This window comes from Flavobacterium muglaense (genome assembly GCF_014305155.1).
Lineage (GTDB): Bacteria > Bacteroidota > Bacteroidia > Flavobacteriales > Flavobacteriaceae > Flavobacterium > Flavobacterium muglaense.
Map to the genome: position 1 here is coordinate 1 of NZ_JACRUK010000010.1, position 57,671 is coordinate 57,671.

The 57,671-nt window shown below is 36.8% G+C and carries 40 protein-coding genes (1 of these 40 running past the window's edge); 7 read left to right on the forward strand and 33 right to left on the reverse strand.

All coding sequences use genetic code 11. The annotated features are described in order from the left end of the window. Positions 1-162: 162 nt before the first annotated feature. The 8 genes from H8R24_RS06210 to H8R24_RS06245 all read right to left on the reverse strand — a co-directional run bounded on the left by H8R24_RS06210 (position 163) and on the right by H8R24_RS06245 (position 24,328). Complete coding sequence (locus H8R24_RS06210; protein ID WP_187017752.1) at positions 163-753, reverse strand: hypothetical protein; 591 nt, start codon at positions 751-753, stop codon at positions 163-165. A 4-nt stretch (positions 754-757) separates the two neighbouring features. Continuing rightward, entirely contained in the window at positions 758-6,340 is a 5,583-nt protein-coding gene (locus tag H8R24_RS06215; RefSeq protein ID WP_187017751.1) for an HNH endonuclease, read from the reverse strand. After that, entirely contained in the window at positions 6,337-6,699 is a 363-nt protein-coding gene (locus H8R24_RS06220; RefSeq protein ID WP_187017750.1) for a four helix bundle protein, read from the reverse strand. The genes H8R24_RS06215 and H8R24_RS06220 overlap by 4 nt, the downstream gene beginning before the upstream one ends. Positions 6,700-6,771: 72 nt before the next feature. Beyond that, positions 6,772-8,079, reverse strand: a complete 1,308-nt coding sequence (locus tag H8R24_RS06225) for a PKD domain-containing protein (protein ID WP_225876779.1) — start codon at positions 8,077-8,079, stop codon at positions 6,772-6,774. Positions 8,080-8,261: 182 nt separating this feature from the next. Then, entirely contained in the window at positions 8,262-15,779 is a 7,518-nt protein-coding gene (locus H8R24_RS06230) for a T9SS type A sorting domain-containing protein (RefSeq protein ID WP_187017749.1), read from the reverse strand. Positions 15,780-15,782: 3 nt separating this feature from the next. After that, a complete protein-coding gene (locus tag H8R24_RS06235; protein ID WP_187017748.1) occupies positions 15,783-17,990 on the reverse strand; it encodes a fibronectin type III domain-containing protein in 2,208 nt (735 codons plus the stop codon). A 66-nt stretch (positions 17,991-18,056) separates the two neighbouring features. Then, the gene (locus tag H8R24_RS06240; protein ID WP_187017747.1) at positions 18,057-22,886 is read right to left on the reverse strand and encodes a hypothetical protein; all 4,830 of its coding nucleotides are present in this window, start codon (positions 22,884-22,886) and stop codon (positions 18,057-18,059) included. 569 nt (positions 22,887-23,455) lie between these two features. Continuing rightward, the gene (locus tag H8R24_RS06245) at positions 23,456-24,328 is read right to left on the reverse strand and encodes an AraC family transcriptional regulator (protein ID WP_187017746.1); all 873 of its coding nucleotides are present in this window, start codon (positions 24,326-24,328) and stop codon (positions 23,456-23,458) included. 184 nt (positions 24,329-24,512) lie between these two features. Here H8R24_RS06245 and H8R24_RS06250 point away from each other — a divergent pair, with 184 nt between their 5' ends. Next, positions 24,513-25,109, forward strand: a complete 597-nt coding sequence (locus tag H8R24_RS06250; protein WP_187017745.1) for a FimB/Mfa2 family fimbrial subunit — start codon at positions 24,513-24,515, stop codon at positions 25,107-25,109. Between the two features lie 82 nt (positions 25,110-25,191). On the opposite strand, the gene H8R24_RS06255 is transcribed toward H8R24_RS06250, so the two are convergent. The 19 genes from H8R24_RS06255 to H8R24_RS06345 form a co-directional block, all read right to left on the reverse strand. Next, complete coding sequence (locus H8R24_RS06255; RefSeq protein WP_187017744.1) at positions 25,192-25,908, reverse strand: DsbA family oxidoreductase; 717 nt, start codon at positions 25,906-25,908, stop codon at positions 25,192-25,194. A 171-nt stretch (positions 25,909-26,079) separates the two neighbouring features. Further along, the gene (locus tag H8R24_RS06260) at positions 26,080-27,453 is read right to left on the reverse strand and encodes an NADH-quinone oxidoreductase subunit N (protein ID WP_187017743.1); all 1,374 of its coding nucleotides are present in this window, start codon (positions 27,451-27,453) and stop codon (positions 26,080-26,082) included. A 179-nt stretch (positions 27,454-27,632) separates the two neighbouring features. Continuing rightward, positions 27,633-29,072 (reverse strand): complex I subunit 4 family protein, encoded by a 1,440-nt coding sequence (locus tag H8R24_RS06265; RefSeq protein WP_187017742.1) that lies wholly within the window; start codon positions 29,070-29,072, stop codon positions 27,633-27,635. Positions 29,073-29,081: 9 nt separating this feature from the next. Next, entirely contained in the window at positions 29,082-30,965 is a 1,884-nt protein-coding gene (nuoL, locus tag H8R24_RS06270) for an NADH-quinone oxidoreductase subunit L (RefSeq protein WP_187017741.1), read from the reverse strand. A gap of 6 nt (positions 30,966-30,971) precedes the next feature. Beyond that, entirely contained in the window at positions 30,972-31,292 is a 321-nt protein-coding gene (gene nuoK / locus H8R24_RS06275) for an NADH-quinone oxidoreductase subunit NuoK (RefSeq protein WP_187017740.1), read from the reverse strand. 1 nt (position 31,293) lies between these two features. Further along, positions 31,294-31,806, reverse strand: coding sequence for an NADH-quinone oxidoreductase subunit J family protein (locus H8R24_RS06280; RefSeq protein ID WP_187017739.1), 513 nt, complete (start codon positions 31,804-31,806; stop codon positions 31,294-31,296). Then, positions 31,806-32,351, reverse strand: coding sequence for a NuoI/complex I 23 kDa subunit family protein (locus tag H8R24_RS06285; protein ID WP_187017738.1), 546 nt, complete (start codon positions 32,349-32,351; stop codon positions 31,806-31,808). The genes H8R24_RS06280 and H8R24_RS06285 overlap by 1 nt, the downstream gene beginning before the upstream one ends. A gap of 115 nt (positions 32,352-32,466) precedes the next feature. Continuing rightward, complete coding sequence (gene nuoH / locus H8R24_RS06290) at positions 32,467-33,519, reverse strand: NADH-quinone oxidoreductase subunit NuoH (RefSeq protein WP_187017755.1); 1,053 nt, start codon at positions 33,517-33,519, stop codon at positions 32,467-32,469. 6 nt (positions 33,520-33,525) lie between these two features. Then, positions 33,526-34,575 carry a 2Fe-2S iron-sulfur cluster-binding protein gene (locus H8R24_RS06295; protein ID WP_187017737.1) on the reverse strand — a complete coding sequence of 350 codons (1,050 nt, stop codon included), beginning with the start codon at positions 34,573-34,575 and terminating at the stop codon, positions 33,526-33,528. Between the two features lie 82 nt (positions 34,576-34,657). Beyond that, a complete protein-coding gene (gene nuoF, locus H8R24_RS06300) occupies positions 34,658-36,025 on the reverse strand; it encodes an NADH-quinone oxidoreductase subunit NuoF (RefSeq protein WP_187017736.1) in 1,368 nt (455 codons plus the stop codon). Position 36,026: 1 nt separating this feature from the next. Further along, entirely contained in the window at positions 36,027-36,557 is a 531-nt protein-coding gene (locus H8R24_RS06305; protein WP_187017735.1) for an NADH-quinone oxidoreductase subunit NuoE family protein, read from the reverse strand. Positions 36,558-36,577: 20 nt separating this feature from the next. Then, on the reverse strand, positions 36,578-37,816 hold the full coding sequence (locus H8R24_RS06310; protein WP_187017734.1) for an NADH-quinone oxidoreductase subunit D: 1,239 nt from the start codon (positions 37,814-37,816) through the stop codon (positions 36,578-36,580). A 32-nt stretch (positions 37,817-37,848) separates the two neighbouring features. After that, positions 37,849-38,370 (reverse strand): NADH-quinone oxidoreductase subunit C, encoded by a 522-nt coding sequence (locus H8R24_RS06315; RefSeq protein ID WP_187017733.1) that lies wholly within the window; start codon positions 38,368-38,370, stop codon positions 37,849-37,851. 4 nt (positions 38,371-38,374) lie between these two features. Further along, positions 38,375-38,923, reverse strand: a complete 549-nt coding sequence (locus H8R24_RS06320) for an NADH-quinone oxidoreductase subunit B (RefSeq protein WP_187017732.1) — start codon at positions 38,921-38,923, stop codon at positions 38,375-38,377. 65 nt (positions 38,924-38,988) lie between these two features. After that, positions 38,989-39,354, reverse strand: coding sequence for an NADH-quinone oxidoreductase subunit A (locus H8R24_RS06325; RefSeq protein WP_187017731.1), 366 nt, complete (start codon positions 39,352-39,354; stop codon positions 38,989-38,991). 235 nt (positions 39,355-39,589) lie between these two features. Continuing rightward, positions 39,590-39,784, reverse strand: coding sequence for a cold-shock protein (locus tag H8R24_RS06330; protein ID WP_007137066.1), 195 nt, complete (start codon positions 39,782-39,784; stop codon positions 39,590-39,592). 126 nt (positions 39,785-39,910) lie between these two features. Further along, positions 39,911-41,662: an aspartate--tRNA ligase gene (aspS, locus tag H8R24_RS06335; protein ID WP_187017730.1), complete on the reverse strand. Its 1,752-nt coding sequence runs from the start codon at positions 41,660-41,662 to the stop codon at positions 39,911-39,913. A gap of 222 nt (positions 41,663-41,884) precedes the next feature. Beyond that, a complete protein-coding gene (gene speB, locus H8R24_RS06340; RefSeq protein WP_187017754.1) occupies positions 41,885-42,688 on the reverse strand; it encodes an agmatinase in 804 nt (267 codons plus the stop codon). A gap of 10 nt (positions 42,689-42,698) precedes the next feature. Next, positions 42,699-43,193 (reverse strand): MarR family winged helix-turn-helix transcriptional regulator, encoded by a 495-nt coding sequence (locus H8R24_RS06345; protein ID WP_187017729.1) that lies wholly within the window; start codon positions 43,191-43,193, stop codon positions 42,699-42,701. 168 nt (positions 43,194-43,361) lie between these two features. On the opposite strand from H8R24_RS06345, the gene H8R24_RS06350 reads away from it, so the two are divergent. Continuing rightward, positions 43,362-43,709 (forward strand): toxin-antitoxin system YwqK family antitoxin, encoded by a 348-nt coding sequence (locus H8R24_RS06350; protein ID WP_187017728.1) that lies wholly within the window; start codon positions 43,362-43,364, stop codon positions 43,707-43,709. A 141-nt stretch (positions 43,710-43,850) separates the two neighbouring features. Here H8R24_RS06350 and H8R24_RS06355 read toward each other — a convergent pair whose 3' ends face one another. From H8R24_RS06355 to H8R24_RS06375, 5 genes are read right to left on the reverse strand one after another with little or no spacing between them, the layout of a single operon-like run. Further along, on the reverse strand, positions 43,851-47,003 hold the full coding sequence (locus H8R24_RS06355; protein ID WP_187017727.1) for an efflux RND transporter permease subunit: 3,153 nt from the start codon (positions 47,001-47,003) through the stop codon (positions 43,851-43,853). 31 nt (positions 47,004-47,034) lie between these two features. Then, positions 47,035-48,102, reverse strand: coding sequence for an efflux RND transporter periplasmic adaptor subunit (locus tag H8R24_RS06360; RefSeq protein WP_187017726.1), 1,068 nt, complete (start codon positions 48,100-48,102; stop codon positions 47,035-47,037). Position 48,103: 1 nt separating this feature from the next. Continuing rightward, entirely contained in the window at positions 48,104-49,444 is a 1,341-nt protein-coding gene (locus H8R24_RS06365) for a TolC family protein (protein ID WP_187017725.1), read from the reverse strand. Continuing rightward, on the reverse strand, positions 49,441-50,043 hold the full coding sequence (locus H8R24_RS06370; protein WP_187017724.1) for a TetR/AcrR family transcriptional regulator: 603 nt from the start codon (positions 50,041-50,043) through the stop codon (positions 49,441-49,443). Before H8R24_RS06370 ends, H8R24_RS06365 begins: the two co-directional genes overlap by 4 nt. 48 nt (positions 50,044-50,091) lie before the next feature. Continuing rightward, on the reverse strand, positions 50,092-50,634 hold the full coding sequence (locus H8R24_RS06375; RefSeq protein WP_187017723.1) for a YceI family protein: 543 nt from the start codon (positions 50,632-50,634) through the stop codon (positions 50,092-50,094). 159 nt (positions 50,635-50,793) lie between these two features. On the opposite strand from H8R24_RS06375, the gene H8R24_RS06380 reads away from it, so the two are divergent. Both H8R24_RS06380 and H8R24_RS06385 read left to right on the forward strand, forming a co-directional pair. Next, the gene (locus H8R24_RS06380; RefSeq protein WP_187017722.1) at positions 50,794-51,768 is read left to right on the forward strand and encodes a polyprenyl synthetase family protein; all 975 of its coding nucleotides are present in this window, start codon (positions 50,794-50,796) and stop codon (positions 51,766-51,768) included. Between the two features lie 58 nt (positions 51,769-51,826). Continuing rightward, entirely contained in the window at positions 51,827-52,180 is a 354-nt protein-coding gene (locus H8R24_RS06385; RefSeq protein ID WP_187017721.1) for a hypothetical protein, read from the forward strand. 30 nt (positions 52,181-52,210) lie between these two features. Here the strand turns inward: H8R24_RS06385 and H8R24_RS06390 are convergent, their stop codons facing one another. Then, on the reverse strand, positions 52,211-52,753 hold the full coding sequence (locus H8R24_RS06390; protein ID WP_187017720.1) for a hypothetical protein: 543 nt from the start codon (positions 52,751-52,753) through the stop codon (positions 52,211-52,213). A gap of 119 nt (positions 52,754-52,872) precedes the next feature. Here H8R24_RS06390 and H8R24_RS06395 point away from each other — a divergent pair, with 119 nt between their 5' ends. The 3 genes from H8R24_RS06395 to H8R24_RS06405 all read left to right on the forward strand — a co-directional run. After that, positions 52,873-55,647 carry a 2-oxoglutarate dehydrogenase E1 component gene (locus H8R24_RS06395; protein WP_187017719.1) on the forward strand — a complete coding sequence of 925 codons (2,775 nt, stop codon included), beginning with the start codon at positions 52,873-52,875 and terminating at the stop codon, positions 55,645-55,647. An 82-nt stretch (positions 55,648-55,729) separates the two neighbouring features. Next, complete coding sequence (gene odhB, locus H8R24_RS06400; protein ID WP_187017718.1) at positions 55,730-56,938, forward strand: 2-oxoglutarate dehydrogenase complex dihydrolipoyllysine-residue succinyltransferase; 1,209 nt, start codon at positions 55,730-55,732, stop codon at positions 56,936-56,938. Positions 56,939-57,076: 138 nt separating this feature from the next. Further along, positions 57,077-57,671 carry the beginning of a sensor histidine kinase gene (locus H8R24_RS06405; protein ID WP_187017717.1) on the forward strand. It continues 2,498 nt past the right edge of the window, so only the first 595 of its 3,093 coding nucleotides appear in the window; it begins with the start codon at positions 57,077-57,079; the stop codon falls past the right edge of the window.

The following is a 57,671-nucleotide window of genomic DNA, read 5'->3' on the forward strand; positions in this document are numbered from 1 at the left end:
ATTAACTGTGTGGATTATAGGAACGGGTACGAAGTCGGGAGACTTCGCACAGCACGCCCCTAGTTTTAATAACGTTTTCATTTTTAATGAAGACTTCGCACAGCTGGGTAAATTTATTTTTAGCCAATTTGGAAACTTATTTTTGATTCAAAAGTTTCCGTTTTAGACATTTTCTTTTCTAACTCGCCAAAAATCCTCAGTAAGTAATTTGTAAATTTGATAGGGTTTAATCCCCCAGTCTTCCAAATCCTCTTGTAATAGTACTTCCTTTGACCTCATAAATAAATCAAAAATATTGTCTTCTAATTTGGTATGAACATTACTTAAAAGCCCTTGTCCATATCTCCAAATTTCATCTCTATTTTTATTTTCAACGCCTAGCAATAAAACATCTCCTTGGTAAATTAAACCAATCTGGATAAAACCAAATTTATTCCAATTCTCTTCTTTGTTTTTATACTTTTCAATTTCATCTAATACCTTCTTATAGGGGAAAATATGGTCAATTGTTCCAAAATATTCTTCTCCATCAACTTGTACACCATCATAGGTAACAATTGATGTTAATGGGTAAAAATCCATTTCGTCATCATTCAAAACTATCTTTTCTAACTTGAATGACTTATATCCAATTTTAAATAATGTTATAAAATCCAAAAACTTAGGAGGTAGTTGATGATTACTCAATAATTCAGCAAATCCATCAGCGTTTTTGTCTACTTGTTGTAATAATTCTAAACCGATTCGATTCATGATTTTATGGTTGATTAAAAAAGCCTTTTAATTCAGGGTACTTTGTTACAATCTCTCTCCCTCCAGTATGCTTTCCTATAATTGCATCGTGAACAGATTTCTTTACTGGATACATACTACTGCCGTCCTGATGATGATGCCATGTATATGGTTCACTCCAAGAACCATCCGCTTGTTTTATTTGAAAAGGAGACCATCCTGAAGATTGATTGCCTGTATTTGGGTCAATTGACTTTCTAACTTTACTTGCATCACCATCAAAAGCTTGTTGTACCAACTTATTTTTTGCGTCAGTCATATCAGATGTGTAATTTCCTTTCATTTCAATTTTCACAATATGATCGGGGCTTGATACATGAGGAGTTAATTCGGGATGCCCATATTTATTAAATTTAACACCACTATAAACACCTTCTCCATTGAATCCTGACGGTGTATTAGAAGGTATGGCATTCTTATAATAATCGTCAACTTTCTTTATAAAATCATCTGACTCGTTTGCTAAACGTCTAAGTAAATCATCATTTGTTTTAAGCCAACTTGGTGCATTAGACAATAATGATTTAACTTGTTCAAGTGTCTTCCCCACCCCACTAACACCATCTCCAAGTCTTAAATATTCGACTCCTTCAGTTGCATTACCTTTGGTATAATTACTGCCTTTTGTTCCTCTAGTACCTCTGTTGTAAAGATAAAAATCTTTTTCAGAAAAAACATCACCGTTTTTATTTATTTCTACCCAACCATCACTGGCATAAAATGGTTTTTTAGTTTCAATTGAGAGGGCTATTGCTGCTGCTTCATCGTTACAGGATAATAATCTGGCAGTCTTGCCTGTAGGTGTGTTGTCTATGATACTAATTATTTCTTTACTGCTTTTTTCTTGTACTACACCTTCAACAACTACATAAAATTTATTGTCTTTTGCATGAATAATAATGTCTATAAAATTATCGGTACTTTTAAAAGCAAATTTTGTGTAGTTTATGGTGTTTTTTATTCCAAGCTTGATGACTGCAATATTTTTATATTTACCAATATCTTGTAGCGCTAATTTTAAAGCAGTAACAAATTCAGGCTTCAAAGATTTGCCTGCAATTTTAAGGTACGATATGCTTCGCATTCGCTGCACGAGTCCGCCTAGTGTTTTTGCAAGCTCTGGAGCGTTTACTAGTCCATCTACCATCATTATGCTGTTATAGACTAGATCCCATTTCTCATATAATTCTATATTACTTTGATATTGTTCAAACGTAACATCATCTTTTGACATCATCATCAATTCATCAAGAACTGCTGCTTCGCCGCCTATTATAGCTATTGCACCTACTATACTTGTGCCTCCTGATGGTGCAGCAGCGACTATTGCACCTATTACCGCAGCACCATTACCAACATGGCGCCAAATACGGGCTTTTTTATGTTCTGCTATTGCTTTTTCTATACATAAACCCCATATTGCAGGCATTACAATAACCTTATCTTTTTGTAAGCCTAATTCGTTATTATCAATACCTATCAAGAAAACAGTAGCTTCAAATGGGTCTGCTGTGGGATTGTCATAAAGTGACGGAAAGGTCATATCATCAATCCCTTTGCCTTTAAAATATTCAGAGTATGACTCTTTAAGATTAATTGTTCCGTTTGAATTAAATGTTATTGGCAATTTGCTGAGTACTGTATATTGCGCATTCAACTGGTCTTTATCACTTGAGATAGACATATTTGGTTTTAGCCCAATGATATAAGGCATGAGAGAAGAAGGGTAACGGAGCGTTTCGCCTAAAACTTCTATTGTTTTTGTGGTTTTAGCTACATTAGGATTTGCCATAAAGGCAATACTTACTTCGTCTATAAATGGATGTGTAACTTCGTCAAAGTCACATTCACCAAGCATTTTTACCAATAACGCGTAATTATTTTTTTTGACAATATTTATAATCTCTCTTTGAAAGTCATTATTTTCTAAACCGGTACTTGTTAGTTGAGCAATGGCTCTTCCTACATCATATTGATCTCCTGCATTAAAAACATTTGAAACGTAAGTTTTAGTATCGCCTATTTCCCTGTTCATTGCCTCCAAAGCAATTTTACTTTTTGCGTCTTCTATATTTCCAAGATAGGGAAGCAAAGCATTAATCATAGACACTCTTTCGGATGTTTTTATCGCTTGTAAACATTCTTTTACGGCTCTGTTTACTCGAAAAGCAATAGAACCTGGATTATCTATTTTTATTTCTGCAATTAGACTACAATCTATAGTTCCCGCATTTACCGATGCTTCATTTAGTAATACTTTACTGCAATTAATGGCTGGTATTTGCACTTCATCAGGAAGGATTGTTAAAACAGGATTTAATAAATTAGGTTTTTTTCTTACTGCAAGATAATAATTACAAGAGTTCGCGGCTTGTTGAATTAACAATCTGTAATTTTGCTCCTCAAAAGTTGTATTGTAGGCATTATTATAAGGAATATCAGAACCTTTTTCATAAAATGCTTCGGTAGTTTTTTTAGAATCAAATCCAAATTCATATTCTTTTCCATTTATGTTAAATGCGTACAGTGTGCCGTTTGGATGACCTCCGTTATTGATATGATCAACATTTATTATATCTGAATCTTTTTTTCCATCATTTGTTTGAAATCTAAATGATTTATGGTTTGGCATTATGTAGTTAAATCCTTCAGCAATCTGCGCCCCATCACTACTCCCTTGCGTAAACTGGTACAATTGCAAGCCTGGCGCATATATCATCTCCCAATCGTTATGGCTCAAGAGTTCACCTCCACCATAATCCATTAACAAGTTGGTTTTGCGTTGGTCAGCATCTTTAGAAAACGGGTGCTTCAAGCCAAATACACCATGACCTAATTCATGAGCTAGGGTGCGGTTTTCGCCATCAAATACAAAACCAAACTGCCTCAACAACGGCATGAATCCTGCGTTGCCATTGTTGGCTTTTTCGTTAGTGTAAAGCATGTAATAGGTATCGGTTTTATACTCGCTACCCAATGCATTTATTACCGCTTGGGTCACAAGTTGCTGCCCATTGGTGTACGTATTTAACGCGTCACTAGCTCCTGTTACTATAGTAGTACCCCAAGTGTTGGTAATCTTTTTCTTAATGGTACTTACATTAAAACTGACTCCTGCTTTGTTGTATATTTCATTGAGTTTTGTTGCTGCATCGCTAGGAATTGGCGCATCATTGATACTCACAAGCACTACATTGACTTTTTTACCGCTAAGATGCCATAGGTCTATTTTACCAGCCACTTCGTACTTGGCTGTAGAGTCGGCTGGTTTTACGGTTGCTATAATAGCATCCTTAGCGTAGTCAAATTGTTTGGTTAGCTCAAATGTCGCTACATTACCGGACCATGAAGGTTCTACTGCATTTCCGTTTTGTGTTTTAAAGACAAGGTTCTCTTTTGTTTTTCCATTCGAGAAAATTGCTGTAGCATTTATTTGATCTGTACTAAACGGCGTGTTAGACAGTGCTTTGTAGTGTACGTAATAGTTACCACCATCAGCCTTGTTAATAGTTTCGTAGGTACTATTAAGTGTTGTGTTTGTAGATAGGCCTGTGTCTTGATTGGGGTTGGTGTCAAAGGTGTATTTGCCGTTGCCTGGTTCAAATAGTACTTCTACATCCTTAGATGATATCAAGTTCACATTGCCCGCGTTGTCCACACCTGTGGTGTTGCTTTTATTAGGTGCGCCACCATCTGCGGCTTGTCCTTCGGTAACTTCTCCTTGCTCGTTTACGGTAAAGGTTTTACCGTTTTTATCGGTAATCACTACTGGTGGTTTAGTATCAATTGTGGTTTCGGTACCGTTTTTAAGAACCAGAACTACTTGACCATCAACAACCTTTACGCCTTGTAATTCTACTTTGGTAGCGTCAAAAGTGGCAACCTCTCCTTTAAGTCCTGTTAAGTCCTGAATGATAGCATCAGCATCAAGGATACTTTTCCATTTAGGATCATAACTTGTCTCTACTACACCTCTGGTGAGTTGGTAATCCGTATTGATTTGAATGCTTTTAAAGTCTACTTTTATTCTAGTGTACTTACCAATGTTAACTGCTCCATCACTTAATTTGTTAGCAATATTAATTACCTTATTCAACTGCGCTAAAAAAGGAAGGGTTATATACCCCCAGCCTGAATAGTTGCCCTCACTACCATTTACTTCTACAGTTACAACAGGAAAGTCACCTGCAGTGAAAATTTCGCCCCTTTTTAAACTAGGAAGAGGAGTGTTGTTTGTAATTTTTATCTGTGGCATTATACCACAGTTGTAATAAGCAGTTTCGCTTTCCGTAGGTGTTGTAAACTCTTGTATGCCAGAGAAAGCAAAGCCTCCCTCGGGTGTACACTCGCCACCTACTCTAAATTCATAGGTAGTTCCTGCTTCAAGATTGTGAATAGTGCCTTGCTGGTTGTAGGCATATAGATCGAACCAGTCGTCATCGCCATAGCCTTTTTTACGGTATTGGATTTGGTACCGAATATGATCTGAATACAGCCATGTAATTTGTACCGTTTGGGTGTTTTGGGCTTCGGACAGGACAAATTTTGGTACTTCGCAATTGCCTTGATAGGTAAAATTAAAGATTTCGCTATACCCATTATTTTTAAAGACTGAGGTTTCACTGATCCCGTCACTTACGATGGCTCGTACTTGCCAAGCGTATTTTTTACCTTCTAAAAGCGGAATGTCTGCCGGCCCATAAAGTAGGGTGCTGGTGTAGGTTGTGGTTTGATAAAGTGGTGGGCTGCTTAAAAACGCTGCTTGCGGATCTATTGTAGTATCCCACAATTCTTTAAGGGTAAACTCGTATTGAACTCCTGTGGCGTTGAGGTGGCGTGGTGTCCAACTAAAAAGAAGATTTTGTGGATTTTTGGCTGTTACTAAGTCGCCCCGAAAAGGCAGGTTAAGAATAGGGGGGTCGTTAAGTATTAAATAAACTGAGAAGCAACTCTTGCGCGACAATAATTGCCCAGAGAAGAAGTCATATACTTCAAAACAGAAATCATACCTACCACTAGGTAAGGGTTGTGTATATTGTTGGGGTGCTATTCCCAAAAGGTTATTGAGTTCAAAATAAGGACGTAAATCCAAGTTTGATAGCCGTTGATTAATTCCTCCATCCAAATAGATTGGTGTTGCTCCTGCAACAACATCTGTATTTTGAATGTTATAACCATTGCCTTCGATGCGCATTTTAAGTCGCACGCGTCGGCCTATTTCTTGTGTGTCTGTCAATAGGATATTGACAAATAGTTTTTCGGAATTGGTGGTTTGATAATCAGATAGTTTTAAGCTATATGGCGGTATTAACTGCGGATTTACTTGAATAGGGTAAATTTGGGCAGATGCCTGCTGGAAGGTTAGTAATGATAAGAATACTGTGAGTAGTAGGCAGTAGGCAGTATGCAGTATAAAATTTTCAGTTTTCAGTGTTCGGTTTGGGGTGTTCAGTATGCGGTATGCGGTATGCAATATGCGGTATGCAGTATGTAGTATGCAGTTTACGAGTTGCAATGTGTTGATTATAGTTTGGAGTATTTTTTTCATTTTTTACTAAATTTTTCAGGATTTTGAATCCTATATCCTAATAGCTTGCCTGTTTCTACGGTGAAGGCAAGTAGTTCTTGATGTGTGTTTTCTGTTAGGTTGTTGCAAGCAACTGCAAAATCGAGCCAAACGGTGGTTTCGCTATTTTCCATATCTGCATCCGATATTTTGGCAATAAAATGTTTTTCATACAATCGTTTTCTGTATCCATTCGCAATATTAGCACAAACAGATCGGGAACTTCTCCTTATTTGATCGGTTAGTGCATAACGTTCTTCTTTAGGAAATGCTTTGGACACTTCAAATACTTGCATGGCTAACTTGAACGCCTTTTGATATGCCATTAATTCTTTATACATAAATTAGAATTTTTGTCTAATATTCATTCCAAACTGCCCACTGCAAACTGAAGCCTGCCTACTGCAATCTACTTACTCTTTCATCACTTTTATATCAACAACAATATAAGAATTTGCGCCATTGGCAATAAAGCTTTTAATTTTTATGGCTCCTTTTCGCCCATCTTGAGTTTTAAATAGCACGATGCGTGGCACTATGCTATTGTCAAAATCTTGTAACCCTCCAGCTGTTTCGGTAATCGTTAAATTGGATAATGTGGCATCAGTAGTCATTGCATCAAATTGTGCCACAGATAAAGAGCTTGAACAATTACAGGATTCTTGACTATTGATAAACTGAGTATGTGTGGCGTTGGGGATTGCGTTAAAGCTTAAAGTCTGTACTTGATCGGGCGCAATAAATTTGTTGAAAGAAAAAGTTGCACTAAGTCCGTAAAAAGCGATATCAATCAAAGACCCGTTAGAATTATTTACTTCTTGACTGTTGTACAGCTCACGTGTTGTTGTAGAGAAAAAAGCAGCTGTAGCATTCGAGCTATGTGCGGTGTTGATTCCTAGCTTCACATTACTAAAAGTTCTTAAATTTGTGTTCGATAGTACTGTTATGATTTTGGTTGCAGTTTTAGTTTCTTTACCATTAGTAGCCTCAAGTTTTAGTGTATAGGTTCCTGCTGTTGCAAAGGTAATTTTAGGGTTTGTTGCTGTACTCACTGATGGATTTCCTCCTATGCAAGTCCAAGTATAACTAGTGGCACTCACGCTATTATTAGTCATAGTTAAGCTTAGTGGCGCTTGTAAATCATCATCTTCGAATGCCAATTGGTACTCAAATGCGGCTGCTAAATAAGGTGCTACAGTAACTGTTTTTTGCAGTTGGTAGGTTTCCTTGCCGTTACTTACTTCTAATGTTATGGTGTGATCTCCAGGTTCAGTGAAGATAACGTTTGTTGGGTTTTGACTATTGGATGTTGCAGGAGTACCATTTTGAAAAGTCCATTTGTATGAACTTGCTCCTGTTGTGGTATTCGTAAATGCGACTTCCATAGGAGAAAAAGTATCTTTGACAATAGCGGTAGTGAAACCGGTTACTATCTTATCGTTGATAACAATGGCTACTTCTTTTGTTTCAACTATCCCATCACGGTTCATCGCTGTTAATTTGATACTATAGTTGCCTTCTTTCGTGTAGACAGCGGTTCCTGGATTTTGTTTGGTAGAACTGGTTGTTTCAGCACCTTCAAATGACCAATCATAGGTGTCCGCACCAACTGTTTTATTGGTAATTTTCACTAGGACGGGTACCGAGTAATCATTATTTACTACCTCAATACTAAAATCAATAGTAATAGGTACTGCCTGTTCTTTTGTACAGCTAGACATAAAGAGTGTTATGCCAAGTAAACACGTCAAGGCAGTACCCATCATTTTAAAAGAATCCAGCACAGATCGACTATTTTTTCTTTTGCCATAATTCATAGCTGGTTGTTTTAAATAGTGATTCGCAATATTCTGTATACTAATAAAGCCCTGCCGACTACTACATGTGTTTTTAACTGCTCTCATTATTTAATTATAATTTTTCGAATTTCATTTCCTTTTGGAGTTTCTAGCAATAAAAAGTAGATTCCAGCGGGTAAATTCACATTGTAATCTACGCTATACACATTTGCATTATTAACTTGTTTGTCATTTATTGGTTGTCCAGAGTTCAAGCTGTAAAGACGTAACGAAATGGCGGCTGGTTCTTGTAATTTTATATCTACAGTAAACGCTCCAGTTGTAGGATTAGGATGCGGTACAAAATCAATGATAAAAGGAGTCGTTGCATCACCAATATCAGGCAGTAACCTTGCTTCTTCAACAATAATAGGTTTAGTGTAATCTTGCTGACATTCTCCTAGAAACGAGCGCAATGTTACCTGATACGCACCTGCTTGAACAAACTTAATTGTAATGGTTTCGTTCGTTTTTTTAACTATTTCAGCACCTCTAGGTAAAATCCATTCTACTGTCGCGCTTATGGGGTTGCTGGTGTTTACCAAAATTATTTCTTCATTGGCAAACGCTTGCGACGTAAGTAAGAATTGAGAATTAATACCAGCATTGGTTTTAAAGATCTCGATACTGCCCGTGCCCGTACATCCTTGACTATTGGTTACTTTGGCCGTATAAACACCAGCATCAGTCAAGGTTACTTTTGGGGTGCTACTTATAAAACCATTTGTTGAAGTCCACTGGTATGTTGCTGCAGCATCTGGAATTGTAATGTCTAAATTTTGAAATTGATTGTTGCACAGTGTTTTATTACTACCCAAGTTCACAACAATCGGACTTGGATTTGTAATTTCATAACGTACTTGAACTTCGCATCCTTTTTGATCTTTTACAGTTGCCGTGTAAATACCTGGGCATAGATTGTCTATTGAGGCTGTGTTTTTACCTGTATTCCAATTGATACTGTAGGGAGCTACGCCTCCTGTAAGCGCTAAATCAATTTTTGCATTGCAGGCATCGGTACAGTTTAACTGTGTTATTGTTGCTGTTACATCAAGTACTTTTGGCAAAACAACGTTGTAGGTTTGCATAATTTTACAACCATTGATATCGGTAATAAATACGAGATAGTTTCCTGGTTTTACGTTGGTAAGATTTGGTGTGGTATCACCTGTGTTCCAACTGTATTTGTAAGGTGAAGTTCCGCCCTGTGCGTTAGTTGTTATAGTCCAATCGTTTGCCGTTCCGCAGTAAGTGTAGCTACCGTTTAAAGTTGCTGTTAATTGCTGTGGTTGTAGTAATTGGTAAGTCACACTTTGAGTTGTGTTTCCGTTTTTGTCTGTTACAATTACGAAGTAAGAACCGGCGCTTACTAGGTCTAAATTGATTTGATTGCCTATCGAATTAGCTTCTCCTTCTTTATACCAAGCATACGTATAGGGAGCCGTACTTGTAAAAGGAACTCCTCCAGTAGCTGTAGCTCTTAAACTTCCGTTCTTGTCATTGTAGCAAAGAATATTGTTTTGAGTGGTAACGGTCACTGCAAGTACTGGTGGTTGATTTACGGTGTAGGTGCTAGTTACAGTACAGTTTTGTACATCAGTTATAACAACAGTATACACTCCAGCAGGAACATTGGTTAAACTACTCGTTGTTGCATTTTGTTTGACTCCATTGGCGTCAAGCCATAGGTAGCTGTAGGGAACTGTTCCGCCATTTATAGCTAGGATAACCGAGCCATTAGAAAGACCAAAACCTGTAGTCTGAGTTGTAGTGTTGGAAACTATGGTTAATACACTAGGCTGAGTAATGTCAATTACAATGGTTTTCAAAGAATTATTTTCGTTGTAAGAACATTGATTTCCATCACGTACTTGAATTTGGTACCTGCCTTTCGGTAGGTTGGTAAAGGTTGTTGTATTTGTTGTTAAAAATGATGTCCAAGCTCCATAAGGATTGTTGTCTATTTTCATTCGATACTCATAAGTTGAGGTTCCGCCTGTAGCTGTTAATGTAATTGCTCCGTCATTTTTTTCGAAACAACTTACATTATTCATTATGTAAGTAACTGCTACTGCCTGTGGTTGGGTAACGATTAATGTTTCGCTTTTTTCAGAAATACCATCTGCATTATTAACGATGAGGTAATAAGATCCTGGTGCTACATTAGTAAGTAAAACATTATTTGTACCTATTTTTGTGTTCGTGATTGCATTGTACCAGGTATAAACATTTCCGCCTACACCGCCTACGGTTATTGCCTCAATTTGGGCGTTGCTATTTCCGTAACAGCTTACTGGGTTTTTTAATACAATGTTTGCAATCAGTTCTCCAGGATTTGCGAGGTTATAAGTGTTTTTCAAGATACAGCCCAAAGCATCAGTTACCGCAATGGTGTAAATACCAGCAGGTAAATTGTTAGCAATATTAGTTGTGCTTGATGTTGCCGTTTCTTGAGCAACAATTAGTCCATTGTCATTTGTCCATTTATAACTGTATGGCGCTACTCCTCCTTTTATCTTGATGGTAATTGTTCCGTCAGATTGTGTTCCTGAAGGACGTACCAAGCTGATAGCTGTAAAATCATATATTGGCGGTTCAGTGATAGTGTAGCTTTGCTTTATTGTACAACTGTTTTCATCAGTGATAGTAACAGTATATATACCTGCGGATAAAGCGGTAATGTTTGGAGTGTTTATGCTATTTGACCAAGAGTACGTATAATTACCAGTTCCACCAGATACTGTAAGTTCAATACCTCCTGTGCGTTCTCCATAACATAAAACATTTGTTAAGGTTGCATTTGTAATCTGTAATAAAGGAGGCTCGCTTAAGGTAAAATCTTTTCGTTTACTGATGCCATTGCTATCCGTTACAATTAGATAGTAGCTGCCTGCTTGCCTAGTAAAACTAGCGATGGATTCCATTTTTACACCGGCGCTGTTGTACCATTTATAATCATATTGAGCTGCTGGTGCTAGGTAACCTCCAGTTGCGTTTGCAGTCAAAGTGCCATTTCCACCGTTACAGGCAATAGGTGTTTCGGTAATTGTTAGTTGTATTTCAGGTATTTCATCTACTATAAAAAGTTGCTCAACTGTACAATTATTTGTATCTGTTAAGATTAATTTATAAGTGCCTGCAGGGATACCAACAACCGTAGCCGTTGTTTGCGTCAAAGCGGAGTTTGAGCTATCATACCAGGCATAGTTATATTGATTTGATCCACCAATGGGAGTTACTGTAATTGAGCCGTTAGACAGTCCATAACCTAATGGTTTTGTTAGGGTGTAATTACTTATTTGTAGTGGTTGTGCAGGTTCATCAATGACGTAACTGTTAGTTGAACTACAATTGTTTTTGTCTGTAACGGTAACGGTATAAGTGCCTTTGTATAAGTTGTTTAAAAATGATGTTGTTTTTTGAGGGCCCCAAGAATAGGTGTAATCTCCGCTACCACCCGATACGGCTAATGTAATACTTCCGGTTTGCGCGCCATAACACAATACATTTGTAATGGTTGGTACAACCTTTAGTGGGGTGGGTTGTATAATGGTGAGCTGTGAAGTCCCTTTAATGTTGTTAGCATCCGTAATCGTGAGGCCATAGGTTCCTGCTTCTCTATCTTTTAAGTCGAGTTCGCTGCCTAAATTAAGAGTAGGGTTGGCAATTGCGTACCAGTTGTATTGATATGGTTTTACCCCACCTGTAACATTCGCGTGTAGTATTCCATTAGTATCGTTATAGCATAAATTAAATGCCGTTTGTTCAATTGTAAGTTGAAGCTTTTCTGGTTGTTCAACAAGGAAGTTTTGTACAAATGAACAGCTGTTTTTGTCTAAAATGGTTAGTTGATAAGAACCTGCATCTAATCCCTGAGCACGGTTGCTTGTAGCAATTACTACATCAGAGCCGGTTTTTGTCCATTGGTAAGTATAAGGACTAGTTCCTCCAGTTGCGATCACACTTACTGAGCCATCTGCTGTTTCAAATCCAGAAAGCATTTTGTTGTCAACAGTTGCTATGCTTAATGGTGCCAAGGGTTGTTTGACTTCTATATTGTTTAATACTACTTGGCACAGGTGCGCATCGGTAACGGTTATGTTGTAAAACCCAGCCGAAATATCGGTATTGTTTGCTGTTAATTTATTATTGCTCCATGCGTAAGTATATGGAAGAGTTCCGCCTGTAACATTTATGCTTATGCCTCCGGTCGCGGTGTTGTAACAAAGGGCATCGGTAGTATTTACAGTTTCAATTTGTAGTTTGGTTGGAGCTGCCAACAGTAGCTCTTCAGAGCTTCGTGTTATGCTGTTGGCATCGGTAATTTGTACTATATACGTTCCAGCAGCTACATTTGTAATCCTAGGTTGTGTAAAAGTCATTGGCGTATAGCTGTTTGAACCATCTTTTATAAACCAGGAATAGGTGTAGGGCGGGATACCACCGTTTCCAGTTGCCTTTAAAATACCATCGTTATTATTAAAACAGGAAATAGTATTTTCGATACCAATAGCCACAGTCAATAAAGGTGGGGCAATTAGTTTAATTGTCGTACTGGCTGTACAACTTGTATTTATTGTAGTTAAATTATAATTAGCGTCGGTTACTGTTAGGGTGTATTGACCGTCGCCAATTCCTGTCACAGTAGCGGTAGAGCCAACGATCTTGCCCAAAGTGTCTTTCCATTGGTAATTGTAAGGGGCTGTGCCTCCTTGCGCAATTGCGGTGGCTTGACCATCTGTAGCCAAATATGCGCTAGGATTTGTTTGACCATTAATAGTGATCGTAAGGGCATTAGCAGGCTCAGTAATCACTATAGTTTTTACATTTTCACAGTTATTATGGTCCGTTACTTGTAATGTATAGCTGCCGCCTGCTAATCCGTTTACCGTACTAGTATTACCTTTAGTCAGTCCGTTGCTATCAGTTAGTGCATAAGTATATGGCGGTGTACCTCCTGAGGCAACAATTTTGAGTTCTCCATTTGCCGCTGCTTTGCATAGTACATTTGCTTGGGTATAGATGACAACTAATGGAGCAGGTTCGCTGATTGTGAGTATAGACTGGGCTGTAATGTCATAAAAATCTTTAATGATTACTTTATACGTTCCAGCAGAAAGTCCTGTGGCGGTACGATTTTTTTGTCCTATTGTTGCATATACGCCGCCGGTTTCTTTAAACCATTCATAGGTGTAGGGTTCAGATGCAAATGGAGTTCCACCTGCACCGGTAGCTGTCAAGGCACCGTTTGACGCATTATAACAAGTTATAGCTTGTTCCTGTATAGTTACTTCGAGCAGTTGTGGGTCAATTAGGTCAAAGGTTGAGGTAACAGTACAACCGTTTTTATCTTTAGCTGTTAGCGCATATCGGCCCTTTGTAAGATTTGTGATGTCTTTATCTGTACTATAGACGGTAACATCCGTATCTTTTATCCAGCTGTAAGTATAAGGTGCTGTTCCTCCTTGTGCTGTGGTTGCTATTGCTCCAGTGCTATCGCCAGGAACGGTAAGCGGTTGAATATTGTTTGTAGTTATTGACAGCGGATCTATTGGTGGATTTTTAAAAATTATTTCGGCAGTAGTAGTACAACCATGATCATCAGTTACTATTAGGTTATATGTTCCTGCTTGGAGCATAGCTCTATCTTTTGTCCCTGTTGTCGTAAGATCGTTCCATTTGTATGTATAAGGTGCTGTTCCGCCAGTAACGGTGGTCACTATAGCGCCATTATTACCACCGTAACAAGATATGTCTGTAGTTGTGGTGCTAATAGTTAATGGTGCTAAGGGTTGAGATAAAGGAAAGCTGGCAGACAACTGAGTGATTTTATTATCATCTGTTACTGCTACTTTGTAGATACCTGCCGGAATGTTTTCTAAAATTTTTGACGTTTTTGAGGCCAATTCGGTATCCACTCCTCCAATTACTGCATACCATTGATACGTATAGTCAGTTCCGGAAGGACCTCCATTTGGATTGGCTTCTAGTGCGCCTTTTTCTCCATAGCAGGCTATGGCTTGTTTTTGGTTTATACTTACTTCTAATAGAGCGGGGTTGTTTAAAGATATAGATTGCGGAATGATAACACAACCATTAGCATCAGTTGCTTCAAGGGTATAGAATCCTGCTCCAATGCCAGATAATACAAAATGATGAACAGTATTCGTTACCGTTTTTGTAACTGTAGTTGGTACAACAGTGGTCCCATTTTTCAAAACTGGGGTGTAGTCTATTGTACCGCCGGTGAGGTCAAATTGTATAGAGCCGTCTTTGCTATTGTGCTTTAAAGGGTCCAAAGGGATGACTTGACTTATTGTTAACGCTGTTGAAGGTTGACCAATAGTAACATCAACGGATTCATTGTTAGCTGCTGTATGGCCGATACAGTTATTTCCATCACGTACTTTGATATTGTGTTTCCCCGCCGAAAGCCCACTAATAGTTGGAATTGTTTCATTTGTAAATGATGTCAAAGTACCGCCGTCTAATTGGTACTGATAAGTGCCCGTACCACCACTAGCAGTTATATTAATCTGGCCGTCGCTACCGCCATAACAGGAAACATTTTTACTATTTGTTGCTGAAAAAATAACAGGTTTAGGGCTTTCTATGGTAAAGCCATCTTCAGTTCCCTCTAAGCTATCCCAAGTTGGATTTGGTGCGGTAGTATCAATAGTTTGGTACCGTACTTTGTATGTGCCGGAGGGTATGGCTTTGCTTAGTGGCCAATTATAAGTATAGGTATCGTTCCCATTATCAACTAAGACATTGGTACTGTCTTGGGCATAAAGCGAATATTTATTTGGTATAGTGGTAGAATCTGATAGAAAAAACAAACTTGCAACTAATTTTTTACCAGTAGGTAAATTTGGTTTTAATAGCATTTGAAACCCTCCATCTGACGAAGTAGAACATTTAGGTTGGGTTGTTATAAAGTCTGTGATTTTTGGTGAGCAAGAGATAATATGATATGTTACGACATTTGTATAATTACTATTATAACCTGTTCTAAATTTAACTTGATTTTCTGTAGTTTGACCTAACAAATCAGAAAGGACAAAGGTTGTTACAGGTGTGTTTAAGTTTGAAGGGAAGTCAACCCATGCAGATCCATCATAACTATATTGCCATTCGTAGCCGAGTTCTAAAGTTATTTCATCAGTTAGACATAATTTGTCATTGGAAAGGGTTGGTTCTGTAATGTGCAGTGGGTAAAGTGTTTGCCTAAAGCTACAGCCGCTAAAAGTAAAAGGAAAATTAAAGTTTGCTTTAGTCCTAGTAAATCCTTCGGTATATGTACATGGATATGATGTGTTAAAATCTTCTGCATAATTATGTACAGCAGTAGTCACGGTTTCAAAACCATTTGGTATTGAAAAGAAGTCATAATACTCCTTTGAGATAGTGCTTGCAGTGGCTTGGTAAGAAATATCTCCTACATATCCGGCTGTACTGCCAATGTTTAAATCTCCGAAATTGGCGTGGCGTATTCCGATTATTTTTGTTTTTACAAGATATCCATAATCTTGTCCAAATCCTAAAAGCGGTAACAATAATAATATGTAAACTAATTTTTTCATAACTTAATATTTTACATTCAGTTTAGTGATTTCACTCATGCGTCCATCTTTAAACACCGCTCTAAATAAGTAAGTGTATTCATTATTGGGTTTAACCTGCTCATCAACTATGCGGTTTACGGTGGGCAATACATTGCGAAACAAGGTGATGGGTTTGTCTTTCTCTCCCTTATAAATAGCTATTTCGGCAACATTTACCTCTTTGTATAGCGACCAGTATAGTTCAATGTAATGGTTGGTTTTGTCAACAAAACTATTCAAGCCTCTTATGGCAGGCGGCAAGCTTGTTTTAGGAATAATTACGGTTAAGGCTGGCGCTTGATCTGATTGTAAGCCACTATCGTCTACTGCCACAATTGTGTAGCTGTATTGATTGCCCTCGACAACTTGATCATCAGTCCAGGTTTCAGTAGGCAGTTTTTCAGTTTGAGCTGTCTCCGTATTGTTCACCGCTGACTGCTTACTACTTTCCTCCCCCTGCTTACTGCCCCCTGCCGACTGTCCTCTGCTTACTGTCGACTGCCGACTGCTGACTGTATGCAATAAAACCCAATCGGGACTATTTTCTTCTTTTCTATAGATTTCATGTTTAACTACATCTTCACTAGAGCTGCTTGTCCAGTCCATAATCACTTTACTATCCTTTATTTGATAGGCTTTAAAAATGGGTTGGGTGGGTTTTATAAAATCGGGCTTTTTTAATTCTAAAATATCTGAGGGCTCAGACATATTAAAACGTTGGTCAACAGCAACTAGGGTGTAGTACACCTTTGTGTTTAAGTTTTTTACTCCTACACTGTCCAAGTACACCGTTGTTAAATGTGGAGAAATTGTTATTTGAGAGTATTCTTCGTTTCTATTGTTTCCTCTAAATATGCGGTATCCTAAAATGTCTTTGTCTTTGTTAGCCTCCCATTGCAAGCGTACTACACCCAAGCTATCAATAGTCCCTTTAAAACCCATTGGTTTTACTGGCGGAATCGAATCTACGGGTTGTACCAAAGCAGGAAACGAGGTGCGATTACTGCCGTTTAGGCCTATGGCTGTTATTGTTAAATAGTTAGTAGGTTGTAGATTGTCATACAATATTTTACGGGCGTTGGGTGGTATGTTTTTAACAATTACTTTATAGTCGCCGTTTACTTTGTCAGAACGGTTTAGTTCAAAGCCCTTGATTTCTTTATTGCCTTCTTCTAGGAAATCCCATTCTAATATAATACGCTTGTCGTCCAAGTAATTCTTGGTAGTAATGTGCGGTACAAAAGCAAGTAATTTTTCGCCTTTACCAAATACTATAGCAGAGGCTGGGCTTGTTTCTCCAAAAATGGTTTTACCTAGGATGCGATAGTGATAGGTTTGACCGTTACTAATAGAGTCAATATAAAACATACGTTTGGCATCTGATTTGTCACTATTGTTTAAAGTGGTTATAGGTAAATCATTGAGTCTTTTAAATGTAATACCATCATCAGATCGTTCTATAAAATAGCTGTTGTACAATTGTTTGTGGATGGCGTAGTTCCAGCTTAACATTGTTTTTCCTTCCAGGAAAGTCCCAGATAAATCAAGTGGTTTAGGCAGTGCTTCATAATCTTGCATTCCAATAAAAACTCCACCGTCCTTAATAAGCAGTTCAGTCTGGGGTACTAATGAGGTTAGTTTATAAACATATTTCTCATTAGCATTTACCTCTGTGTCTATATAGCCTAATCCTGCCATTTGTGCCGTTTCAAAGTCTTGATCTGTGGCATATAATCCCCAAGTAAAACGTTGTTCTTGCTCTTCGGATAGATTAATGATGGATTGAAGATCTTTAATACCACCCAATTCAAACTTTTCACCATATAAGGACTGTCCCATTACAGCAGCATTGTCATTGGTCTCGATTATTTTTGCCCATTGGTCTAAAGGTTTCGGTTTAAAGATTCCAAGTTTTTTTTCAATAGGCTGCGCCAAAGTTATTTTATTCCGTATGATGGTGTAACGCTTTAGTTCATAACCGTAACTATTTAATTTTCGCCAAGCTTTGGCCGTAGTAACAGCCCAACGCAACATGATTTTCCCGTCTTGTTTAGGTCTTGCTGTTACCATAATTTGAGGTTCTGGAGCGCTAAGAGAATCTTTTTGCTGCGCATCAACTCCTGTTGCAATAAAACAAAATGCAAGGATTAGTAGAACTAATAGGCTTCTGTTTCTTTTATTTAAATTCATATTATAATGAGTTTGCTTCTTTGTTTTAACTTTTTTTGTGATCCACTTTGTCTCTTATACACATCCTTAAAATGGATTCGTATATGTGAATATTGCCGAACTTCCTTTTATGTTTCCAGGCAAGGTGTATTGCATTTTGATCTTGTAATCGCCTCTTTTTATTGACGGGAATACACCGTTGATGATGTAATTATATTTTTGTATCTCAGTTTGATATTGCGAACTTTTGTTTAAATAAGTATTGACTATTTTATACTGAATATCCATAAAATCTTGTTTGTAGTACAATGGTAAGTTATATCGATACGGCATCCTTACATCCAGTAAAGGGAAAGTAGGATTGTTGTCTAAGTAACTCGAGTACCACGTTAAGACGTCAATTCCTTTTTTAGGAACAATTCCCAATAGATCCGTGTTTCTATTTACTGTAAACTGTGGTTGCAATGGATACCCTTGATATATTAAAGGGTAAATGCTATTGGTAAAATAGTTGTCATCTAACACGGCTTCTACGTTGATCATAGGTGCGTAATTAGTTGTTGGTCCTCCTATAAGTTCTGTCAAGCCAAATCTTTCAGTGACTTTTACATCCGTTTGAATAGCATGAACATCAGAGTAGATAGGTTCTAAATAATTGTTAGTTACTTTTTTATCTTGCACTTTATCAGCAAAGGTGTTGTACGCACTGGTCGAAAAATTGTAAACTAATACGTCTACCGTCGTTGCATCTTTGCTTACGGATTCGGCTTCACGATTCTTAACTTCAATGGAATTTCCTTCCTGGCCTGTACTAGTAGCTGTATACTTTACCTCTTTTACAGTGGTATTGCTAGCTTGGGCTGGAGGTGTGCTAATGATTCTAATTGTATATTTTTTACTGTTGGTCATTTTTGCAAAATTGAACTGTAATTGCCTTTGCGCTTGATCGTAAGCAAGTCCAGATGCTTTGACGGTACCTGCGTCACTTTCAAAATTAATCTGCTGTGTCCAGTTGGATACCGGCGGAAACAAGTACGGTTGCCCTCTTTTTAACTTCAGATAACCGCTGTTGCGTTCTGATTGATAAAAGTATTGTTGGTCTACAATAGGGTATGAGTATTCAATATTACTAATAGGAATGTAATCTGGTGCCTCTCCTGTAGTGAAAATTATATCTTTTACTTCTTTGGCAACTTGACCGTCTTGGGTTAATGTAACCCATGATTGTCCTTTCATCTCTTGGAAACTTACCGCTACACTCACCGCAATTGGGCTGTTTGGAGGTAAAATATCTGTTGAAATAAAGTTAGCCGCATCCTTACTTTCATTCCATACAATAGTTCCTTCAATAGGTTTGCCATTTGTAGTAACGGTATATTTATCAAGAAGAATACGATAGGTTTTAGTTCCTTTGTCATCCTCTAACTCAAAAGGGGTGTTAATTCGAGTATTGAATACTACTTGTGGTACTGTAAATACGTCTACGCCTGTTGTTCCTTCTTTTGGATTGATATCTGAAATAATTTTCATACCTCCCAATGGGGCGCCACCTATTAACTCACATTCTTTACCAAGTTCGATTTTGAATCTAAAACGTCCTTTTACCATTCCACCTAGTAGATCAAAATAGCCCCCCATGTATCCTCTAAACCAAGAAGGATTGGGTAGTTTTGCTTGCATTAGTACAGCAGCTCCGGCTTTGATGATAGGTATCTTTTTGCGAACAAATAGTAATTTTACATTAATACCTAACTCTCCTTGTAAATAAACATAAGCTTGTCCATTGGCGTACCATCCATCGATACCGATGGGTCCGGTTCCTTCGCATGCCGCTTCACCGTAGTCTTTGATCATGATATCAAAACCTAGACCAGCTTGAAAACGGGCGTAAAACACCAAAAATGACATATCGCCAGTGTCTAGACTTAAATTCATTCCAAACGCAAAACCACGTCCATCTCCAAGTGCGTTTAAGTCACGCATGTAATCTAAAGTTTGCATATCGACGCCAAGGATTTCGGCTACAATTGCTGGCGGTGGTGGGCTTCCGGGTATATTGTCTCCAATCATTAGATAAGAGGTGGCTTCAAGTTTAAAGCTTCCCAAACCTAGTTTTAAGCCAACTCTATCCGTTGGAGTTCCTGCATGTAAGTACCATTCGTCACGTCCGGCATGAAACACAGCCCATCCCGCACGTCCTTTAGGCCCTACACCTTGAAAGAACCCTCCAGGAGTATTAATAAATATTTCCATTTCACTATGAAAAACGTGATTTTGAAAATCCATTTCCATGGAAAAATTTGCATCAATTCCAACATCAAAGCTTAGTCCGTCTTGTGGAAATGCTACTTTACTGTATTCCACAAGGTTAGATTCTTTTAATTTGTCCATCGGAAGGTTTTTGTCGCCAAAATCGTTGATTTTGTTTTCCATTTTGGTCAACTTTTCTTTGAATTTATCTCCAAATTTGAAGTCTAATGCTTTTACGATATGACCTTCCCCAAAGAAAGAGACTCTGTTTAGTCCACCATGCGTATTGAATGCCATTTCAAATCCTACTTTACCATTAAAGGCTTTTTCATTTGCGAGCGCAAACCCTATCAAAGCTCTAAAGCCTAATCCTGAGTTGACATCTGGTATGTACGATAATCCAGATGGTATTCCAGCGGAGTATTCGTTTGGTTTCTTTGTCATTTTGTAGTATGCTCCACCTCCAAAACCGTTTACTATTGCGGGCCCAATGTATACTTTTACGGGTGAATTGGATAGATCAACATAAGCATCTACGTACCAGTATCTAAAGTCAGTTTTTCCAAACCAAGCAGAAGCAGAGACCTTTACGCTATTGAAATCGGCGTCTAATTTTCCGTAGAATCCGTTGCCATATACTGGGTCGTTATCCTTGATATCTACAAACCCCTTCATTTTTATAGCACCAAGGTCAGCTTCTATGGAAATTCTGTTGATTTTTATGCGGTCGTATTTCCATCGGTTTAGCCCTTGGTCTTCTTTAAAACTTGCAATAACGGAAAGTGACGTGCCCCCTGCAAAGCCGCCTGACATCATATTCACATCAATTGCAAAATGTAGTGAAGCTTCGGTATCGTTAGCAGTCAAGCCTATTTCTGAAATTGTAACGGGAAAGTTGGCAAATTTAACCTCGCCAGCATATCCTAGATAGTCAACTTTGAAGTATGGACTTTCTGTTTGAAGTTGCAGGTTCTGGAATGTAACTCCTTTAAAGTCAACTGTTTTTTTTGTTGAGTCTTCCGCGGCTGTTGCATTGGCTGGGGGAGTGGTAGCTGTGGCTGTTGTCGCTCCTGTTGTAGTTGTTGTAGCATTACTAGCTTGAATTGCAAGACTGCCATGTAGCACTGCTCTTGGTCTGAATTTTTTATCCTTAACCCGTAATTCTATGTACGAGTCGGGTGTTAAAGTAGCTGTGGCTTGGAATACATTAAAAGATATTGGGTTTTTTGAAGAAACTTTGAGTAAGTATTCATCATTTGTGGGGTCTATGATTGCGCTGTATACCAATGCTTTTTGTTTTGCAGCTGTCGCGTCTTTGGCTTGAGCTTCTTCTTTAGTCACTTCGCTTGATACAGGTAATACAATGCTACCATTAAATCCTGCTCCAGTAAGGTTGTTTGTGACAAAGGTGGCTTCTATATGATCTACTGAGAATTGCCATTTTGATGCATCTCCCTCAGTTATAGGTAGAATATGATCAACAGAAAATTTACCAGAAACCCCAAGTCCATCAATCAGTAGGTCTGTGGCCTGGAATACCACTCGTTCTTTACTGGCTCTTTTTTTAAATTGTTCAGGCAGTACTACTTTTAGCGTCTTTACGTAAATACCTCTCCATAATTGTTCATTTCCGGGGATTAGAAATTTTTGATATTCAGTAGGGAATTTTACTTCTGGCGAATTACGAATGTCACTAAAATCAAATACAGCTGTGTTCAATTCAAAAATAAGTCCAGCCTTACCTGTACCGTCAGTACTTTTGTCCTTAGTTAATTGAAAAGGAGGTAATGTTATTTCTACAAGTATGTCGCTCCAGTCGCTAACGATTGTTTTAAAATGTCCTGTTACAAGGGAGGAAAGGTAATCTTTGTCTCCAGTTTTTAGTTCGGGTTTTACACGATAAGTGGCATCTACAGGCTCAAGCATTTTTCTAGAAAACAAGACATCGGCTGTAATACCTAATTCTTTAAACCCACTACAATCAATTGTGACATAAGTTTGATTTTTGATGTCACCTGTTTTCATGTCTAGTCCACCTTTCAATACTACCATAGTATTGCCTCCTTGAATAGGAATAGGCATGTCACCAAGGAGGACTAAATTAGCTTCTCCATAGATTCCTCCTTTGTGTGATAGTTTTATATTATTGGCACCAAAGAATAATTGTTTCTGCCTTCCTTGTGCGTCCGTTTGTTGTATGGTGATTTTTACAAAGGCAGTGATTTCAGTATATTCGGGTGTAAAGCGAGCTTTGCTAATTCCTAAGGTATAAGTAACATTACCAATCTTTTTTTTGATTCCAACAGGAAGGGTAATTAAGTCATCTGGAGATACAAGATCAATAAAATTTTGACTAGTTTCTAGATCATCCATTACTGCTTTTGCTTGAAGGATCTTTTCATTAGTTACTGTATCGGTAACAAAATGTTGCTTAATATATGACTCATCAAATGTGTTGATTAAGTTTCTTACATTTCTTTCAGTAAAAGTATTTAATCCTGAAATTGTGTTTGATTGGTTCACCTTGGCGGAAAGCTGCGATTTTTTCGGTGATTTAATTGGATCGTACTTCGTTGTTGTACTAGCTGACATTGTAAAGGCAAAGAAGAACAAAATGTAAAATAGGGTAATTTTTCTTATCATAGATTGTTTTACTAATGTTGTCATTAAGTTTAATGTAGTGGAGGTCTTGCTTGCCTTTTTTAATTATTCTTCAATCAATTATTTTGTCAATGTATTTATGTAAGAAATGAGATGTTGATTATTGAATTTTTAATTAATTCAAGCAAAATCAATTTCATTCCTCATTTTAGTTTAAAAATAAAATCATTTTTTTTAATTTAAGCATTGAAAATCAAGGTTTAAAATTCTTTTTATTCTAAAATTCAGTCAAACATAATCAAAATTTTTTTCTATTTTTAGTTTTTTTTAATATTTTTAAACTTACAAATTTAATATGTTTTTTTGTAGTATATTTTGGGACGTGCGGTCGATTATTTATGGAGCTTATAGGAGTTATTAAGGGAGATAACAAAGGGGCTTTTCTTGACGTAAGTTAAGAGAGGGAACAATTTTTTAGAGTGGATACATTTTGGTGTTGTATGCTTGACACAAATAGTTTGTTAGATGACGTTTTTTATGCTGTAAAGTAGGATGTAATGAATGGGTATAGTATTTAGTTTATGGTGGTCTGAAGTACAATGCTAACTTTCTTAGCATCATCATTCAATAGTTGCTTACCCAATATAGGAACGCAGCTCTTGGCGGTATTGGGAGGCGCTTTTACCAGTGAAATCTTTGAATGATTTATTGAAGTGGCCAAAGTTATTGAAACCACTTTCGTATGAGATTTCGGTGATGCTGATGGGTTTTTCGGCTAATAGTTTGGAGGCGTGTACTAAACGGTAATCGTTGACAAATTTGGTAAATGTTTTATTGGTTATTTTTTTAAAATAACGGCAAAAAGAGGGAACAGTCATGGCAACGAGTTCGGCAATGTCATCTAGGCTTATGTTTTCTTGGAAATGTTCCTTTACATAGTTGTATACCATATTCATACGATCGTTATCTTGCATTTGCATTTCGATCGAAGATCCCTTTGCATGCAATAGCGTGCTATCGTTTGTCATCGCTAGTTCGTTCAAGATGGCTATTAAGCCTAGTAATCGTTCCATTTGTGTTTGGTTTGATAGTGCTTTCAACCGTGGGCCAAGTGCAGTAATGGTTTCTTGGCCAAACGATATTCCTTGATCGGCTTTATGGAATAAAGTTTTAATGTTGGCCATTTGAGGAAGGTCTAGAAATGTTGTGCCTAAAAAATCTGGTTTTAGTTGGATGACGGTTTCTCTCTTGTTTTCACTTTCTTGACCGATGAAGCCACAATGTGGCAAATTACTACCTATAAGTATAAGATCGCCATTGTTGAAATACGAAATGTGGTTTCCCACCTGTCTTTTACCTGAACCACCATGTATGTATACAAGTTCAATTTCAGGATGGTAATGCCAACTGTTGCTGTGACTTTCTATATCTTGATCTCTATTGGATAGTGAGAATGAGTTTCCAAACGTAGGGGCTATAATTTTAAGGCTTGGTATTATAGGTCTCATTGTTGTTGTTTTAGTATTGATGCAAAGGTAGGGTTTGTTGCGAATAGTTCAATGTTTTTAACCTTTATCGATTTCGTAAAAGGTAAAATAACGTAGAATGATGAAAATCCTGCATTATATTCAACAAAATTGTCGCCGTAGATTTGTAATAGTTAAAAGGATTATAAATCTAAAAACTCAAATTATGAAAAAGATTCTAAAATTCAGTTTAGTAGTAGTAGCATTATTAATGGCTATGAATGTAAGTGCATCAGAAAACAACTTTTCGTTGGATGTAAAAAAAGGACAAGGAAAGACGGTAAATTTTGCTCTTAGCGAGTCAAATAAAGTGGTTTTATCAATTTATGATCTAGAAGGTAAGTTGATTCATAAAGAAAATGTGGAAGGTCAGGGTGTAATTAACCGTACTTATAAATTGGATGCGTTGCCGGTAGGTACTTATTTCCTTTTTGCCGAGTCGGATGCTAAGGTGATGAAGTACGAGATTGTAGTGGCTGGTGATACAGCGGTTCTTTCATCGACTCCGGTTTCTGAGGTGTATAAACCAGTGTTCGCAAAGGCAGATGGAGTAGTGTCTATTCGTGTTGCTAATGAAAAGCGAACTCCTGTCAATATCCAGATTTATAATGAAGGAAATGAGATGGTATATAGTGGCGCTGTTGCAAATGAAACCAAAATCGAAAAACTATTTGATATCAATAAAGCACCGTATGAAAAGTATACTTTTATTGTAAGTTATGATGGTGATAAGGTTTTTGAAAAAACAGTATCGGCGAAGTAATTGTCATTTTTGGTTAAAAAAAGTAGAGGCTGTCTTTTCGGACAGCCTCTTTTTTATGTTGTAATTGGACTAACTAATGGAATTAGTTACAGCCGTCGATGCCACAGTTTTCACCTTCGTTGGTGTTTAGTACGGTAATTTTTGAAGCAAAATCGCCTTCGGACCAAACGCGGTCTAAGGTTTGTACAAAAGTTTCAACATGTTGCGCTCCCGAAACGGCGTATTTGTTGTCAAACACAAAAAAGGGTACGCCTTGAACTCCGATGCTTTGCGCCATTGTGATGTCTTGCTGTACTTCATTTGCGTAAGCGTCAGACTCTAAAACAGCTGCTATTGCTGCAGCATCAAGTCCTACACTTAACCCTAGTTGAGTTAATACAGTTTTATCATCAATGTTTAAACCATCCGTTAAGTAGGCTTTGAATAATAGTTCTTTTAATGCGTCGGCTATATGGTGCTGTTTGGCTAAGTGCAGTAAACGGTGGGCATTAAAAGAGTTGGCCATAACGGCTTTTTCAAAATGAAAGTCTAATCCTGAGTTTTTGGCGTTTTGAGTCATGCTGTCCATCATCTCTTGTGCCCAGTCGATGTCTTTTCTGTATTTTTCGGCTAGATGCTCGGCTAGATTATCTTCTGGTGAAGCAACAAAATTAGCGTCAAGCTGAAAACTTTTCCATTCTATTTCAACGGCATCTTTGTGCGCAAATTGCGCCAATGCACCTTCGATTCTTCTTTTTCCTATATAGCAATACGGACACATAATATCCGACCAGATTTGTACTTTGAGTTTATTTTCCATTATAATTCTATTTTAAACTATTTTGTTTGTATATACAAATGTACAAAATCATTTTTGGAGAATGAGGTCATTTAGGGTTTTATTAAGACATGGCAATCGGGTTGGGGTAGTTTATAAAAACAAAAAACCCGTCAAAATGGCTTTTGACGGGTCTTGTAAATTGTGTGTGCTTTATGAAGCTAGTAAGTCCAATACTAAAGACGGAAACATACCTAGAGCAATGTTTAGTACAATTGCTACAACGGCAACCGCATAAATTACTACCGGTGTTCCAGTTCTTGTTTCGTTTGGCTCTTTGGTATACATCGCTAGGATTAATTTAAAGTAGTAACCTACGCTTATAATCGAGTTGATTACCGCAACGATCACTAGTGCGATAAACCCTGCTTGGATCGTTTGTGTGAACAAAACCATTTTGGCAAAGAAACCTGCAAAAATAGGAATACCAGCCATAGACAATAGCGCAGCAGTTAAAATTGCGGCTAACAGCGGATTGGTTTTTCCTAAACCGTGAAAGTTAGTTACGTCTTCGTTTTCAGTATTTTTGCATACATATAGAATCACACTAAAAGCAGCGATTCCTGCTAATGCATACGCTGATGTGTAATATAATAAAGTTCCTGCGGCATTTGTAGTACTTAGCAAAGTCATGATCATAAACCCAGCGTGCGAGATTCCAGAGAATGCAAGCATACGTTTTACATTGACTTGACGCAGTGCCATGATGTTACCTACAGTCATAGACGCCATAGAGATGATCACTATTACATGTTGAAAGCCTTCTGAAATCTCGGCATTCATAACAGTGATTAATTTGTATAAAGTAGCGATAGCAACCACTTTGGCCAATGTACTCATTAAAGCCGTTGTCAATGCTGGTGCACCTTCGTACACATCTGGCGCCCAGAAGTGGAAAGGGACAGCTGCGATTTTGAAAAACATTCCGATAGTTACCAACGCGATTCCAATAGGAAACCAAACCGGTAACTCGGCTGATCTTGACATTTCGCTAATTTCGGTTACATCAAATGTTCCCATTGCGCCGTAAATTAAACAGATACCAAATAATATGATTCCTGATGCAAATGATCCCATCAAGAAATATTTTAAACCTGCTTCATTGCTTTTTAGACTCAAACGGCTGCTTGCTGCTAAAATGTATAGCGCAATAGATAAAACTTCGATTCCTAAAAAGAACATCGCTAAGTTTCCAAAAGAAACCATAGCTACCGCCCCTGCTAGTAAAAATACTTTTATCGCAATAAAATCGGATATTTTAGATGGTTGATTTTCGTAGAATTTATGACCCAATGCCACTAAAAAAATGGTCAGAATGATAAATAAACCAGAGAAGGCCGATGAAAATTTGGTTACAATAATCATGTTATTGTAATACGCTTCTGGAGCATTAAACTCAGAGGCGTCTAGACCAAGAACCGCCAATAAACCAAGAATGGTTACAGGAACAATGGCTTTTCTTAATTCGAAAATTTCAAATAAAAGGCATAAAACACCTAATCCTATTATAGCTATTAATGTATTCATTTTGATTTTAGATTTAGGAATTGAGAGTTTAGATGTCGAATGTTACATTCTGATCTTCGGTCTACTATTTACCTATTTTATTTTTATTATTATTTACTATTCTTTATTTTCAACTTTTCATGGTCCAAAATACCTTAATGGTTCGTTTTGGGACAATGACTAGGCTTACCTTTTTATGTTTAAGCTCTATTGATCACCTTGATAATGTTTTCTAAACTTGGCGTAATAAGGTCTGTTATTGGTTTTGGATACAATCCAAAGAAGAATAACAGTGCGATGATCAACACTAATGCCAATCCTTCGTTTAGTGATACGTCGGCAAAAGCCTTAGTATTTGTTTCACCAAGCATTACTTGTTGGTACATTTTCAACATATAATAAGCACCTAAGATGATTGTTGTTCCTCCTAAAATAGCAAACCAAACATTGATTTGAGATAAACTGTATAAAACCGTAAACTCACCCACAAAGTTAAAAGTAGTAGGTAAGGCAACGGATGCCAATACCAAAATCATAAACATCGAAGCAAATTTTGGTGATTGTGTGCGTATTCCGCCCATTTCGGCAATGGTTCCTGTTGCATATCTTCTGTAAATGATTTCAGAAACAAAGAACAAACCTACAACTACAAAACCGTGAGCAATCATTTGTAAAACTGCTCCGCGCAATCCGTCGATTGTTAAGGTATAAGTTCCTGCAGCAATTAACCCAACGTGAGCTAATGAAGAGTAAGCTAATAGTTTTTTCAAGTCTTTTTGTCTCAAAGCGACAATTGAACCGTAGATTACTCCCGCAATTCCTAGAGCGATAAAGATGTTCATGTATTCTTTGGCTGCAAGTGGAGCAATTGGCAACTGCCAACGAATCACACTATACAATCCCATTTTTAACATGATACCAGATAATAACATCGTACCTACAGCGGGTGCTTTTTGGTACACATTAGCTTGCCAAGTATGGAAAGGAATAATTGGAATTTTAATAGCATAAGCCAAGAAGAAAGCCAAGAATATCCACAACTGCTCTGTTGCTGATAAATTTAATTTGTATAAATCTTCAATCAAGAACGAACCTGCTTTTTGATATAAATAGATAAACGCAACAAGCATGAATAACGATCCTGCAAGGGTGTAGATAAAGAATTTCACTACCGCTTTTTTACGTTCTTCGGCATCACCGTTACCCCAAATTAAAGCGATAAAGTAAATAGGAATCAATGATAATTCCCAGAAGATGTAATATAAAAGACCATCTGCAGCAAGGAATGTTCCTACCATTGCAAATGACATGAATAAGATTAGTGCATAAAATGCTTTGGCATTTTTATGTTCCGTACCAAATGAAGTGAATATAATAATGGGTGTCAATGCTGCTGTCAATAACACCATAGCCATAGATAAACCATCTGCATTTAATGAAAATGAAACATGAGGCTGGTTGATCCATTGGCTTAAAAAGCTAATGTTTTCTCCCAGGTTAAAATGGTTTAATAATACAACCGAACATCCTAAGGCAGCTATTCCAAAGAACAAAGCCACTTTTGATGCTAGTTTATCACCAGCGATGTAAGTTGCAAATGCGCCAACTAAAAGTATAATTAATATTAGAGATACATTCATAGTATAAAATTATTGAGCTAAAAATAAATAGGTGATGATGGCACAAATGCCCAATACAAAAGCAAAAAGATAACGTCCGATACTTCCGTTTTGTATTTTTTTACCTTGAAAACCTAGTTCGTTGGTTACTTTTCCTAAACCAAATACCAAAGAAGATAATGTAGTTTCTACATATTGGTTAAAGAATTTAGATAAGCTATTGATTGACTGTACAAATATAGCATCGTATATTTCATCGACATAGTATTTATTGTAAAGTACTTTGGCAAATCCCGTGATTTGTGAATCTTCTTCGGGTACGATATTTTGTTTGATGTATTTGGCGTAAGCAATCCCTATTCCGATTAATCCTCCCAATACAGCAACCGCCATTAATGCATATTCGGTTGTGCCAAAGTGGTGTGCTTCATGTGATGCTTTCGCAAACAAAGGCGCCAAGTATTCATTTAACCAGCTATTCGTTGGTAAACTAATCAATCCTCCTATAGTAGCTAATATTGCCAACACAATTAAGGGGAAAGTGATTAATGAAGGGCTTTCGTGTAAATGGCTTTTTTGTTCTGCTGTACCTCTAAATTCGTTGAAGAAAGTAAGGTATAATAAACGGAACATATAAAAAGCAGTCATTAATGACGCTAGCGATGCAATGATCCACAATACTTTGTTGTGTTCAAATGCGACCATTAAGATTTCATCTTTCGAGAAAAACCCTGAAAAAGGAGGGATTCCAGATATAGCTAGTGATGAGATCAAGAAAGTAAAGAAGGTAATGCCCATTACTTTTTTCAATCCACCCATTTTACGCATGTCTTGTTCACCATGTAAAGCGTGAATCACAGATCCTGAACCTAGGAACAAACAAGCTTTAAAGAAAGCGTGCGTGATCACATGGAAAACGGCTACTTCATAAGCACCTAGTCCTAATGCTAAGAACATCAGTCCTAATTGTGAAACAGTAGAGTAGGCTAGTACTTTTTTAATATCCGTTTGAACCAATGCTATTGTTGCTGCTACTAGTGAAGTAACCGCTCCTACAATGGCAATAATGTTTTGAACATCTGGAGCCAAATCAAATAAGTAGTTCAGTCTTGTAATCATGAAGATTCCTGCTGTTACCATCGTCGCCGCGTGTATTAAAGCCGAAACCGGTGTAGGTCCTGCCATCGCATCTGGTAACCAAGTGTACAAAGGTATTTGTGCCGATTTTCCACAAGCTCCAATGAATAAAGCAAAGGCTGCTATGGAAATCCAAGTGATGTTTAAGTTGGTTGTTCCCGTGATAGCTGTTTTTAACGTAGCATAATCAAGTGTAGAGAACATCGAACCAATAATGAATATCCCGATTAGTAAACCAAGATCTCCTATTCTATTCATGATAAATGCTTTTTTAGCAGCATCGTTGAAGTCTTGGTTTTTATGCCAAAATCCAATAAGTAAGTATGAACATAATCCTACTCCTTCCCAACCAATGAATAAGACTAATAAGTTGCTACCTATTACAAGCGTTATCATAAAAAAGATAAACAGGTTTAAGTAAGCAAAGAACTTGTGCATATTCTCATCATCATGCATGTAGCTGATGGAGTATAAGTGAATCAACGAACCAATTCCGGTTACGAAAAGCAACCATAGAATAGACAATTGGTCTAAAAGAAAACCAAAATCTACTTTGAAATTACTGATCTGAATCCAATCAAACAATTGAATTTGGATCGCTTGATGCGTTTGGCTTATCTGCATGAAAAAGTAAACCGAAGTAGCAAATGAGGTTGCGACAGTCAATGTCCCAAGAATTCCAGATGCCGACTTACCAATGCTTTTCCCGAAGAAAACATTAAATAAAAATCCTATAAAAGGAGCTAATAATAAAAGTAAAGTTAAACTTGTATCCATTGAAATTTATCCTTTTAAGTTTTTTAATTTATTGATGTCAATTGAACCTAAATTTCTAAAAATCGAAACTAGAATAGCTAATCCTACTGCAACTTCTGCTGCGGCAACGGCCATAGAGAAAAATACGAAAATTTGCCCTTGTGCATCTTGATGGTAAGTAGAGAAAGCAACAAATAATAGATTCACTGCGTTAAGCATAATTTCGATTGACATAAATACGATGATAGCATTACGTCTGTATAAAACTCCAAAAACCCCAATACTGAAAAGTATGGTTGATAGAAAAATATAATTTTCGATGCCTATTTCATTTAAAATATTGTTCATGTTATTTCTCTGTTTTTTCTTTTTTAGACAATAATACAGTTCCAATCATGGCTACTAATAATAAGATCGATGCAAATTCAAAAGGAACCATATATTCGTTAAGCAGCACTTTTCCTAATACTTTGATGGATTGGTAATCTTCACCTGTACTGATGTACTCTCCAACAATAGGTTTAGAGTTGATGAAAACAGCAATCAAAACCACGCATATCAAACAAAAAGAAACCACTGCTCCCAATCGTGTAATTCTAGGTTTATGTACTTCGTTTTCCTTATTCAAGTTCATTAACATGATGGTGAATAAAAACAAAATCATGATCGCTCCCGAGTATACAATGATATGAACAATAGCCAAGAATTGCGAGTTCAATAATAAATAATGACCAGCTATTGAGAAAAAACAAATAACAAGCCATAAAGCACTATGAATTGGATTTCTACTAAAGATTGCCAAAAATGCCGTAGCCAATGTAACGGCAGCTAAAACACAAAAAATAATAAGTATAGTCGACATTAGTTAGCGTTTTTAAGTTGTGCATTTTTCATTGCGATATCTAATGGCATTACCAATTTATCTTTTCCAAAAATAAAGTCTTCTCTTTCGTAGCTTGAAGGAACCAATACTTTTGATGTAGTCAAGTAAATCGCGTCTTTTGGACAAGCCTCTTCACACAATCCACAAAAAATACAACGCAACATATTGATTTCATAAATCGAAGCATATTTTTCTTCGCGGTACAAATGTTTTTCTTCTTTTGTGCGCTCTGCAGCTTTCATGGTAATGGCTTCTGCCGGACAAGATAAAGCACACAATCCACAAGCGGTACAGTTCTCTCTTCCTTGTTCATCGCGTTTCAACATATGTTGACCACGGTAAACGGGACTCATTTCACGTACTTGTTCTGGATATTGTATTGTAACTTTTCTTGTAAATAAATGCTTGATTGTAATCATCAAACCCTTGACAATTGCAACAATGTACATTCTTTCCAAAAAACTCATCTCTTTATTAGAGACTTGCTTTTTTCTTCCCGATAAGGATATGGCTTCTATTGACATTTTTTTATTTTTATTTAAAGCTTATTCCTGCTATTCGTTTCAATCTTTACTTTTTTAAAGAAAAAAAGTAAAGGATTTCCACTGCTATCAGGGCTAGGCGTTTTTTTGATGCTATTTAAAATCCGAAATAAATGGCGATTTGATCTCTCAAAATCACAATTCCAGTGATTATAATATTGACAATTGATAGTGGAATTAATACTCTCCAACCCAAATGCATCAATTGATCGTATCTAAATCTTGGAATAGTCCATCTTACCCACATATAAAAGAAGATGAAGAAACATATTTTTGCAAATAAAACGGCAATTCCTATTACGTTAGCAATATTTACGCCCCAGTGTTCTACAGCATACTCCATTCCGGGATAGTTGTAAGCTCCAAAGAACAATACAGCTATAATAGTAGACGAGATAAACATATTTGCATATTCAGCAAATAAGTAAAAACCCATTTTCATAGATGAATATTCCGTGTGGTATCCTCCAATTAATTCACTTTCGCATTCCGCTAAGTCAAATGGAGTTCTGTTCGTTTCTGCAAAAGCACAAATTAAGAAGATGAAAAACGATAGCGGTTGGTAAAACACATTCCAGTGCATACCCGGTTGTTGAGCGGCGATTTCTCTTAAACTCAACGTTCCTGTCATCATCAATAGTGCGATAATAGACAACCCCATGGCAACTTCATAAGAAATCATTTGCGAAGCAGCACGAACCGCTCCCATCAATGAGAACTTATTATTTGATGCCCATCCACCAATCATGATTCCGTAAACTCCTACTGACATTACACCTATTACGTATAATAATGCCACATCAATATCGGTAGCTTGAAGGATGATATCTCTACCAAAAAGGTGGAATTTATCTCCCCAAGGAATTACTGCGCTGGTCATCAAAGCCGTACTCATCGCAATTGCGGGCCCTACGAAGAATAAAAATCTGTTTTTTGTGTCTGGCTCAAATTCTTCTTTCGAGAATAATTTTAAACCATCGGCAAGAGGTTGTAAAATCCCACCTTTACCTGCTCTGTTTGGTCCAATTCTATCTTGAAGCCAAGCAGCAACTTTACGTTCGGCAAGTGTAGAATACATTGCCATGACCATTGTAATTGCAAATACAACTAGAATGATGACACTTTTCTCTATAATTATAGTACTATCCATCATTTGTTAAAGATTACCGTGATTAAATTTTTCTTGATCTTCTTTATCCAATGGGATAGCCAGCATACTTATTTTTTTACGGTCTTGTTCTCTACCTTTTAAAATGCCTTCTTCGGTAGCAATCGTTACTGTGTCTAATTTTTGTGTGTAGTTGTTTTGATTGATAACCGAATCTTTATCAAATTCTCTTGGCCCTTCAATAACCCAGTCAGATGGGTCTTTGTGGTCAAAACGACAAGAATTACAAATGAATTCTTCTACTTCATGGTACACGTCTTTACGACCTGTAACTCTTTGAATTTCGTCTCCAAACATCCATACGGTTGTTTTTCCGCAACATCCAGGAGTAGTACACTCTCTATGTGCATTGTATGGTTTGTTGAACCAAACTCTCGATTTAAAACGGAATGTTTTATCGGTCAAAGCTCCTACCGGACATACATCAATCATGTTTCCAGAGAACTCATTGTCAATTGCTTTGGATATGCAAGTCGAAATGTTGGCGTGATCACCTCTATCCATTACTCCGTGAACACGGTTGTCTGTCAATTGATCTGCAACTTGTACACATCTTTGACATAAAATACAACGGTTCATGTGCAATTGAATATTTGGACCTATATCTTCTGGTTCAAATGTTCTTTTTTCTTCAATAAAACGACTTTTTGATTTTCCGTGTTCGAAGCTTAAATCTTGCAAATCGCATTCTCCAGCTTGATCACATACAGGACAATCTAAGGGGTGGTTGATCAATAAAAACTCAGTTACCGATTGACGCGCTTCACGCACACGGTCTGATTGTTTACTGTTCACTTCCATTCCGTCCATACAACCTGTTACGCACGAAGCCATTAATTTTGGCATCGGTCTTGGGTCGGCATCACTACCTTTTGCTACTTCGACTAAACAACAACGGCATTTTCCACCGCTTCCTTGTAGTTTTGAGTAATAACACATCGCTGGAGGAACTGATTCTCCACCAATCATACGTGCTGCTTGCAAGATGGTTGTTCCTGCTTCAACTTCAATTTCTTGACCGTCTATTGTTACTTTCATTTATCTTTTTGTTTAAAGTTTCAAGTTTAAAGTTTTAGGTTGTTATGCGTAAAATTTTAATTATGAAAATTTAGATACTATTTTAAACTGTTTGTTTTGTTACTAAGTGCTTTACTTGAGCAAATGGTTCTTCTACAAAGTGATTTCTGTTTTTAATTTTTTCTGGGAAACGAACATGGTATTCAAATTCATCTCTAAAATGACGAATAGCTGCTGCAACTGGCCATGAAGCAGCGTCTCCAAGTGGACAAATTGTGTTTCCTTCAATTTTACTTTGAATACTCCAAAGCAAGTCGATATCTTCTTCACGTCCTTGACCATTTTCAATACGCCACAACACTTTTTCTAACCATCCTGTTCCTTCACGACAAGGGGTACATTGACCACAACTTTCGTGGTGGTAAAAACGAGAAAAGTTCCAAGTGTTTCTTACGATGCAAGAAGTATCATTATAAACGATAAATCCTCCTGATCCTAGCATGGATCCTGTTGCAAATCCGCCATCGCTCAAAGACTCATAGGTCATTAAACGATCTTCACCGTTTGCTGTTTTATAAATCAAATCAGCTGGTAAAATGGGCACAGATGAGCCTCCAGGAACTAAAGCTTTCAAAGGTCGGTCTGAACTCATTCCGCCAAGATATTCATCAGAATTCATGAATTCATAAACAGATAATCCCAATTCGATTTCATAAACACCAGGGTTTTTAACATGCCCTGAAGCCGAAATTAATTTGGTTCCCGTCGATCTTCCTATTCCTATTGTAGCATACTCATCACCAGAATTGTTTACAATCCATGGCACCGAAGCTATTGTTTCTACATTGTTTACCACAGTTGGGTTTGCCCACAATCCAGAAACTGCTGGAAATGGTGGCTTGATACGAGGGTTTCCTCTTTTTCCTTCTAATGATTCAATCAATGCAGTCTCTTCACCACAAATGTAAGCACCAGCACCACAGTGAACATAAAGTTCTAAGTCGTAACCTGTACCTAATATATTTTTTCCTAACCAACCAGCAGCTTTCGCTTCGGCAATGGCTCTTTCTAATATTTTGTAAACCCACATGTATTCTCCACGAATGTAGATATATGAAAGGTTTGCACCCAATGCAAAGCTAGAAGTGATCATTCCTTCGATCAATAAATGAGGAATAAATTCCATCAAATAACGGTCTTTGAAAGTCCCTGGTTCTGACTCATCTGCGTTGCAAACTAAATGTCTTGGTTTTCCTGATTTTTTATCAATAAAACTCCATTTCATTCCAGCAGGGAATCCAGCACCACCACGACCACGAAGTCCTGATTTTTTTACTTCTTCAACAACTTCATCAGGAGTCATTGATTTCATAGCTTTCTCTACAGAGGCATAACCACCTTCTTTGCGGTATACTTCGTAGGTTTTGATTCCTGGTACGTTGATTTTATCTAATAATATTTTTCTTGACATCTTATTTATCGTGTAATATTATTTTATTATCTCTACAATCAGTGATTAACTGATCAATCTTGTCTTCAGTAAGGTGTTCTTTGTAAAAATCACCTAGTTGCATCATTGGAGCGTATCCACAAGCGCCTAAACATTCTACACCACGTACTTCAAATAGTCCGTCAGCAGTTGTTTCGCCTACTTTCACACCTAGTTTATCACAAGTATAATCCATCAAATCTTCGGTTCCTTTTAAACAACAAGGTGAAGTTTGACAAAATTCAAACATGTATTTTCCAATAGGTTTTGTATTGTACATAGTATAGAAAGTAACTACTTCATATACTTCTACGGGTTTAATGTGTAAGATTTCGGCAACTTTATCCTGCAATTCAATACTCAACCAGTTGTCATGCCCATCTTGCACTTCATGCAAAACGGGTAACAAAGCTGATTTGCGTTTGTCTGCGGGGTAATGACTAATTAACTCATTGATGCGAGCTATCAATGCGTCAGTCATATTTATTTCTTGTTTGTGATGTGTTCTTTCCATTTTTTTTAAATCTGAAATCTTTAAGCGTCTAATTCTCCTGCAATTACATTTAAACTTGATAAAATCACGATGGCATCAGATAATAGTGAACCTTTTATCATATCTGGGTACGCTTGATAATAAATAAAACAAGGTCTTCTAAAGTGCAATCTGTATGGTGTACGACTTCCATCAGTAACTAAATAAAAGCCTAATTCTCCATTTCCGCCTTCAACAGGATGGTAAATTTCGGCTACTGGAACTGGTACTTCACCCATTACAATTTTGAAATGGTAAATTAACGATTCCATATTGGTGTACACATCTTCTTTTGGCGGAAGGTAGTAATCTGGAACGTCAGCATGGTATTCGTTTCCTTCTGGCATTTTGGACAAAGCCTGACGAATGATGCTTAAACTTTCCCAAACCTCGGCATTACGAACGCAAAAACGATCGTACGTATCCCCTGATTTACCAACAGGAATAATAAAGTCAAAATCTTCGTAAGAACTGTAAGGTTGAGCAACACGTACATCATAATCTACACCTGCAGCACGTAAGTTAGGTCCTGTGAAACCATACGCCATAGCTTGCTCTGCAGAGATCGCTCCCACATCAACGGTTCTATCAATAAAAATTCTATTTCTTTCGAATAAGTTTTCAAATTCTTTCCAAGCAACTGGAAATTCTTCTAAAAACACATCTAATTTTCTAAATGCTTCTGCAGACCAGTCTCTTTCGAAACCACCAATTCGGCCCATATTTGTCGTTAAACGAGCACCACAAATTTCTTCGTAAATTTCGTAAACTTTTTCTCTAAATTGAAAAACATATAGGAAACCGGTATAAGCACCAGTATCTACTCCTAGAATCGAATTACAAATAATATGATCTGTAATCCTAGCTAGTTCCATTACAATAACTCTTAGATATTGGGCACGCTTTGGAACTTCAATATTTAATAGTTTTTCTAATGTCATCCACCATCCCATATTGTTGATAGGTGAGGAACAGTAGTTCATACGATCAGTAAGAGGTGTAATTTGATAAAACGGACGGTTTTCGGCAATTTTTTCAAAAGCTCTGTGAATGTAACCAATAGTTGGTTCGGCTTCTAAAATACGCTCTCCATCCATTAACAAAACGTTCTGGAAAATTCCGTGCGTAGCAGGGTGAGTAGGACCTAAGTTCAGGATTGAAAGCTCGCTTCCATCTTCATTTAGCTTCTCTTTAATTATTTTAGCATAGCGATGCTCTGGTGGTAATAATAGTTCTGACATTTATAGAATGTGAAAAATTATATATTCTGTTTTTAGCAATTGTCTATTGTTCTTCCGAAGAAACGGTCGTCTTTATCAGTTCTTCCGCCATCTTCCATTGGAAATTCTTTACGCATTGGAAAAGAAATCATTTCATCCATATTTAAAATACGTTTCAATTGTGGATGACCGATGAAGTTGATGCCATAGAAATCATACGTTTCTCTTTCCATCCAATTGGAGCTTAAGAAAATGTTTGATATTGTTTTTATTTCTGGTTTTTCACCATTAACAAAAGCTTTAATCTTGATTCTTTTGTTTTCGTACCAGTTGTGCATGTGGTAAACAATTGCAAACTGTCTGTCTACTTCGCTATCTGGATAATGAATTCCACATAAATCAGTTAAAAAGTGAAAACGCAATATAGGGTCGTTTTTCAAAAAAAGAATGACTGCCGTTATTTTATCGGAAGCTACCTCAAATGAAAACACATCTCTTTCTTGATTAAAATTGAAGACAGTTGAACCAAATGCCTCCGTCAATTTATCCTGGATTTCTATTGTTTCTAAAGCCATTTTTTTATTTGATATTATAAGAAGCCAATAATTCTTGGTATTCTGGAGAACTTCTTCTTCTTACAGACTCTGTTTTAACTAATTCTTGTAATTTCATTACTCCATCTACTATTTGTTCGGGTCTTGGCGGACAGCCAGGAACGTAAACATCTACTGGAATTACTTTGTCTATTCCTTGTAAAACCGAGTAAGTATCAAAAACACCTCCTGATGATGCACAAGCGCCTACTGCAATCACCCAGCGAGGCTCAGCCATTTGTTCGTATACTTGACGTAAAATAGGAGCCATTTTTTTAGAAATTGTTCCCATTACTAACAACATATCTGCTTGACGAGGAGAAAAACTCACACGCTCTGAACCAAATCGTGCTAAATCATAATGCGATGCCATAGTTGCCATAAACTCAATTCCACAACATGATGTTGCAAAAGGCAATGGCCAAAGTGAATTGGCACGAGCCAAACCGACAACGTCATTCAGTTTTGTAGCGAAGAATCCCTCACCTACAACACCTTCAGGAGCAGCAACCATTTTTACATTTGAATCACTCATTTTTTAATTTTTTGAATTATATATTAAAAACACAGAATTGAAATGCTGTGCTTGTAATTGTCTTTTTATTCCCAAACTAGGGCTTTCTTTTTGATAATGTAGAAAAAGCCAACTAGTAACAGTAACATGAAAATGACCATCTTGACCATTCCTTCCATTCCTAATTCCTTGAAGTTTATTGCCCATGGGTATAAGAAAATTACCTCTACATCAAATAATACAAACAAAATAGCAACAAGAAAGTATTTTACAGAGAAAGGAATACGAGCATTACCCACTGATTCAACACCACATTCAAAGTTTTTATCTTTGATCTCTGAGTTTCTTTTTGGGCCTAATTTGCCCGAAACAATGATTGTTCCTACAACAAATCCTACAGCAAGTAAAAACTGCATTAAAATAGGAAGATAATTTAGTTGGTCCGATTGCATAATTATTATTTTTAGGTACTAAAACAAGTGACAAAGATAGGTTTCAAGGAATTAAAACACAAGCCAAAACTTTAATTAAGTAGTATCGGTTTTCTGGTTAACCACTAATTTTTAATGATTATAAATAAGTCTTTTTCTTTTTGTCTGTTATTTCAAATTTTTGAGTATAAAGCAAAAAAAAACGTTTCGAACTAAATCGAAACGTTTTTGAATTCGTAGGCAAAAAATATTTTGCTTAGATAACTGCTACTTTCGCAGCAACTTTTCCTTTTCTTCCTTCTTCTTCTTCATAGCTAACTCTGTCACCTTCGCGTAATTCTTCCGCGTTGATTCCTGAAGCGTGAACAAAAATGTCTTTTCCTGTTTCTTCGTCTGTAATGAATCCGTAACCTTTTGACTCATTGAAAAATTTAACTGTACCTGTACGCATTGTAATAGTAATAATAATTTATAATGAGACAAATGTAATATTTAATATCATACGAACGATATTATTGTGAAGTTTTTTAATAAAATAATTGATATTCAACGTTTTCGGCTTGTTATTAGCCAAAAATTATTGTAAATCTAGTTTTATATGCAATTCCTTTAATTGCGTTTGGTCGATAATTGATGGTGCATCAATCATCACATCTCTTCCCGAATTGTTTTTTGGGAATGCAATGAAATCACGAATAGTTTCTTGTCCTCCTAAAATAGCTACCAAACGATCGAGTCCAAAAGCTAATCCTCCGTGTGGCGGGGCTCCAAACTGAAATGCGTCCATTAAAAATCCAAATTGTGCTTTAGCTTCTTCTTCTGTAAAACCTAAATATTTAAACATCAATTGTTGTGTGGCTTTATCGTGAATACGAATAGAACCTCCTCCAATTTCGTTTCCGTTCAACACCATATCATACGCATTAGCACGTACTTTACCAGGATCTGTTTCTAGTAAGTGCATGTCTTCTGGTTTAGGTGATGTAAATGGGTGGTGCATAGCGTGGTAACGTCCAGATTCTTCGTCAAACTCTAATAAAGGGAAATCCACTACCCATAATGGTGCAAATTCGGCTGGGTTTCTTAATCCCAAACGAGTGGCTAATTCCATGCGCAAAGCGCTTAATTGTGCTCTCGTTTTATCGGCTGGTCCTGAAAGTACAAAAATCATGTCTCCTGCTTTGGCTCCAGTAATTTTTGCCCAGTTTTCTAAATCGTCTTGACTGTAAAATTTATCTACTGATGATTTGAATGTTCCGTCGTCATTGCATTTAGCATACACCATTCCTGATGCGCCTACTTGCGGGCGTTTTACCCATTCGATCAAAGCATCAATCTCCTTACGTGTATAGTTTCCTGCTCCTGGAACTGCAATTCCCACTACTAATTCGGCTGCATTGAATACAGGGAATTCCTTGTGTTGTGCAAATTCGTTTAGTTCTCCAAACTCCATTCCAAAACGGATGTCTGGTTTGTCATTTCCGTAAGTTTTCATCGCATGCTCGTAGGTCATACGTGGAAATTTGTCTACTTCAATTCCTTTTATTTCTTTTAGCAAATGACGTGTTAGTCCTTCAAAAACATTCAAAATGTCTTCTTGTTCTACAAATGCCATTTCGCAATCGATTTGTGTGAATTCTGGTTGTCTGTCTGCGCGTAAATCTTCATCACGGAAACATTTCACGATTTGGAAATATTTGTCCATTCCACCTACCATCAATAATTGTTTGAAGGTTTGTGGTGATTGTGGTAGTGCGTAAAATTGCCCTTCATTCATTCGAGAAGGAACAACAAAATCTCTAGCTCCCTCAGGAGTTGATTTGATTAAATACGGAGTTTCTACTTCGCAAAAATCCAAATCAGATAAGTATTTACGAACTTCCATGGCTACTTTATGACGAAAAAGTAAGCTGTTTTTTACAGGATTACGTCTAATGTCTAGGTAACGGTATTTCATTCGTATGTCTTCGCCACCATCAGTTTCATCTTCGATAGTAAACGGAGGAGTTAAGGCTGCATTTAAAATCGTTAGTTCAGTTACTAAAATTTCGATTTCTCCTGTAGCGATATTTTTATTTTTAGCTTCACGCTCAATTACAGTTCCTTTTACCTGAATCACAAATTCGCGACCCAAAGTTTTGGCTTGTTCAAATACGGTCTTGTCTGTACGCCCTTCGTCAAAAATTAATTGTGTGATTCCGTAACGGTCTCTTAAATCAACCCAGTTCATAAATCCTTTATCACGAGATTTTTGAACCCATCCAGCTAAAGTTACTTCGGTATTTATATGCGAGGCGTTGAGTTCGCCACAATTATGACTTCTATACATGATTACAATTTTTGAGTACAAAAGTAAACACAAATAATAAAATAATCCCTAAAACAGATAAACTTCCCATAATTTTTTTCTTTTGTCTTTTTATGAAGTCAAAATGGTACGGGTAATAGGTCGTTATTGGCGATAAGCTTTTTATAAAGATGTTGTTTTTAAATGAAAAAGCTGCTGAATTTTGTCACTTCAGCAGCTTTTGATGGTGGTTGTTGTGGTTTTTTATACCATTTTAGCCATTAGTTCTTTGGCAAGTTTGAATGCTACCATGGCGGTCATATTGTTGATGTCGCGAATGGGATTGTACTCTACAATATCGGCCCCAATGATGGGTGCTTTAATTTTTTGTATCACACTGATTAGTTGTCTGGTGGACATTCCGCCTGGTTCATGATGGGATATTCCGGGTGCAAATGCTGGGTCTAGAACATCTAAATCTAAGGAAATATAAAGCGGACCTTCAAGGGTGTTGATGAAATCTTCTGAGAAGTCTTTCATTTCGATTATGTTCACATTGAATTTTTTTGCTTGTTCTGCTTGATGTGTGTTTAACGTACGAATACCTACTTGTGTTAGGTTGTTTATTTTTCCAGTTTCCATCAGTCTTGCAAATGGAGAAGCGTGTGAATAGGGGTTGTTATCGAAATTGTCATATAAATCAGCATGTGCATCAAAATGCAAGATATTTATTTTTTCGTATTTATCTGCAAAAGCACTAATGATTGGGAAGCTTACGGAGTGGTCTCCTCCAAAAGAAAGTATTTTGCTACCGTCTTGCAGTAGGTTGCTTATTGCTGTATTGATGGTTGTAAAAGCTTTTGCGGGATTAGTTTCCTCAAATGCAATATCGCCTTGATCTTTGTAAATGACATTTTCTAGAACTTCTAGTCCGCTCTCTGAAAAACTATTAGCCGACCCTTCTTTTTCCATCAACCGAATGCGTTGTGGTGCATAAGAAGGTCCTTTCAAGAAAGACGAATTAGAATCGTAAGGTACTCCTATTAATTGTATCATGTTTTTTTCGATTTTAGGGTTGTTATTTTGTTTGTTCTATTTCTTCTTTCTCAATTTCGGATAAAAAAGAGTCTAGTTTTTCTTCTTTTAATCCGTAGAAAATAGTAGCGACTGTTTTGTTGACTTCTTGTAAGTGTTCCAAAAGTAGTTGTTGGTTTGCATCGGTTAATGTCGAAAGGCTTTTTCTAGTGACAAATTGCTCTTCTTTGATCAAGAAGCTGCAGGCTTTTTCTCCAGTGTGGGTTAGAGATAGGTTGTAGTTTCGTTTGTCTTTTAGGTCTTTTTTCTTGGTGATGTAGCCTTTAGTGACCAATTTGTTGACTGCCTTAGCTGTTGATGTTTTATCGACCAATAAAATCTCTGATAAATCCTGTTGGTTGATGCCTGGGTGTTCTTTGATACGCATCAAATATTGAAATTGCCCACGCTCTAACGAAATGGATTTCATTATAAAGTCGGAAAAAGTGTTCAAGGCACGGTAAATGGTACCTATTTCTCTAAGAATTTTATCACTCATATTAATAGATGAAAGTTCAACTAATGCAAATATAGGTATTAAAATAACGGTAGCAATTTTATTTCCAATGTTAAGCTTTTGTCTAATGTTATTAAATTGTTACCAAATTGTTTTTTAATTGTAAATACATCCTTATATTTGTGTAGATAACAATTAAAACCTTAAAAGATGAAGAAATATATAATGATTGCAGCAGTTTTAATTTCAAGTGTAGTAATGGCACAAAACAAACAACCGAAGTTAGAAGCAGTAGGTGATATGGTAAAAGTGACTTACCTTCACGATAATGGACAGGTACAACAACAAGGATACTATAAGAATGGAAAGTTAGAAGGACAGTGGGTTTCTTTTGATGATAAAGGGAATAAGGTTGCTGTTGCCGAATATAACAACGGACAAAAAGTAGGGACTTGGTTGCACTGGAATGAAGCAGCTATAAGTCAAGTAAGTTATTCCAATAATAGAATTGCTTCGGTAAGAAATATTAAAAAAGACAATTTGGTTAATGTAGATTAATTAAAGTTTAAATCACGAGTCGAAAAGCTTTCATGTCAATGGAAGCTTTTTTTATGCCTTATTGTTTCGGAATTTTTTTGGTCTAAAAAAAAGCCTGTTCAAAATTAATTGAACAGGCTTTTGACTTATTATAAAATTGAATTAATGTTCGTTCAATTCTTTGTGATCATAATCGGCAACCATTTCGGCTTCGTAATCAATTTTATCTCCTTTAGAGAATTTAGTTACTATTTTTTCCATGATTTCATAGATTACGGGAACGATGATTAAGGTCAAGAATAATGAACTGATCAATCCTCCGATAATTACCCATGCCAAACCGTTTTTCCATCCTGCTCCAGCTCCAGATGCCAATGCAATTGGGAACATACCAAATACCATGGCAATAGTCGTCATCAAGATCGGACGCAAACGTGCATGATTGGCTTGAATCAATGCTGTTCGAATGGTTTCACCTGCCTTACGGCGCTGATTGGTGTAATCGACAAGCATAATCGCATTTTTACAAACCAGACCAATTAACATAATGATTCCCAGAATGGTGAATATATTTAATGAATTGTTGGTCAAAGCTAAGGCTAACATCGCTCCAATGAACGAAAGCGGAATAGCAAACAATACTACGAATGGGTGAATGAAACTGTCATACAATCCTACCATTACGAGGTATACCAAAACGATAGCTGCCAACAATGCAATTCCTAAAGTACCAAAACCTTCAGATTGATTTTCTTGATCACCACCCCAAATATAACTTACACCGGTTGGTTTTTCTAGTTTATCCAGTTTCTCTTGCCATTGAGTTACAATAGTTCCAGCTGATACTCCAATGTTTTGTCCTTGTACGGTAACCGAAGCTGTTTTGTCTCTACGCTCTAATTTACTTGGTCCAGAACCTTCGGTAATAGCAGCAAATTGGGATAATTTAATTTGTTGCCCCATGTTGTTGATGAAAATTAGATTGCTCACATCGGCAATGTTTTTTCGATCAAAAGCGTTGTACTTGATGTTGATGTCGTACTCGTATTCACCAGCTCTAAATTTACCATCCGTATTTCCGCTATACGCAGTCTGCATGGTCATACCTACCGTTTGCAAGGTCAATCCTAATGCTGACATTTTATCGCGGTCTACTTGTACGTTGATCTCTGGGTTTCCATCTTCAACAGTCAATTTAATCTCTGTTGTTCCAGGTATTTTGCGCAATTCAGCTTCTGCTAGTTTGGCAAACTTCATAGCACTTTCTACATTAGGACCGGTAACGATCAATCCTAATTTTGCATCTTCGGCAGTTCCTAAGATACCTACTGGTACTGTTTTTACTTTGGCACCCACTAAAACTTTTTCTAATTTACGTTTCATTTTTGCAGCGTAAACGGAAGCGTCATCCGAGCGCTCTGATTGCTCAATCATTTTTACGTCAATCTCGGCTTTGTAGGCTGTTGCTTGTGATGCACCCATTCCTTCTGAGGTTTGACCAACAGTTGTAATTTGACTGTGAACGTATTCTTGTGTTTTTAGGAAAGCTTCTGCTTTTTGCGTCATAAAGTTGGTTTGCTCTAATGAAGCGTCTTTTGGTAATTCGATTTGAACTAAGAATTCACCACTATCCGATGCAGCAAAGAATTCACCACCAATAAAACCACCACCAACTAATCCCATGGTAGAAGAGAAGAACAATACCAATACTACCAAGATAGTTTTGATGTAATGATCCAAACACCATAATAAGATTTCAGTAACCCAATTGGTAAAGCGAGTTAAATAACTTTCGAAACCAAGAATGATTCTTCCAAAAAGGTTGTTTCCTTCAATATGTTCTAATTTTCCAAAACGAGAGGACAACCAAGGGATAATTGTAAACGATGCTAATAAAGATAACAAAGTCGAAATTACCACCGTCATACAAAACTGCGTTATAATATTCGATACCAAACCACTACTCATGGCGATAGGTAAAAACACCACCACAATTACCAAGGTGATTGACGTTACTGTTCCACCAATTTCGGCTGTCCCGTCATACGATGCACGAATACGGCTTTTTCCCATTTCCATGTGTCGGTAAATGTTTTCCAAAACTACGATGGCATCATCGACCAGAATACCCACTACGAGCGACAGTCCTAGTAAACTCATTAAGTTTAAAGTGTATCCTAAAAGATAAATTCCGATGAAAGTTGCAATTAAAGAGGCAGGAATCGAAACCATTACAATCAATGAGTTTCTAATACTGTGCAAGAAAAACAACATTACCAAGGCAACCAAGATCACCGCAATCAATAAATCGTGAAGAACAGAGTCTGCTGCTTCAAGTGTGAAAATGGTACTGTCTTTGGCTGTTACTAATTCTAATTCATTGACCTTATAGTCACTTTCTAGTTTGGCAATCGATTTGTTTACCAGTTCGCTCACTGCAACGGCATTCGCATCTGATTGTTTTACAATTTGCAATACAATAGCACTTTTTTGATCGACACGTGCAATTTTTTCTGCGATTTTTTGTGTATCCTGTACATCTGCTACATCTCTCAAACGAACTTGTATTCCGTTTTGAGAAGAGACTACTAGGTTTCTTAATTCGTCAACATTTTTGTATTTTCCAGCTAAACGAATTAATATTTTTTGTTCACGAGTTTGAATGTTTCCTGTAGGGAAATCTAAGTTTGATGTCAAAATTATTTGTTGCACTTGTGGGATAGACAATCCGTATCCTTGCAATTTTGTGGCATCAAGGTTTACTTGAATTTCACGTTCTTGCCCACCAATAATGTTTACTTGCGCAACCCCTTGCACACGTGATAATACGGGAGCAATTTTTTTGTCAATTAAGTCATAAAATTCGGCTTCGTCCATTTTACCATTGGCACCAAGCGTGATAATAGGTAAATCACTCAAAGAGAATTTGGTCATTGATGGTGGATCAGCATCATCAGGCAGGTCGCTTAATACGGCGTTGATTTTTCGCTGTGCATCATTCATTGAATTGTCGACATTAGCATTAGATGTTAATGTGATCGAAACAATAGAAAGGCTTTCGTATGACTTAGAATCTATCTTTTTGATGTTTTCTAAGGACGAAATAGCGTCTTCAATTTTTTTCGTGACTGTGTTTTCAATTTCACTTGGCGAAGCTCCTGGGTAAACAGTAGCTACGGTGATTACGTTTGTCTCAAATTTGGGGATCAGCTCATAGCCCAGTTGGCTGTAGCTAAACAGTCCTCCTAAGATCAGGATTGTAAATAATACAATCACTAACGAAGGACGTTTTATGGATATTTCGGCTAATTTCATATGTTTTTATCTGTTGATTACTAGAAATAAATTATTTGATAATTTCTACTGCGCTTCCGTCTTGTAAATTGATTTGTCCAGTAGTAACCACAGTTTCTCCATCAGATAATCCTCCAACAATTTCGACCATATCTCCTAGAATTTTACCAGCATTTACTTTTTTCAATTTTGCTTTTCCGTTTTCAACTACAAATACTTGATTGCTACTTACACTACCTACAAAAGCATTTCTTGGAACGACTGTCATGGTTCGTTTTTGTTGTGTAGATTTAAAGGTTGCAGTTCCATACATACCCGCTTTCAAGTCATTATTAGTGTTGTTCGAGATTTCAATGTCTACAGGGAAGTTTAGTGTAGCATCTGCTTTTGCAGCAATAAAAGTGATTTTTCCTGAAAAGATTTGGTCCGGATAAACACTCGATGAAACCGCAATACTGCTCCCTGTTTTTAAATTTGCCACTTGTGACTCGTTTACCGCTACGGTCAATTTAAGCTTACTTGTGTTTACTATTTCAAACAAATTTGTAGAAGGCATTGAAGTTAACATAGAACCCAATTCAATGTATTTCTTGTTGATGATTCCGCTTATTGGAGCCTTGATTCTAGTGTCACCTATGCGTATTTGTGCTTGTTTGTAGTTGGCTTCAGCATTGGTCATCATTACTTTGGCTTGGTCTAGTTGTTGTTTGGTCACACCACCTGTTTTGTAGGCATTGTCAAAACGACTGTAATCTGTTTTTGCATTTTGGTACGCTGCTTGAGCTGCTTGAGCGTTGACATTAATTGCGTCCCCTCTCATGATTGCTAATGTTTGCCCTGCAGCAACGTGATCCCCTTCTTTTACAAGAATGTTAGTTATTTTACCTGAATTTTCTGCGGTTAATGTTATTTCTTGTTTGGCTTCAAAATTACCATTCGCTACAAAATCCAATGAAATTTCTTCTGTTTTTACAGTTGCTACTTTTACAGAAACACTGGCGTTTTTTTCGGCAACAATGGCAATTTTTTCTTCGTTTTCAGCTTTATTTTTGGTTAAAATAAAAGCGATAAGCCCCAAAGCAGCTATAATGATGACTACGGTTGTTATAATTTTTTTCATTTTAGTTGTTTATAAGTGTTGTAAGTTCTCCTTTTGATTTGATTAATTGAATTTCTGCTAATTTATAGTCTAATACCGCAGCGGTATAATTGTTTTGAGCTTCAGTATTTGCATTTTCAGCATCTAATAAATCGGTTAAAGATGTTAACCCTTGTATGTAATTGTTTTTGGTATTGTTTAATACTTCTTGGGCCAATTTCACATTGCTTTTTTGATTTTTGATAGTAATAATACTATTGTCAATTTGCGTTTTAGCATTGGCGAAAGCCAAATCAAGGGCTAATTTTGTATCGACTAAATCTTCTTTAATAGAACGCAATTCGATGTCGGCTTGCTTTACTTTTGAATGGGTTCTAAATCCAGAAAATATAGGCACATTAAGATTCAAGCCTATGGCTGAATAATCTGACCAGTAAACGCCTTGCGAAGGTTTTGCTCCCCAAGGAAACTGAGGTCCTTGTCCTATGAAATTGTAACCTGCAGATAGTGAAAGCGTAGGGTAGTAGCCGGCCAGTACTGATTTTTTTTGATATTCAAGAAGTTGCTCTTGCTTTTTCATCAGTAAATACTCTGTTCTGTTTGCTGTGTTTGGCGCTTCTGCAAATTCTTGTGGCGTCACTTCAAACGCTGCTTGTGGAATGACGATAGCGGTTTCAATAGGCATTCCCATATAAAACTTTAATGCGTTTTCCTGAAGTTGAACAGCATTTATAACTTGCTGACGTTGTGTGTTGATGTTTGACAGCTTTACTACAATTCTGTCCAGGTCAATTTTTTTGGCTAGACCATTATCATATTGTCCTTTAATTATGTTTTTAACCTTATTAGTGTTGTTGTATGTGCTGTCTAAAACAGTTAAGTTTTGACGTTGTACATAAACCCCGTAATAATTATTAGCCACTCGTTCTATAACTTGTTCTGTGGTAAGTTGCTCGTTTATTTGATAAAACTCTCTGGTTGTTTTGGCAGCTTTTAAACCGGTAAATACAGATTGATCAAATAAATTTTGTGTCAAAGACAATCCTGCAGTCGAAGTCCATTTTTGACCAAAAGTAGCTTGAATGCTTGTTCCTGGTTGACCGAATGAGCTTCCGTCTATCACACTTGTTTGTAAAATAGGATTGTAATTTAAGCTTCCTGTAGCTGCTATTTGCGGTAATGCTCTTGAGCGTACTTCTTGAATTTGGTAGGCGCTGTTTTCAACTTTTAGCTTGGCTTTTTTTGCATCGGCTTTGTTTTCTAGTGCATAAGTGATCGCGTCTTTTAGCGATAATGTTTTTGCCTCTTGCGATTGGGCTGTGGCGGCCAACGCTAAGAATGTTATTAAAAGTATTTTTCTCATTGGATATTTTGATTTTGTAATTGTTTTTCTAGTTCTATAATTCCTGTTGGTGTTGCCATTGCTCTGGTGTGGTATTCTAGTGCTTCGAGTTCTAATCGCTGTGATTCTTTTTCGGAGCTAGTATTTTCGTTGATGCTAAAGATTAGGGTGTAGTAAAATTTAACGTAAGTGTCTATGTCTAGATCAGTGCGGTACAATTTATTTTCGATCCCTTTGACTATGTTTTGTCTAAACCACATCGAACATTCGTTGATCTCCCGTAACATTACCTTTTCGTAAATTTCTGGGTAGTGTTTTTTTAATTGATAGATGGGGGATGAGTCTACGGATGATTGAAACATTTCACTAAACATTTCACGAATTTTAAAGTTTTCGGCAATAGCGTTTAAGTTTAGCTCTAAAATGGTGTCAATGGTGCCGTGTATTTCTTTGTGCATGTAGTTGGTGCTTTCCTCAACTAGTATTTCTTTGTTGCAAAAGTACTTGTAGATGGTTTTTTTAGAGATGCACATTTCACCAGCAATGTCATCCATAGTGATGCTTTTAAAACCTAGTTTTAAGAACAATTCACCTGCTTTTTTAATTATTTTCTCTTTCATTTTTATGCTGAGCTCGTTTCAGTATTTTTTATTAAGAAGTAAAGTTGTTTATAAGGAGAACTCTAAATTAGCGATCATTTTTATGTCTTGACCTAGTGATAAACCGCTAGTTTGTTGGTACGAATTATACGTTAAACCAAAATCTTTACGGTTAATTACACCTACTACTTCAAAGACTGCTTTTTGCACTCCTTCATAGGTTTTGATTCCTATGAATTCAGTGTCAAGTTCGACTACTTTGGTAATGTTGTGAATGGTCAATTCGCCCTTTAAGAAATTAATATTGTTATTGATTTTTTGGAACAAAGTCGATTTGAAATGCAAATAAGGAAAAGCCTTAACATCAAAAAAATCATTTAGTCTTAAGTGCGTATCCATTTGTTCTAGATTGGCATCTTTATTATTGACGTCCAAACAAAATTCAACAAAAGCATCTTCAACAGCATTATCATAAATGTCGATATGTCCTTTAAATTTATTAATTGACCCTGTGATGTATGCGATGATCGAATGACGTGCTTTGATAAGTACATCAGACTGAGTTGAATCGATAGTCCATTTCGTTACGGACATTTCTAGAGTGGTATTCATGGTATGGGATTCCAAATGTTAATTTCTGGTGCAAATGTAGAAAGGAAACTTTGAATACCAAAATAGTTTCCATTGTATTTGTGTTTATTTAACATTTCATTAACAAAAGGAGTTTGTAATCAATTGTTAATGCAGTAAATTAGCCCAAAAATATTTTTTATGCATGCCATTTTTGAGTACCAGGATTTTTTTATTAGTTATCTAGAGAATCAAACCATTACAAAAGAGCCAAAAAACTTATACGATCCCATTACTTATATTCTAGGTTTGGGGGGGAAAAGAATGCGTCCCGTTTTGACTTTAATGGCAACAGAAGTGTTTAATACTTCGTATGAAAAAGCGCTTCCAGCGGCAATGGCTGTTGAGGTTTTTCATAATTTCTCTTTGGTTCATGATGATATTATGGACGACGCTCCTTTGCGTCGTGGTCAAGTGACAGTGCACGAAAAATGGGATATTAACACGGGTATTTTATCAGGAGACGCCATGCTTATCTTGGCTTATCAATATTTTGAACAATACGAGCCAGTTGTTTTTAGAGACTTGGCTAAGTTGTTTAGCAAAACCGCTCTAGAAGTATGTGAAGGACAACAATGGGACGTGGATTTTGAAACCCGTACCGATGTTACAATTCCCGAATATTTAAAAATGATTGAGTATAAAACTGCTGTTCTTGTTGCTGCGGCAATGAAAATGGGGGCAATTGTAGCTCAAACTACAGAGGAGAATGCCAACTTAATTTATGAGTTTGGTCTCAATCTTGGATTGGCGTTTCAATTGCAGGATGATTACTTGGATGCCTTTGGTGATCCAGAAACCTTTGGAAAACAAGTGGGTGGTGATATTATCGAAAATAAAAAAACCTATTTGTACCTAAAAGCGATGTCTTTTTCAACCCAAGAAGATGCAACCCAATTAGCGGCTTTATTTGCTACTCAGCCAGCAGATACTACTGATAAAATTGTTGCTGCAAAGTTAATTTTTAATCAATCAGGAGCTTCTGAGGCTACTCAAGAAGCCATTCAAGAATATACTTTTAAAGCTTTTGAAACTTTGGAACAAATGAATATTACGGCCGATAAAAAAGCGATTTTAAAAAGCTTTGGTGAAAACTTAATGAATAGAAAAGTATAGTTTTTTAATATAAATAGAGGTCCACGAAGTTTCAACTCATAATAATATCATTGATCAGATGTTTATAGCACCACAAAATACAGACTTATTATTGTTGGAAGCCGATAGGGAGTCCTTATATCTAAAGTTGATTGAACAAATCAATAAAGATTTTAATTTGGCAAACGAAGGAATTGACTTCCCTTTAAGTGTAGTACCCAGTGAATTGAAAATGCAGCTGCACGAAAAAATCTACCGATTGATTCAGTACAAATTTGCCGAATACTTGAATCTACTGTACATTATTGATGTTTCTGAGGACGAAATAAAAAAACTAGATGGTTCGGATTTGGTTGTTCTAGCCGAACAAGTTGTTTTTTTAATTCTAAAAAGAGAATGGCAAAAAGTATGGTTCAGAAACAAGTTCAGTTGAAGATTCTAAGTTGTTAATCCTTAACGATTTTTAAAAATAAACCCTCACAAAGGGCATAAAAGCACTATTGTAAACATTGTTGTTGTCGTTATAAAGCACATTGTATTTACCTCCAATAGTTACATTACCGTTGCGGTAACCAGCACCTAAGAATAATCCAGTATTCCAGAAAGCATCCGGTTTAACACCGCCAACTAGGGTTGTGTTGACGCGTAATTGTTCTAATTCGGCTGATAATTGTACTTCTCTAATAGGGTTGAATAAGGCTACAACGCTTCCGCCGTATAAGTTTCTAGTGAAATTATTTTTTTGATTGATATAACTGTATTGTGCTCCAAGACCTAGAGAGACATATTCATTGACATTGTAAATGGCGCTTGGCGCTAATGAGATATCTGTAAATCCAGACCCAATATTTAATCCAATGCCTCCACCAAATTGTACGTTTTGCCAAAAATCACTTTTTGATCGAATGGAATTGTCTTGATTTTGTGCAAGCAAATTATTGCAAACTAATAGAAGAATGACAAGCGAAATCGATTTTGAAACGTTCGAAAAGGTTGTTTTTTTCATAAGTATCTAGTTTTTTAACATTTTATTAAATAAATTGTATTTAAAAGTAAATGTAAATTTAGTTGATTATTGTACTTTTGCCAAACTATTTTAACAAAAAGTATATTCAATAAAATATTATGGATAGGTTTTCATTTTTAAACGCAGCACATACAGAATTTTTTGCACAATTATACGATCAGTACTTAGAGAATCCAGATAGCGTTGAGCCAAGTTGGAGAAGTTTTTTTCAAGGTTTCGACTTTGGGATGGAAACTTACAATGGCGAAAACCCGATTCAGTATGTAGTTAATGAGGCTTCTGGCTCAGCAGACTACTCTCAAATTTCTGAAAAACTTCAAAAAGAGTTTAATGTATTAAAATTAGTCGAAGGCTACCGCTCTCGTGGACATTTGTTTACTAAAACAAATCCTGTACGCGAAAGAAGAACTTTTGAGCCTAATTTAGATATAACTAATTTTGGACTTACAACAGCAGATTTGGATACTGTTTTTGATGCAGCCAAAATTATTGGCGTAGCACCAACTACTTTAAGGGAGATAATCAAACATCTAGATACAACCTACTGCCAGCATATTGGGGTAGAGTATATGTACATTAGAAAGCCTGAGATTGTTCAATGGATCCAAGCTAAAGTAGGGGTGAATGATAATCAACCTAACTTTTCGGCTGATGAGAAAAAGACGATTCTTAATAAGTTGAACCAAGCGGTTTCTTTTGAGAATTTCTTGCATACTAAATATGTAGGTCAAAAACGTTTCTCATTAGAAGGTGGTGAATCTATTATTCCAGCACTTGACGCATTAATTGAAAAAGCGGCTGAGCGTGGAGTAGAACAGTTTGTAATGGGAATGGCGCACCGTGGGCGTTTGAATGTTTTGGCTAATATTTTTGGTAAATCAACTCAAGATATCTTTGGGGAGTTTGACGGAAAAGATTACGATCAAGAATATTTTGACGGTGACGTGAAGTACCATTTAGGCCTTACAGCTGATAAAATTACAAGTACAGGTAAAAAAATCAATATCAATCTTGCTCCTAATCCTTCTCACCTTGAAACTGTAGGTGCAGTTATTGAAGGAATTACAAGAGCAAAACAAGATAAATATTTTCCGGATGATTTTTCTAAAGTATTACCGATTGCCGTTCACGGTGATGCTGCAATTGCAGGACAAGGGATTCTTTATGAAATTATCCAAATGGCACAGCTAGACGGATACAAAACAGGAGGAACAATTCATATTGTAATCAATAACCAGGTTGGTTTTACAACAAACTACCTTGACGCACGTTCATCAACCTATTGTACGGATGTTGCCAAAGTTACTTTGTCTCCAGTATTACACGTAAATGCTGATGATCCAGAAGCAGTTGTTCATGCAATTGATTTTGCATTGGATTTCAGAATGCAATTTGGACGTGATGTATTTATTGACTTATTAGGATATAGAAAATACGGTCACAATGAAGGAGACGAACCTCGTTTCACACAACCGGTTTTGTATAAAATAATTGCTAAACATAAGAATCCAAGAGATCTTTATGCTGAGAAATTATTATCAGAAGGAGTAATTGATGCTACGTTTGTTAATGGACTTGAAAAAGAGTACAAGGCAAAAATGGAAGTGAATCTAGAAGCTTCTCGTAAAAAAGATTTAACAGTGATTACACCGTTCATGAAAAATGAATGGTTAGGATTTGAACAAGTTTCTGATCAAAAAATGTTAGAGAACGTTGAGACTTCTTATCCTAAAAAAGGACTTACTGAAGTAGCTAATGCGGTTTGTAACTTGCCATCTGATAAAAAATTTATTAACAAAATCCAAAAACTAATCAACGATAGAAAAACAATGTTTTTCGAAACGGATAAATTAGATTGGGGAATGGGTGAGCACTTAGCTTACGGTTCGTTAATGCAAGAAGGATTTGATGTTCGTATCTCAGGACAAGACGTAGAGCGTGGTACATTCTCTCACCGTCACGCTGTTGTTAAAGTAGAAGATTCTGAAGAGGAAGTTATTTTAATTAATAGTTTAGAAAATAAAAAAGGAAAATTCAATATCTTTAATTCGCATTTATCCGAGTACGGAGTATTAGGTTTTGATTATGGATATGCTTTGGCAAACCCAAATACATTGACAATCTGGGAAGCACAATTTGGAGATTTCTCTAACGGTGCACAAATCATGATTGACCAATACATCTCTTGTGGAGAAGATAAATGGAACAATCAAAACGGTATTGTTCTTTTGTTGCCACACGGATACGAAGGACAAGGAGCAGAGCACTCATCGGCTAGAATGGAACGTTACTTACAACTTTGTGCGCGACACAATATGTATGTTGCCGACTGTACGACACCAGCCAATTTCTTCCACTTGTTGAGAAGACAAATGAAAACAAAATTCCGTAAACCATTAATCGTGTTTACTCCAAAGAGTTTATTGCGTGATCCTAGATGTGTATCAAGCATCGAAGAATTTGAAAACGGAAGTTTCCAAGAAACAATAGACGATACTACAGTAAACAAAGCAGATGTGAAAACATTGGTTTTCTGTACGGGTAAATTCTATTATGATATTACTGCCGAAAGAGAAAATAACGGTCGTAAAGACGTAGCTGTTGTAAGAATCGAACAATTATTTCCGCTTCCAGTAGAAGAATTGAAAGCGATTATTGCACAATATCCAAATGCAGATGATTACGTTTGGGCACAAGAAGAACCTAAAAACATGGGAGCATACAGCTTTATGTTAATGAACTTCAACTTGGTAAAATGGAGATTGGCTTCGTTAAGAGCCTATTCAGCACCAGCGTCAGGAAGTTATACAAGAGCAAAACGCCGTCAGGCAGATGCTATTAAAATGGTATTCGATAAAGATTTATTTAGATAAAAATTAGTTTAAAGTTTAAGGTTTAAAGTGGCATCGAATGCGCTTTGAACTTTAAACAATTCAAACCTTAAACAAAAAAAAGATGATTTTAGAAATGAAAGTCCCTTCACCAGGGGAATCTATAAAAGAAGTTGAAATTGCAACTTGGTTAGTAAAAGACGGAGATTATGTAGAGAAAGACCAAGCAATTGCTGAAGTAGATTCAGATAAAGCAACTCTTGAATTACCTGCAGAAGCAAGCGGAATTATCACATTAAAAGCCGAAGAAGGTGATGCAGTAGCAGTAGGGGCAGTAGTATGTCATATTGATACAGCAGCAGCTAAACCAGCTGGTTCAGCAGCAGCAGCGCCAGTTGCCGAAGCACCAAAAGCAGCTCCAGCTCCAGTAGCAGCAGCTCCAGCAGCAACTTATGCTTCAGGAACACCATCTCCAGCAGCAAGAAAAATATTAGACGAAAAAAATATCGCTCCAGCAACTGTAACAGGAACTGGTAAAGACGGTAGAATCACTAAAGATGATGCTGTAAATGCAGTACCATCAATGGGAACTCCTACAGGTGGAAGCCGTGGTCAAGAGCGTAGTAAATTATCAATGTTGCGTCGTAAAGTAGCGGAGCGTTTGGTAGCTGCCAAAAACGAAACGGCTATGTTAACTACTTTCAACGAAGTAAACATGACGCCTATCAACATTATCCGTAATCAGTATAAAGATGAGTTCAAAGCGAAGCACGGTGGTGTAGGTCTTGGATACATGTCTTTCTTTACTAAAGCGGTTACAAGAGCATTAAAATTATATCCAGACGTTAACTCTATGATGGATGGAGATTATAAAATTGCTTACGATTTCTGTGATATCTCAATCGCAGTGTCAGGACCAAAAGGATTAATGGTTCCTGTTGTTCGTAACGCAGAGAATTTAACCTTCCGTGGTGTAGAAGCTGATATCAAAAGATTAGCTATTAGAGCGCGTGACGGACAAATTACTGTTGATGATATGACTGGTGGAACTTTTACAATCACTAACGGTGGTGTATTTGGTTCTATGTTGTCTACTCCTATTATCAACCCTCCACAATCAGGAATCCTTGGTATGCACAACATTATCGAGCGTCCTATTGCTGTAAACGGTAAAGTAGAAATTCACCCAATGATGTACGTAGCACTTTCTTATGACCACCGTATCATTGATGGTCGTGAGTCAGTTGGTTTCTTAGTGGCTGTAAAAGAAGCTTTAGAAAACCCAATGGAATTGCTTTTGGATAACAATCCTAAAAGAGCTTTCGAATTGTAATTCACAAATTCATAAAATATGAAAAATCCCGTTTGAGCAATTGAACGGGATTTTTTTGTTTGAATATCAGTTGATTTAATAAGGTTCTTAAATATCTGATTATTAAGGATGCAGTCTTTTTCTGAAATTGTAATTAGGATGCTAATTTTTTATATTTTAGCTAAAAATTGCAGTATCAAAAAACATTTTCACATACTTTTTTTTACTTTATTCTGTTGGAATTTTTCAACTGGACAGGATGTTTTTAATACCTATTCAACTTCAAAATTAACTCCAGACAATGGTCTTTCTCAAGGATCCAATTACTTTAGATTTGAAGATAGTCAAGGTTTTATGTGGCTTACTGGTAACGATGCACTCAATCGGTACGATGGCAAAACCGTAAAAGTATATAACCTCGATAAATACTTTGATCATTGCCCCAAATTACAACAAGGGTATGGTTTTGCAGAGGATGATCAGAGTAATATTTATATCGGTAGTGTTCGCGGACTTTATATCTATCACCGAAGTCAAGATCGATTTTCATTGCAAAAAATCTTTAAAAATAATCAAGATGATATTGCCATGCCATTTGCTTTTAAAGAGGGCAAAATATGGTGTTTTAATAAAGAATATCGACTTGCGACCTATGACATTAAAACGCATAAAACGGAAATTATTACACAATTAAAAATCAGTCATTTACTATCGGTTCATATCTATGAATTGGAAGGAAATGTGTTTTACTATC

What these genes read in the sequence shown, in the direction of transcription:
- H8R24_RS06210 (WP_187017752.1), bottom strand. Translation starts at nt 753, where the DNA reads ATGAATCGAATCGGTTTAGAATTATTACAACAAGTAGACAAAAACGCT.
- H8R24_RS06215 (WP_187017751.1), bottom strand. Translation starts at nt 6,340, where the DNA reads ATGAAAAAAATACTCCAAACTATAATCAACACATTGCAACTCGTAAAC.
- H8R24_RS06220 (WP_187017750.1), bottom strand. Translation starts at nt 6,699, where the DNA reads ATGTATAAAGAATTAATGGCATATCAAAAGGCGTTCAAGTTAGCCATG.
- H8R24_RS06225 (WP_225876779.1), bottom strand. Translation starts at nt 8,079, where the DNA reads ATGTCTAGCTGTACAAAAGAACAGGCAGTACCTATTACTATTGATTTT.
- H8R24_RS06230 (WP_187017749.1), bottom strand. Translation starts at nt 15,779, where the DNA reads ATGAAAAAATTAGTTTACATATTATTATTGTTACCGCTTTTAGGATTT.
- H8R24_RS06235 (WP_187017748.1), bottom strand. Translation starts at nt 17,990, where the DNA reads ATGAATTTAAATAAAAGAAACAGAAGCCTATTAGTTCTACTAATCCTT.
- H8R24_RS06240 (WP_187017747.1), bottom strand. Translation starts at nt 22,886, where the DNA reads ATGACAACATTAGTAAAACAATCTATGATAAGAAAAATTACCCTATTT.
- H8R24_RS06245 (WP_187017746.1), bottom strand. Translation starts at nt 24,328, where the DNA reads ATGAGACCTATAATACCAAGCCTTAAAATTATAGCCCCTACGTTTGGA.
- H8R24_RS06250 (WP_187017745.1), top strand. Translation starts at nt 24,513, where the DNA reads ATGAAAAAGATTCTAAAATTCAGTTTAGTAGTAGTAGCATTATTAATG.
- H8R24_RS06255 (WP_187017744.1), bottom strand. Translation starts at nt 25,908, where the DNA reads ATGGAAAATAAACTCAAAGTACAAATCTGGTCGGATATTATGTGTCCG.
- H8R24_RS06260 (WP_187017743.1), bottom strand. Translation starts at nt 27,453, where the DNA reads ATGAATACATTAATAGCTATAATAGGATTAGGTGTTTTATGCCTTTTA.
- H8R24_RS06265 (WP_187017742.1), bottom strand. Translation starts at nt 29,072, where the DNA reads ATGAATGTATCTCTAATATTAATTATACTTTTAGTTGGCGCATTTGCA.
- nuoL (WP_187017741.1), bottom strand. Translation starts at nt 30,965, where the DNA reads ATGGATACAAGTTTAACTTTACTTTTATTATTAGCTCCTTTTATAGGA.
- nuoK (WP_187017740.1), bottom strand. Translation starts at nt 31,292, where the DNA reads ATGAACAATATTTTAAATGAAATAGGCATCGAAAATTATATTTTTCTA.
- H8R24_RS06280 (WP_187017739.1), bottom strand. Translation starts at nt 31,806, where the DNA reads ATGTCGACTATACTTATTATTTTTTGTGTTTTAGCTGCCGTTACATTG.
- H8R24_RS06285 (WP_187017738.1), bottom strand. Translation starts at nt 32,351, where the DNA reads ATGTCAATAGAAGCCATATCCTTATCGGGAAGAAAAAAGCAAGTCTCT.
- nuoH (WP_187017755.1), bottom strand. Translation starts at nt 33,519, where the DNA reads ATGGATAGTACTATAATTATAGAGAAAAGTGTCATCATTCTAGTTGTA.
- H8R24_RS06295 (WP_187017737.1), bottom strand. Translation starts at nt 34,575, where the DNA reads ATGAAAGTAACAATAGACGGTCAAGAAATTGAAGTTGAAGCAGGAACA.
- nuoF (WP_187017736.1), bottom strand. Translation starts at nt 36,025, where the DNA reads ATGTCAAGAAAAATATTATTAGATAAAATCAACGTACCAGGAATCAAA.
- H8R24_RS06305 (WP_187017735.1), bottom strand. Translation starts at nt 36,557, where the DNA reads ATGGAAAGAACACATCACAAACAAGAAATAAATATGACTGACGCATTG.
- H8R24_RS06310 (WP_187017734.1), bottom strand. Translation starts at nt 37,816, where the DNA reads ATGTCAGAACTATTATTACCACCAGAGCATCGCTATGCTAAAATAATT.
- H8R24_RS06315 (WP_187017733.1), bottom strand. Translation starts at nt 38,370, where the DNA reads ATGGCTTTAGAAACAATAGAAATCCAGGATAAATTGACGGAGGCATTT.
- H8R24_RS06320 (WP_187017732.1), bottom strand. Translation starts at nt 38,923, where the DNA reads ATGAGTGATTCAAATGTAAAAATGGTTGCTGCTCCTGAAGGTGTTGTA.
- H8R24_RS06325 (WP_187017731.1), bottom strand. Translation starts at nt 39,354, where the DNA reads ATGCAATCGGACCAACTAAATTATCTTCCTATTTTAATGCAGTTTTTA.
- H8R24_RS06330 (WP_007137066.1), bottom strand. Translation starts at nt 39,784, where the DNA reads ATGCGTACAGGTACAGTTAAATTTTTCAATGAGTCAAAAGGTTACGGA.
- aspS (WP_187017730.1), bottom strand. Translation starts at nt 41,662, where the DNA reads ATGTATAGAAGTCATAATTGTGGCGAACTCAACGCCTCGCATATAAAT.
- H8R24_RS06345 (WP_187017729.1), bottom strand. Translation starts at nt 43,193, where the DNA reads ATGAGTGATAAAATTCTTAGAGAAATAGGTACCATTTACCGTGCCTTG.
- H8R24_RS06350 (WP_187017728.1), top strand. Translation starts at nt 43,362, where the DNA reads ATGAAGAAATATATAATGATTGCAGCAGTTTTAATTTCAAGTGTAGTA.
- H8R24_RS06355 (WP_187017727.1), bottom strand. Translation starts at nt 47,003, where the DNA reads ATGAAATTAGCCGAAATATCCATAAAACGTCCTTCGTTAGTGATTGTA.
- H8R24_RS06360 (WP_187017726.1), bottom strand. Translation starts at nt 48,102, where the DNA reads ATGAAAAAAATTATAACAACCGTAGTCATCATTATAGCTGCTTTGGGG.
- H8R24_RS06365 (WP_187017725.1), bottom strand. Translation starts at nt 49,444, where the DNA reads ATGAGAAAAATACTTTTAATAACATTCTTAGCGTTGGCCGCCACAGCC.
- H8R24_RS06370 (WP_187017724.1), bottom strand. Translation starts at nt 50,043, where the DNA reads ATGAAAGAGAAAATAATTAAAAAAGCAGGTGAATTGTTCTTAAAACTA.
- H8R24_RS06375 (WP_187017723.1), bottom strand. Translation starts at nt 50,634, where the DNA reads ATGAATACCACTCTAGAAATGTCCGTAACGAAATGGACTATCGATTCA.
- H8R24_RS06380 (WP_187017722.1), top strand. Translation starts at nt 50,794, where the DNA reads ATGCATGCCATTTTTGAGTACCAGGATTTTTTTATTAGTTATCTAGAG.
- H8R24_RS06385 (WP_187017721.1), top strand. Translation starts at nt 51,827, where the DNA reads ATGTTTATAGCACCACAAAATACAGACTTATTATTGTTGGAAGCCGAT.
- H8R24_RS06390 (WP_187017720.1), bottom strand. Translation starts at nt 52,753, where the DNA reads ATGAAAAAAACAACCTTTTCGAACGTTTCAAAATCGATTTCGCTTGTC.
- H8R24_RS06395 (WP_187017719.1), top strand. Translation starts at nt 52,873, where the DNA reads ATGGATAGGTTTTCATTTTTAAACGCAGCACATACAGAATTTTTTGCA.
- odhB (WP_187017718.1), top strand. Translation starts at nt 55,730, where the DNA reads ATGATTTTAGAAATGAAAGTCCCTTCACCAGGGGAATCTATAAAAGAA.